At 64.1% G+C, this 54,942-nt stretch carries 57 protein-coding genes and 1 pseudogene (2 of these 58 running past the window's edge); 38 read left to right on the top strand and 20 right to left on the bottom strand.

Features of this window, described 5'->3' with window-relative positions:
• The 3 genes from SOQ14_RS08515 to SOQ14_RS08525 all read left to right on the top strand — a co-directional run.
• A protein-coding gene (locus SOQ14_RS08515; protein WP_322897643.1) for a 1-acyl-sn-glycerol-3-phosphate acyltransferase crosses the window boundary here: on the top strand, positions 1 to 629 show its 3' portion. 1 nt of this gene lie to the left of the window's left edge; the window shows 629 of its 630 coding nt (coding positions 2-630); the start codon is cut by the window's left edge — 2 of its three bases fall inside, at positions 1 to 2; its stop codon occupies positions 627 to 629.
• A complete protein-coding gene (locus SOQ14_RS08520) occupies positions 622 to 1,416 on the top strand; it encodes a DUF1295 domain-containing protein (protein WP_322897644.1) in 795 nt (264 codons plus the stop codon). The genes SOQ14_RS08515 and SOQ14_RS08520 overlap by 8 nt, the downstream gene beginning before the upstream one ends.
• A gap of 102 nt (positions 1,417 to 1,518) precedes the next feature.
• Positions 1,519 to 2,157, top strand: coding sequence for a hypothetical protein (locus SOQ14_RS08525; RefSeq protein ID WP_322897645.1), 639 nt, complete (start codon positions 1,519 to 1,521; stop codon positions 2,155 to 2,157).
• 14 nt (positions 2,158 to 2,171) lie between these two features.
• Here the strand turns inward: SOQ14_RS08525 and SOQ14_RS08530 are convergent, their stop codons facing one another.
• The 4 genes from SOQ14_RS08530 to SOQ14_RS08545 form a co-directional block, all read right to left on the bottom strand.
• Positions 2,172 to 2,951, bottom strand: a complete 780-nt coding sequence (locus SOQ14_RS08530) for a M50 family metallopeptidase (protein ID WP_322897647.1) — start codon at positions 2,949 to 2,951, stop codon at positions 2,172 to 2,174.
• 6 nt (positions 2,952 to 2,957) lie between these two features.
• Positions 2,958 to 4,085, bottom strand: coding sequence for an AI-2E family transporter (locus SOQ14_RS08535; protein WP_322897648.1), 1,128 nt, complete (start codon positions 4,083 to 4,085; stop codon positions 2,958 to 2,960).
• A 15-nt stretch (positions 4,086 to 4,100) separates the two neighbouring features.
• Positions 4,101 to 6,665, bottom strand: a complete 2,565-nt coding sequence (gene gyrB / locus SOQ14_RS08540; protein ID WP_322897649.1) for a DNA topoisomerase (ATP-hydrolyzing) subunit B — start codon at positions 6,663 to 6,665, stop codon at positions 4,101 to 4,103.
• Positions 6,666 to 6,761: 96 nt separating this feature from the next.
• Entirely contained in the window at positions 6,762 to 7,541 is a 780-nt protein-coding gene (locus SOQ14_RS08545; RefSeq protein ID WP_322897650.1) for a PIG-L family deacetylase, read from the bottom strand.
• 171 nt (positions 7,542 to 7,712) lie between these two features.
• On the opposite strand from SOQ14_RS08545, the pseudogene SOQ14_RS08550 reads away from it, so the two are divergent.
• Positions 7,713 to 8,695, top strand: a pseudogene (locus SOQ14_RS08550) (class I adenylate-forming enzyme family protein); the annotation flags it as partial.
• Between the two features lie 246 nt (positions 8,696 to 8,941).
• Positions 8,942 to 9,202 (top strand): AMP-binding enzyme, encoded by a 261-nt coding sequence (locus SOQ14_RS08555; RefSeq protein ID WP_322897871.1) that lies wholly within the window; start codon positions 8,942 to 8,944, stop codon positions 9,200 to 9,202.
• 719 nt (positions 9,203 to 9,921) lie between these two features.
• On the opposite strand, the gene SOQ14_RS08560 is transcribed toward SOQ14_RS08555, so the two are convergent.
• Entirely contained in the window at positions 9,922 to 10,236 is a 315-nt protein-coding gene (locus SOQ14_RS08560) for a UrcA family protein (RefSeq protein WP_322897651.1), read from the bottom strand.
• Positions 10,237 to 10,480: 244 nt separating this feature from the next.
• Here SOQ14_RS08560 and guaA point away from each other — a divergent pair, with 244 nt between their 5' ends.
• The 3 genes from guaA to SOQ14_RS08575 all read left to right on the top strand — a co-directional run bounded on the left by guaA (position 10,481) and on the right by SOQ14_RS08575 (position 13,953).
• A complete protein-coding gene (guaA, locus tag SOQ14_RS08565) occupies positions 10,481 to 12,082 on the top strand; it encodes a glutamine-hydrolyzing GMP synthase (protein ID WP_322897652.1) in 1,602 nt (533 codons plus the stop codon).
• A 78-nt stretch (positions 12,083 to 12,160) separates the two neighbouring features.
• Positions 12,161 to 12,808, top strand: coding sequence for a YceI family protein (locus tag SOQ14_RS08570; protein WP_322897653.1), 648 nt, complete (start codon positions 12,161 to 12,163; stop codon positions 12,806 to 12,808).
• Positions 12,809 to 12,978: 170 nt separating this feature from the next.
• The gene (locus SOQ14_RS08575; protein WP_322897654.1) at positions 12,979 to 13,953 is read left to right on the top strand and encodes an NAD(P)H-dependent flavin oxidoreductase; all 975 of its coding nucleotides are present in this window, start codon (positions 12,979 to 12,981) and stop codon (positions 13,951 to 13,953) included.
• A 2-nt stretch (positions 13,954 to 13,955) separates the two neighbouring features.
• Here SOQ14_RS08575 and SOQ14_RS08580 read toward each other — a convergent pair whose 3' ends face one another.
• From SOQ14_RS08580 to SOQ14_RS08590, 3 genes are all read right to left on the bottom strand, one after another.
• Positions 13,956 to 14,375 (bottom strand): hypothetical protein, encoded by a 420-nt coding sequence (locus SOQ14_RS08580; RefSeq protein ID WP_322897655.1) that lies wholly within the window; start codon positions 14,373 to 14,375, stop codon positions 13,956 to 13,958.
• Positions 14,375 to 14,824 (bottom strand): hypothetical protein, encoded by a 450-nt coding sequence (locus SOQ14_RS08585; protein ID WP_322897656.1) that lies wholly within the window; start codon positions 14,822 to 14,824, stop codon positions 14,375 to 14,377. The genes SOQ14_RS08580 and SOQ14_RS08585 overlap by 1 nt, the downstream gene beginning before the upstream one ends.
• Positions 14,825 to 14,891: 67 nt before the next feature.
• Positions 14,892 to 15,152 carry a zinc-finger domain-containing protein gene (locus tag SOQ14_RS08590; protein ID WP_322897657.1) on the bottom strand — a complete coding sequence of 87 codons (261 nt, stop codon included), beginning with the start codon at positions 15,150 to 15,152 and terminating at the stop codon, positions 14,892 to 14,894.
• Positions 15,153 to 15,234: 82 nt separating this feature from the next.
• Between SOQ14_RS08590 and SOQ14_RS08595 the strand changes: the two genes are divergently transcribed.
• The 8 genes from SOQ14_RS08595 to SOQ14_RS08630 all read left to right on the top strand — a co-directional run bounded on the left by SOQ14_RS08595 (position 15,235) and on the right by SOQ14_RS08630 (position 24,212).
• Entirely contained in the window at positions 15,235 to 16,188 is a 954-nt protein-coding gene (locus SOQ14_RS08595) for an ABC transporter ATP-binding protein (RefSeq protein WP_322897658.1), read from the top strand.
• Positions 16,189 to 16,230: 42 nt separating this feature from the next.
• On the top strand, positions 16,231 to 17,859 hold the full coding sequence (gene nadB / locus SOQ14_RS08600) for an L-aspartate oxidase (RefSeq protein WP_322897659.1): 1,629 nt from the start codon (positions 16,231 to 16,233) through the stop codon (positions 17,857 to 17,859).
• On the top strand, positions 17,856 to 18,791 hold the full coding sequence (locus SOQ14_RS08605) for a TraB/GumN family protein (RefSeq protein ID WP_322897660.1): 936 nt from the start codon (positions 17,856 to 17,858) through the stop codon (positions 18,789 to 18,791). The genes nadB and SOQ14_RS08605 overlap by 4 nt, the downstream gene beginning before the upstream one ends.
• A gap of 45 nt (positions 18,792 to 18,836) precedes the next feature.
• A complete protein-coding gene (locus SOQ14_RS08610) occupies positions 18,837 to 19,721 on the top strand; it encodes an alpha/beta fold hydrolase (RefSeq protein WP_322897661.1) in 885 nt (294 codons plus the stop codon).
• Between the two features lie 121 nt (positions 19,722 to 19,842).
• Positions 19,843 to 20,283, top strand: a complete 441-nt coding sequence (locus tag SOQ14_RS08615) for a baeRF12 domain-containing protein (RefSeq protein ID WP_322897662.1) — start codon at positions 19,843 to 19,845, stop codon at positions 20,281 to 20,283.
• A 510-nt stretch (positions 20,284 to 20,793) separates the two neighbouring features.
• Positions 20,794 to 22,815 carry a ribonucleoside-diphosphate reductase subunit alpha gene (locus tag SOQ14_RS08620; protein ID WP_322897663.1) on the top strand — a complete coding sequence of 674 codons (2,022 nt, stop codon included), beginning with the start codon at positions 20,794 to 20,796 and terminating at the stop codon, positions 22,813 to 22,815.
• A gap of 83 nt (positions 22,816 to 22,898) precedes the next feature.
• On the top strand, positions 22,899 to 23,084 hold the full coding sequence (locus tag SOQ14_RS08625; RefSeq protein ID WP_322897664.1) for a hypothetical protein: 186 nt from the start codon (positions 22,899 to 22,901) through the stop codon (positions 23,082 to 23,084).
• An 81-nt stretch (positions 23,085 to 23,165) separates the two neighbouring features.
• Complete coding sequence (locus tag SOQ14_RS08630; protein WP_322897665.1) at positions 23,166 to 24,212, top strand: ribonucleotide-diphosphate reductase subunit beta; 1,047 nt, start codon at positions 23,166 to 23,168, stop codon at positions 24,210 to 24,212.
• Positions 24,213 to 24,216: 4 nt separating this feature from the next.
• Here the strand turns inward: SOQ14_RS08630 and SOQ14_RS08635 are convergent, their stop codons facing one another.
• Both SOQ14_RS08635 and SOQ14_RS08640 read right to left on the bottom strand, forming a co-directional pair.
• A complete protein-coding gene (locus tag SOQ14_RS08635) occupies positions 24,217 to 24,978 on the bottom strand; it encodes a DUF8758 domain-containing protein (protein ID WP_322897666.1) in 762 nt (253 codons plus the stop codon).
• Positions 24,944 to 25,450 carry a DUF488 domain-containing protein gene (locus tag SOQ14_RS08640; RefSeq protein WP_322897667.1) on the bottom strand — a complete coding sequence of 169 codons (507 nt, stop codon included), beginning with the start codon at positions 25,448 to 25,450 and terminating at the stop codon, positions 24,944 to 24,946. The genes SOQ14_RS08635 and SOQ14_RS08640 overlap by 35 nt, the downstream gene beginning before the upstream one ends.
• Positions 25,451 to 25,775: 325 nt before the next feature.
• Between SOQ14_RS08640 and SOQ14_RS08645 the strand changes: the two genes are divergently transcribed.
• Positions 25,776 to 26,120: a DUF1294 domain-containing protein gene (locus SOQ14_RS08645; protein WP_322897668.1), complete on the top strand. Its 345-nt coding sequence runs from the start codon at positions 25,776 to 25,778 to the stop codon at positions 26,118 to 26,120.
• A gap of 80 nt (positions 26,121 to 26,200) precedes the next feature.
• On the opposite strand, the gene SOQ14_RS08650 is transcribed toward SOQ14_RS08645, so the two are convergent.
• Positions 26,201 to 27,010, bottom strand: a complete 810-nt coding sequence (locus SOQ14_RS08650; RefSeq protein WP_322897669.1) for a flagellin N-terminal helical domain-containing protein — start codon at positions 27,008 to 27,010, stop codon at positions 26,201 to 26,203.
• A 344-nt stretch (positions 27,011 to 27,354) separates the two neighbouring features.
• Between SOQ14_RS08650 and SOQ14_RS08655 the strand changes: the two genes are divergently transcribed.
• The 18 genes from SOQ14_RS08655 (at position 27,355) to SOQ14_RS08740 (ending at position 42,319) form a co-directional block, all read left to right on the top strand.
• The gene (locus SOQ14_RS08655; protein WP_322897670.1) at positions 27,355 to 28,575 is read left to right on the top strand and encodes a sigma-54 interaction domain-containing protein; all 1,221 of its coding nucleotides are present in this window, start codon (positions 27,355 to 27,357) and stop codon (positions 28,573 to 28,575) included.
• Positions 28,572 to 28,928, top strand: coding sequence for a flagellar hook-basal body complex protein FliE (fliE, locus tag SOQ14_RS08660; RefSeq protein WP_322897671.1), 357 nt, complete (start codon positions 28,572 to 28,574; stop codon positions 28,926 to 28,928). The genes SOQ14_RS08655 and fliE overlap by 4 nt, the downstream gene beginning before the upstream one ends.
• Positions 28,929 to 28,932: 4 nt before the next feature.
• A complete protein-coding gene (gene fliF, locus SOQ14_RS08665) occupies positions 28,933 to 30,636 on the top strand; it encodes a flagellar basal-body MS-ring/collar protein FliF (protein WP_322897672.1) in 1,704 nt (567 codons plus the stop codon).
• A gap of 5 nt (positions 30,637 to 30,641) precedes the next feature.
• A complete protein-coding gene (locus tag SOQ14_RS08670; protein WP_322897673.1) occupies positions 30,642 to 31,691 on the top strand; it encodes a flagellar motor switch protein FliG in 1,050 nt (349 codons plus the stop codon).
• Complete coding sequence (locus SOQ14_RS08675) at positions 31,675 to 32,310, top strand: FliH/SctL family protein (RefSeq protein ID WP_322897674.1); 636 nt, start codon at positions 31,675 to 31,677, stop codon at positions 32,308 to 32,310. The genes SOQ14_RS08670 and SOQ14_RS08675 overlap by 17 nt, the downstream gene beginning before the upstream one ends.
• The gene (locus SOQ14_RS08680) at positions 32,307 to 33,641 is read left to right on the top strand and encodes a FliI/YscN family ATPase (RefSeq protein ID WP_416232743.1); all 1,335 of its coding nucleotides are present in this window, start codon (positions 32,307 to 32,309) and stop codon (positions 33,639 to 33,641) included. The genes SOQ14_RS08675 and SOQ14_RS08680 overlap by 4 nt, the downstream gene beginning before the upstream one ends.
• A complete protein-coding gene (locus tag SOQ14_RS08685) occupies positions 33,634 to 34,068 on the top strand; it encodes a hypothetical protein (protein WP_322897675.1) in 435 nt (144 codons plus the stop codon). The genes SOQ14_RS08680 and SOQ14_RS08685 overlap by 8 nt, the downstream gene beginning before the upstream one ends.
• 92 nt (positions 34,069 to 34,160) lie before the next feature.
• Entirely contained in the window at positions 34,161 to 35,333 is a 1,173-nt protein-coding gene (locus SOQ14_RS08690; RefSeq protein WP_322897676.1) for a hypothetical protein, read from the top strand.
• Positions 35,334 to 35,387: 54 nt separating this feature from the next.
• Positions 35,388 to 35,975: a flagellar basal body-associated FliL family protein gene (locus SOQ14_RS08695; RefSeq protein WP_322897677.1), complete on the top strand. Its 588-nt coding sequence runs from the start codon at positions 35,388 to 35,390 to the stop codon at positions 35,973 to 35,975.
• A 2-nt stretch (positions 35,976 to 35,977) separates the two neighbouring features.
• Positions 35,978 to 36,907, top strand: coding sequence for a FliM/FliN family flagellar motor switch protein (locus SOQ14_RS08700; RefSeq protein ID WP_322897678.1), 930 nt, complete (start codon positions 35,978 to 35,980; stop codon positions 36,905 to 36,907).
• A complete protein-coding gene (gene fliN / locus SOQ14_RS08705) occupies positions 36,904 to 37,230 on the top strand; it encodes a flagellar motor switch protein FliN (protein ID WP_322897679.1) in 327 nt (108 codons plus the stop codon). Before SOQ14_RS08700 ends, fliN begins: the two co-directional genes overlap by 4 nt.
• Complete coding sequence (locus tag SOQ14_RS08710) at positions 37,227 to 37,511, top strand: flagellar biosynthetic protein FliO (RefSeq protein ID WP_322897680.1); 285 nt, start codon at positions 37,227 to 37,229, stop codon at positions 37,509 to 37,511. Before fliN ends, SOQ14_RS08710 begins: the two co-directional genes overlap by 4 nt.
• The gene (gene fliP, locus SOQ14_RS08715) at positions 37,511 to 38,293 is read left to right on the top strand and encodes a flagellar type III secretion system pore protein FliP (protein WP_322897681.1); all 783 of its coding nucleotides are present in this window, start codon (positions 37,511 to 37,513) and stop codon (positions 38,291 to 38,293) included. Before SOQ14_RS08710 ends, fliP begins: the two co-directional genes overlap by 1 nt.
• Positions 38,293 to 38,565 carry a flagellar biosynthetic protein FliQ gene (locus SOQ14_RS08720; protein WP_322897682.1) on the top strand — a complete coding sequence of 91 codons (273 nt, stop codon included), beginning with the start codon at positions 38,293 to 38,295 and terminating at the stop codon, positions 38,563 to 38,565. The genes fliP and SOQ14_RS08720 overlap by 1 nt, the downstream gene beginning before the upstream one ends.
• An 11-nt stretch (positions 38,566 to 38,576) precedes the next feature.
• Complete coding sequence (locus tag SOQ14_RS08725) at positions 38,577 to 39,356, top strand: flagellar biosynthetic protein FliR (RefSeq protein WP_322897684.1); 780 nt, start codon at positions 38,577 to 38,579, stop codon at positions 39,354 to 39,356.
• Positions 39,356 to 40,492, top strand: a complete 1,137-nt coding sequence (locus tag SOQ14_RS08730; protein ID WP_322897685.1) for an EscU/YscU/HrcU family type III secretion system export apparatus switch protein — start codon at positions 39,356 to 39,358, stop codon at positions 40,490 to 40,492. The genes SOQ14_RS08725 and SOQ14_RS08730 overlap by 1 nt, the downstream gene beginning before the upstream one ends.
• Positions 40,493 to 40,522: 30 nt before the next feature.
• Positions 40,523 to 41,938 (top strand): flagellar filament capping protein FliD, encoded by a 1,416-nt coding sequence (fliD, locus tag SOQ14_RS08735; protein WP_322897686.1) that lies wholly within the window; start codon positions 40,523 to 40,525, stop codon positions 41,936 to 41,938.
• Positions 41,939 to 41,953: 15 nt separating this feature from the next.
• Positions 41,954 to 42,319 carry a hypothetical protein gene (locus tag SOQ14_RS08740; RefSeq protein WP_322897687.1) on the top strand — a complete coding sequence of 122 codons (366 nt, stop codon included), beginning with the start codon at positions 41,954 to 41,956 and terminating at the stop codon, positions 42,317 to 42,319.
• Here SOQ14_RS08740 and SOQ14_RS08745 read toward each other — a convergent pair.
• The 5 genes from SOQ14_RS08745 to ald form a co-directional block, all read right to left on the bottom strand.
• Entirely contained in the window at positions 42,316 to 43,197 is an 882-nt protein-coding gene (locus SOQ14_RS08745; protein ID WP_322897688.1) for an alpha/beta fold hydrolase, read from the bottom strand. The two genes, SOQ14_RS08740 and SOQ14_RS08745, sit on opposite strands and share 4 nt — an antisense overlap.
• A 90-nt stretch (positions 43,198 to 43,287) precedes the next feature.
• Positions 43,288 to 45,414 (bottom strand): TonB-dependent receptor, encoded by a 2,127-nt coding sequence (locus SOQ14_RS08750; protein WP_322897689.1) that lies wholly within the window; start codon positions 45,412 to 45,414, stop codon positions 43,288 to 43,290.
• 85 nt (positions 45,415 to 45,499) lie between these two features.
• Positions 45,500 to 45,982: a hypothetical protein gene (locus SOQ14_RS08755; protein WP_322897690.1), complete on the bottom strand. Its 483-nt coding sequence runs from the start codon at positions 45,980 to 45,982 to the stop codon at positions 45,500 to 45,502.
• Between the two features lie 239 nt (positions 45,983 to 46,221).
• Complete coding sequence (locus tag SOQ14_RS08760; protein ID WP_322897691.1) at positions 46,222 to 47,334, bottom strand: S-(hydroxymethyl)glutathione dehydrogenase/class III alcohol dehydrogenase; 1,113 nt, start codon at positions 47,332 to 47,334, stop codon at positions 46,222 to 46,224.
• A 60-nt stretch (positions 47,335 to 47,394) separates the two neighbouring features.
• On the bottom strand, positions 47,395 to 48,489 hold the full coding sequence (ald, locus tag SOQ14_RS08765) for an alanine dehydrogenase (RefSeq protein ID WP_322897692.1): 1,095 nt from the start codon (positions 48,487 to 48,489) through the stop codon (positions 47,395 to 47,397).
• A gap of 229 nt (positions 48,490 to 48,718) precedes the next feature.
• On the opposite strand from ald, the gene SOQ14_RS08770 reads away from it, so the two are divergent.
• Complete coding sequence (locus SOQ14_RS08770) at positions 48,719 to 49,099, top strand: response regulator transcription factor (protein ID WP_322897693.1); 381 nt, start codon at positions 48,719 to 48,721, stop codon at positions 49,097 to 49,099.
• A gap of 201 nt (positions 49,100 to 49,300) precedes the next feature.
• Here SOQ14_RS08770 and SOQ14_RS08775 read toward each other — a convergent pair whose 3' ends face one another.
• Complete coding sequence (locus SOQ14_RS08775; protein ID WP_322897694.1) at positions 49,301 to 50,452, bottom strand: L,D-transpeptidase family protein; 1,152 nt, start codon at positions 50,450 to 50,452, stop codon at positions 49,301 to 49,303.
• A 78-nt stretch (positions 50,453 to 50,530) separates the two neighbouring features.
• Between SOQ14_RS08775 and SOQ14_RS08780 the strand changes: the two genes are divergently transcribed.
• Positions 50,531 to 51,130: a murein L,D-transpeptidase catalytic domain family protein gene (locus SOQ14_RS08780; protein ID WP_322897695.1), complete on the top strand. Its 600-nt coding sequence runs from the start codon at positions 50,531 to 50,533 to the stop codon at positions 51,128 to 51,130.
• Positions 51,131 to 51,139: 9 nt separating this feature from the next.
• On the opposite strand, the gene SOQ14_RS08785 is transcribed toward SOQ14_RS08780, so the two are convergent.
• Positions 51,140 to 51,412 (bottom strand): phosphoribosyltransferase family protein, encoded by a 273-nt coding sequence (locus SOQ14_RS08785; protein WP_322897696.1) that lies wholly within the window; start codon positions 51,410 to 51,412, stop codon positions 51,140 to 51,142.
• A gap of 61 nt (positions 51,413 to 51,473) precedes the next feature.
• Positions 51,474 to 52,118, bottom strand: a complete 645-nt coding sequence (locus tag SOQ14_RS08790) for an SOS response-associated peptidase (protein WP_322897697.1) — start codon at positions 52,116 to 52,118, stop codon at positions 51,474 to 51,476.
• Between the two features lie 173 nt (positions 52,119 to 52,291).
• On the opposite strand from SOQ14_RS08790, the gene SOQ14_RS08795 reads away from it, so the two are divergent.
• The gene (locus SOQ14_RS08795; protein WP_322897698.1) at positions 52,292 to 53,839 is read left to right on the top strand and encodes a porin; all 1,548 of its coding nucleotides are present in this window, start codon (positions 52,292 to 52,294) and stop codon (positions 53,837 to 53,839) included.
• 10 nt (positions 53,840 to 53,849) lie between these two features.
• Here the strand turns inward: SOQ14_RS08795 and SOQ14_RS08800 are convergent, their stop codons facing one another.
• A protein-coding gene (locus SOQ14_RS08800; protein WP_322897699.1) for a glycosyltransferase family 87 protein crosses the window boundary here: on the bottom strand, positions 53,850 to 54,942 show its 3' portion. Its footprint extends 131 nt past the window's final position; the window shows 1,093 of its 1,224 coding nt (coding positions 132-1,224); its start codon lies beyond the right edge, outside the window — the gene reads right to left on this strand; it ends in the stop codon at positions 53,850 to 53,852.

The raw sequence follows: 54,942 nt of genomic DNA on the forward strand, positions 1-54,942 counted from the left end.
TGCCACAAACCATCACTCGCCAGCCCACGTTGCTGTCGCGCATCGTGCGGCGGATCATCCTTGCCATCTGGTATGCACAGGGGTGGAAAGTCATTGATCCGCTGCCGCGCCATCTCAAGAAATATGTGATCGCGGGCGCGCCGCACACCACCAACTGGGATTTCGTGTTCTTCACCGGCGCGACCCATGAAGAGGGCATCCGCCCCAATTTCATGGGCAAGCACACGCTGTTTCAGGGGATCATGAGGAACTTCATGCTCGACATGGGGGGCATCCCGGTGGATCGCCGCAAGAGCGCCAACGCCACCGAACAGGTCGCCGCCGAATTCGCCGCGCGTGATCATCTCGCGCTGGTGATCGCATGCGAAGGCACCCGCAAAACCGATGGCAAGTGGAAGTCGGGCTTTTATCATATCGCGCGCGCCGCTGATGTGCCGATTGTCCCCGCCTTTGCCGATCACGGCACCCGGATCGTGACCTTTGGTCCGCCGCTGATCCCGACCGGCAATTACGGTGAGGATTTGCTCAAGATCGCCGAATGGTTCCGGTCGAAGCTGCCCGATTACGAACGTTTCAAGGTGCTCGAAGCGCAGGCGCGCGCCATTATTGCAGGGAAGAATGATGTTTGAGAGCCTCGCCATGAACGCCGCGATCCTGCTGGCGCTGGTGCTGATCCAATGGGCGATCAGCGTGAAGATCGATGACGTGTCCTTTATCGATGCCTTCTGGGGCGCGGGCATGGGGGTGCTTGCCATCACCAGCTGGCTGCAACTCGATGCGCCCGGTGCACTGGCGACGCTGCTGATGGTGATGACGGCGGCCTGGGGCTTCCGCCTTGGCATCTATCTCTTCCGCCGCTGGAGCCACGAGGGCGAGGACAAGCGCTACAAGCTGATCCTCAAGAAAGATCGCGAGGCCGGGCGCTTTGCGCAGGCGGCGCTGACCCGGGTGTGGCTGATGCAGGCGGTGCTCTTGTTCGCCGTGTGCAGCCCCGCGCAGGTCGGCATTCTCGCGAGCAGTGCGCCCGCGCCGATCACGCCGCTCGCCTATGTCGGCATCGCGATCTACAGCATCGGCATCTTCTTCGAATGGGTCGGCGATTGGCAGCTTACCCGCTTCAAGGCTGATCCCGCCAATCAGGGTCAGGTGCTCGACACCGGCTTGTGGCGCTATACCCGCCATCCCAACTATTTCGGCGATTTCGCCGCGTGGTGGGGCATCTGGCTGGTGTGCGCCAGCGCCGGATGGGGCTATGCGCTGGCGACGATCATCGGGCCGCTGTTCCTCAGCTTCACGCTCACGAAGTGGTCGGGCGTGGCCTTGCTGGAGAAGGGGCTCGACAAGACCAAGGGCGATAAATACGCCGCCTACAAGCAGCGCACCTCGGCCTTTTTCCCGCTCCCGCCGAAGGGTTAATCGACCAACCGCGTTGTTGCGTCGCACAAAAAGTCACCGCCTGCTCTTTCAGCAGCGGCTGCAATGGCCTATGTTGCTCCGGACCAAGGAGGAACATCCACCATGCCATTGACCGAAACGGCCCGCGAAGCCGAGCGCGCGCGCATGGCGCAGCGCGTGCTGGAACTGGTCAAGGAACGCGGCTGCGAGATCCCCTATTCGGTCGCGATGGCGGAAAGCGGGCTGTCGCGCGCGCGCTTCGAACAGCTTTTTGCGGATTACGATGATCTGTTCGATGCGGTGGCGCAGCTATGGCTTCAGCCGCATATGGAGGTGATGGAAGAGGTCATGGCCTCAACCTTGCCGCCGCAGCGCAAGATGTATGAATTCTTCCGCCGCCGCTTCGAGATTTCGCGGGCACGCTATGGCGCCGATCCCGAATATTTCACCATTATCTGCGAAATGGGCGCGGCCAATTTCGAACGCGTGCGCTCCTATGTCGATCTGGCCGATCACTATCTGTGCGAGCTGATCGCCGAGGCGCAGGCCGAAGGGTTTTTCGCCGGGCTGGAGATTGATGAGGCCTTGTCGCTGATCAACCAGATGATCTCCACTTACACCCTGCCGGATGCGATGATCTATATCGGCCACAAGCTCAACGAGCATAAGCTCGCGCGGATTGTCGATACGATCTTCATTGGCTTGTCGGGAGAGGCGGGGGCGCAGTCCTCGGGCACCAACACGCTCAAGGTCGCATCATAGCCTGCGGGGCAGGCCTAGCGCCGCTTTTGCGTGAATTGCAGGACATTGGCCGGCCGCTTGGGGCGGCGTTCCGCCAGCGCGGCCTTGAGACTGCCGCCGATCATCAGCGCCGAAAGCGCGAGGATCACGCTGGCCCATAGCCAGTGCGGCAAGCCGGTCAGCGCGGCAATCTGCCCGGTGTCCGAAACGATCTGCTGCCCGCCCACCACGGCGGCGCTGGTAAAGAGGTAGTCGAAATCGCGCAGGCAACTCATCGCGGCAAGCAGGCCGACGAATTGCAGGGTAAAGCGCGCGAGCGCGGGCTGGCCCCGCCACGCCACCAGACAAAGGCCCGCCGCCACCAAGGGTAGCACGAGCAGGCCCGTGGGTGAGCGGACATAGAGCAGGACGCTGGCGAGAATGGCCCCGGCCATCAGCCACAAGGTCGGTCGCCACAGCCGCTGGTGCGCGCTGGCAAGGATCAGCAGCGCGCCCACCACGCTCGGCCCGAGCGGCCCCCCGGCGGCGATCGCCACCCGCACCCAGGTCCCGGCATCGGCCGTCACTGCGCTTTGCGCCACGCCCGAACCATTGGCGAAGATCATCAATTGCTGGAAATCCTGCCCCGCGGCGAGCGCGGCGAGGCCATGGCCCATCTCGTGAAACCAGGTCGTCAGGATCACAAAGGGATAGACGAGATAGGCCCCGAAAGGCAGCGAGGGCAGGAACACCACCACCAGCCCAGCGAGCAGCAGACGGCCGATCTGTTCGGTCTGGCTGCCGGGGCGCACGCGCCAGAAATCGGGTGCACTCACCCGCGCTCAGCCTTGTTCCAGCGGCGGACGCGGGTCGAGGCCTTCACGCTCTTCGCGTTCTTCCTCCTCACGCTGTTCGCGCAGGATCGACCAGCAGGCGAGAAACAGGCCGCCCACCAGCGGGCCGATCACAATCCCGGAAAACCCGGCGAGGCTGATCCCGCCCAAGGTGGTGATGAGAATGATCCAGTCGGGGATGCCGGTTTCGCGTCCAACGAGAATGGGGCGCAGCACATTATCCGACGAGGAAATGATGAAGAACCCTGCGAACAGCACGAACAGGCCCTGCCACAATTCGCCCGAAAGCAGCAGCCATACGCCCGCCGGCACCCACACCGCGCCTGCACCGATCACCGGCACCAGCGCAAAGATCGCGGTGATGACCCCGAACAGCAGCGCCGAAGGCACGCCCGCGATCATCAGCGTGATCGCGCTCAGGGCGCCCTGCACCAGCGCGACCACGCCGGTGCCCTTGATCGTGGCGCGCACGATGCTCAGAAACTTCCCGCTCAAGCGGTCGGCAATGCTGCGTTCGACGGGCGCGGTCTGGAGGATGATCTGCCCGATCCGCTCGCCATCGCGCAGCAGGAAGAACACCACGTAAAGCCCGAGCACGAAGGACAGGACAAAGCTCAAGGCGCCGCCACCGATCGACACCGCGTTACTCGCGATCAGCCCCGAGCTTTCTGTCAGCAATTCCTGCAAGCGCGCCTGTGCGGCCGCCAGATCAGCCCAGCCGTTCTGATCGATCATCCGCTGCAAGGGGGCGGGCAGCATTTCGTAAAGGTTCTGGTATTGCGCGCCGAGATCAATCGGGTTGGCCTGCAAAGTCGCAACCAGCGTGACAGCCTGCTGCACCACCAGCGTGCCGATATAGAGCGCCGGGACCAGCACCGAACACACGATGATCAGCAAGGTCAGGCTGGCGGCCCGGTTGGGCCGATCACCGACCCGTGCCAGCACCCAGCGGTACAGCGGCTGGAACATGATGGCTGCCAGCGCCGACCATAGCAGCGGGGTGGCAAAGGGCCAGGCGATCACCACCATCATCAGGCTGACCGCGGCAAGGATCAGCAGAAAGCTGGTCTGTTGCAGCTCGCCGATGCGGTGATGGTGGTGGTGATGATCGCTCATGCGTTCAGGGTCTTCCTAGACGTCAAGGTTCGCCACGTTGAGCGCATTGTCCTGGATGAATTCGCGGCGCGGCTCGACCACATCGCCCATCAGACGGGTGAAGATTTCGTCGGTCACATCGGCGTCTTCCACCTTCACCTGCAACAGGGCGCGGTTTTCCGGATCAAGCGTGGTCTCCCACAATTGTTCCGCATTCATTTCGCCAAGGCCCTTGTAGCGCTGGATCGAAAGCCCCTTGCGCCCGGCGGCGAAGATCGCGTCGAGCAGCTGGGTCGGCCGGGTGATCGCGCCGTCGCCGCTGATAAGCGGCGCGGCAGCCGGTTCCTCAGCCTCTCCGGCGAGCGGATCACTGGCCGTCACTGGTTCGGCTTCCGGCTCATCGGCGGGGGCATCGCTGCCGCGCACCAGCCGCACCGGGGCGGCATAGGCTTCGGCCTGTGCAGCGGCGAGGCCGTGGAGCTTGTGCGCTTCGGTGCTGGCGAGGAAGCGCGCCTCGATTTCGTGAACATCGGTGACGCCGCGCCACAGGCGTTCGAACAGCACCACGCCATCCTCGCGCACGCGGGCTGACCATTGCGCCTCGGTGTCGCCCGACTGGAGACGGTGGGCCGCCTTGTCGAGCGCAGCGCTGAGCGCCGCGCCCGCAAGACCGGGCTCCAGCGCACCGGCAAGCGCCATCTGTTCGATGATCGCCGGATCATAACGACGCGGCACAAAGCCGAGCAGGTTCTTGAGCCGCAGCGCGCTTTCCACGATGCTACGCAGATCCTCACCCCAGCGCGGGCCTTCCTGCGTTTCGAGCACGCGGCCATTCAGCCCGGCATCGACGAGATAGCGATCGAGCGCTGCCTGATCCTTGAGATATTGCTCCGAGCGGCCCTTGGCGACCTTGAACAGCGGCGGCTGGGCGATGAACAGGTGCCCGGCCTTGATGATCTCGGGCATCTGGCGATGGAAGAAGGTGAGCAGCAGGGTGCGGATATGCGCGCCGTCCACGTCAGCGTCGGTCATGATGACGATCTTGTGGTAGCGCAGCTTGTCGAGCGTGAATTCATCGCGGATGCCGGTGCCCATCGCCTGGATCAGCGTGCCGACTTCCTTCGAGGAAATGATCCGGTCAAACCGGGCGCGTTCGACGTTGAGGATCTTGCCCTTCAGCGGCAAGATCGCCTGCGTCTTGCGGTCACGCCCCTGCTTGGCCGAGCCGCCTGCGGAATCACCCTCGACGAGGAACAATTCGGACTTGGCGGGATCGCGTTCCTGACAGTCCGCCAGCTTGCCCGGCAGGCTGGCGACGCTCATCGCGCCCTTGCGGCTCATTTCGCGGGCGCGGCGTGCGGCTTCGCGCGCGGCGGCGGCGTCGATGATCTTCTGAATGATCGCGCGGGCATCATTGGGGTTTTCTTCGAGCCACTCGGTCATCTTCTCGCCCATCAGGCTTTCAAGCGGCTGGCGCACTTCGGACGAGACCAGCTTGTCCTTGGTCTGGCTGGAAAACTTGGGGTCGGGCAGCTTGACGCTGACGATGGCGGTGAGGCCTTCGCGCATATCCTCGCCCGACAGGCTGACCTTTTCCTTCTTCAGCATCCCCGAACGCTCGGCATAGTTGTTGAGCGTGCGGGTCAGCGCGGTGCGGAACGCCGAAAGGTGCGTGCCGCCGTCGCGCTGCGGGATGTTGTTGGTGAAGGCGAGGACGTTCTCGTAATAGGAATCATTCCATTCGAGCGCGACATCGATCCCGATCCCGTCCTTCTCGGCGGAAACCGCGATCGGTTCGGCAACCAGCGGCTGCTTGTTGCGATCGAGCCATTTGACGAAAGCGGCAATCCCGCCTTCGTAGAACAGATCATGTTCGATCACGTCCTCGTGGCGCTTGTCGCGCAGCTTGATACGCACGCCCGAATTGAGGAAGGCGAGTTCGCGGTAGCGGTGTTCGAGCTTGTCGAAATCGAAATCGGTGACGTTCTTGAAGGTCTCGTGGCTCGCCTTGAAGGTGACGCGGGTGCCCTTCTTGAAACCATTGGCATCGGCATTGCCATCCACCCGCGGCGCATCGCCCACCACCTTGAGCGGGGCAACCGCATCGCCATGGGCAAAGCGCATCCAATGCTCCTTGCCCTCGCGCCAGATGGTGAGTTCGAGCCATTCGGACAGGGCGTTCACCACCGACACGCCGACACCGTGGAGACCGCCCGAGACCTTGTAGGCGTTATCATCCGAGGTGTTTTCGAACTTCCCGCCCGCGTGGAGCTGGGTCATGATCACTTCGGCGGCCGAGACGCCTTCTTCGGGGTGCATGCCGGTGGGAATACCGCGCCCGTTATCCTCGACCGAGACCGAACCATCGGGGTTCAATTCGATCAGAACCAGATCGCAATGGCCTGCCAGCGCTTCGTCAATCGCGTTGTCGGACACTTCGAACACCATGTGGTGCAGGCCGCTACCATCATCAGTATCGCCGATATACATGCCGGGCCGTTTGCGCACGGCATCGAGGCCCTTGAGAACCTTGATCGAATCGGCGCCATATTCATTGGCGTTGGGCAGCTTGGCGGGGGGCGTATTGGTGTTATCGTCCATGGCCCATCATATAGGCGCTGACGACGGGAAACCCAACTGCGGGAGGCCCCTTGGCAGCGCTTTTCCACGGGTGACGCGGGCGCTTCGTCGATGGCTCTACAAGGCGGGACGAAAATGCACCTTGCCCTGCCACATGGTCGCATCGAACAGCGGCATCATCCCGGCGCGCGTTGCAGCATCGAACTGGGTGACATGGCACTGTGCAGCGGCCGTGGCGGCGGCGAGATCGGCGGGGGTGTAGCCGATGCTTTCGGTCAGCAAGGCGGGGTCGGTCACCGCCCAAGTGGCCATTTCGGGCACTGGCGGCAGGCGGCCTGCGGGGATGCCGACATAGAGCAACTTCGGGCGCTCGGCAGCCGGGCGGGCCTGCACGATCTGGGTGACAAGCGCGCTCACCATCCGGTGATCGCCATGCCCATAGCCGCCATCCGGCCCCCAGGTGAGGATCATGTCGGTCTCGCCCAGCCATTCTGTCAGATCGGCGAGCAACTTTCGCGCAGAACTGCCTTCCCGGTTCACGCCCACGCCGAGCGTCCCATCGCCGCGATTGAGGCTTGCCACTGACGCAGCCCCCAGCGCGTCGGCCGCGCACAAGGCTTCCTTGAGCCGCACCTCGCCGAGCGCTGCACCGGGTGCCAAGTCTGATACGCCCGGCCCGGCATCGCCTTGAGTCGCATAGGCGATTTGCACCCGTGCGCCCTGCCGCGCCAGCGCCGCGAGCGCCGGGGCCATCGGCAATTCATCATCCGGGTGCGCCAGCACGACCGTGACGTTCAAGGGCTGGCCCCGTGCCGGTGCGGCTTCGTCTGCTGCGCCTGCGCCCGCCGCCAGCAGCGCGCCCGCCGCCGCCATGGCTCTTGCTATGGTGCCGATCATGTCATCCCCCCTGCTGAAGCCCGCTTTTCTCGCATGCGGGCACAGCGGATGCCAAATCCTTTTGCGCCGCCGCGCGCTCTGGCTATGCAAAGGGCCATGACCATCGCATCCCACACCGATCCCATCGCCGAACGCCTTGCCGAACCCTTCGGCTCTTTGCCCGACATCCTGATGGCATGGTCGCGCATCAAGGGCGATGATCTCGCTCTCGTTGACGATGCCCGCGAGGTTTACTGGGCCGAGCTGGTGGGACTGGTCGAGCGGCTGGCGGCGCGGCTGGTGGAGACGGGCCTTGAGCGCGGACAATCCGTGGCGATCCTCGGCACCTCCACCGTCGAATATGCGCTGGTGTTCCTCGCGGCGGTGCGCGCCGGGGGCGTGGCCGCGCCGCTCACCACCAGCGCCTCGCCCGAGCAGCTGGCCAGCATGGCGAAAGATTCGGGCGCGATCCACTTGTTCATCGATGCGGCCAAGGCGGCGGAACTGGGGCCGGATTTCATGGCCGACCTGATCCGCGTGCCGCTGGAGAGCATCGACCAGTGGATGGCCCCGCCGGGTAGCCGTGCGCCGGCCTTCGTGCCGGAGCCGAAAGACCCTTTCAACATCATCTATTCCAGCGGCACCACCGGCATCCCCAAGGGCATCGTCCATTCGCACCAGATGCGCTGGCGGCAATTTGCTGCCACGGCGCTTTCGTACCTTGGTGCCCGACTGGAAGTCCGCTCGCTCGCCTCGACCCCGCTTTATTCGAACACCACGATGGTCGCCTTCCTCCCCGTTCTGCTGGTGGGGGGGGCGTGCGGGTGATGGGCAAGTTCGATTGTGCCAAGTGGCTGGCACACGCCGAGGCGGATCGCACGACGATCACCATGCTGGTGCCGGTGCAGTATCAGCGGCTGATGGACTTTGCGGATTTCGACAGCTTTGACCTGTCGGCGCTCATGCTCAAATACTGCACCTCCGCGCCCTTTGCCGCCGATCTGAAGCGGCAGGTGCTGGCGCGGATGCCCGGCGGGTTGATCGAGATCTATTCGATGACGGAAGGCGGCGTCGTCTGCCTGCTCCCCTGCCACGAATTCCCCGACAAGCTCCACACCGTCGGGCGGCCTGCACCGGGGAGCGAGTTGAAGGTGCTCGACGACGAAGACCGCGAAGTGCCGCCCGGCACGGCGGGCAACCTGATCGGGCGCAGCCTGACCATGATGAGCGGTTACAAGAACCGCCCTGACAAGACCAAGGAAGCCCAGTGGATCGACCCTGCGACGGGCGAAGCGTGGATGCGGATGGGCGATATCGGCCGGGTCGATGCCGATGGCTTTGTCGAGCTGGTGGGCCGCGCCAAGGACATGATCATCTCGGGCGGGTTCAATATCTATCCCTCCGACCTCGAAGCCGAACTCATGAAAGAGGCAGGCGTGATCGAGGCGGCGGTGGTTGGCGTGCCGTCACGCGCGTGGGGGGAAACGCCGGTGGGGTTCGTGGTGCTGCGGGAAGGCGCGCGCGATCCGGCGACCATCATGGAGGCGGTGAACGCGCGGCTGGGCAAGACCCAGCGGCTCGCAGCCGTGCACGTGATTGACGAGATGCCGCGCAGCCATATCGGCAAGCTGCTCAAGACCGATCTGCGCGAAGAGGCGGTGCGCCGCGGCGGGATCGATTAACCCGCAAAAGAGCGCGGCCAGCCGGCCACGGGGGCAGCCAGACCGCGCTCTTCTCGGGGGACAATCAGACAATCAGGACGTTGAACGCACCGCTGCTGATCGCGATGGCCATGACGAACGCGATGGCCTTTTCTGTGATCTGACGCATGGGTTTTCTCCTTATGTTTTTGCGTATGGGATCGGCTGGCCCGCCTGGAGAGAGAGGGGAGAGGCGCCGAAGCGCCGGCGAACCAGCCGTCGGGCATATATATGCACGAAGAAACATTATTGTTCCATGAACGAGCAATAAAAATTCTACTTAGTGTAATTGATTTCGTTGCTCGGGGTGCGCAGACCCAAGGAAGGGGGCGTTGCCGGGATTTGCGGATCGCGTGGCCGGGAGAGCTGGAGGCGCGGCCACCATTAGGGGGGAGGGGACGGTGACCGCGCCAAGCTCATGACATCGCGCGTGTTTTCCTTCACACGGCTCCGGCGCAAGGGCCGGGCGATGGTCGCTGCAAAGGCCGCTCTGCCTCGTGGGCCGGGCTGCTTTTGGCGTTGCGATGCAGATGGTGTGCGCTTCCCCGCAACACAAATGCGAAATGCTTCAACTCAGTTGCGTCAAATGCAAGCAAGGCATCGCGCGTTTGTCTGCCGGCGGGCGCAATCGCAGCACGCGGCCAGCAAAAAGGCCGCCGGACTGCACCAGCGGCCTTCGTGCATGATCGGGAGCGGGATGCTCAGTTGGCAGCGATTTCGCGGCCGCGGCGCTGTTCGGCCGCTGCAACGCGTTCGACTTCGGCACGCGCCGAGGCGAGGCCTTCGCTCAGGCACTTTTCATCGCGGCGGGTGCGGTTGAAGGTGTAGCGCGAGATGCCTTCGGTGCTGCACACCTTGCGCAGCTTGGCAGCCACGCGCGCTTCGAGGGCGGCGCGACCGGCTTCGCTGGTCACATCGAGATCGGCGTAGGACACGCGCACGTCGACAATATCTTCCGCTGCCAGAACTGGGCTGGTCAGCGCGGCGAGGGCAATCAGGGGGAGAGAGAAACGCATGGGTGAAGCTCCGTAACAGAGAGGATGACGAAGGGGTGATGCCGTTGCCCGGCATTCGGTTGCTTTTCGAAACTATGGTGCAGCGCACAAGATAATGCTGCAATTGCGAAGGAGTGTTCTGGTTCCAGAAAAAGCAGACTGCGCGGGCCGATTTTTCAGGGCCGCGCACCGCGCTGGCGCAATTCGCGCAAGGCATCGTGCCGCAATGCTGGACAGGGCGCGGTGCGCTCCGTAATTCGCGGCCATGACAGCGCCCGCCCACTCGCCCGCCCGCACTGATTCTGTGCATCCGGAATCCATCCTGATCGTCGATTTCGGGTCGCAAGTGACCCAATTGATCGCGCGCCGCGTGCGCGAGGCCGGGGTCTATTCCGAGATTGCCCCCTTCACCCAGGCCGAAGCGGCGTTCCGGCGGATGCAGCCCAAGGGCATCATCCTGTCAGGCTCGCCCGCCAGCGTGCCCGAGGAAGGCTCACCGCGCGCCCCGCAATCGCTGTTCGAGGCCGGGGTGCCGATCCTTGGCATCTGCTATGGCCAGCAAGTGATGAGCCACCAGCTCGGCGGCGAAGTCCGTCCCGGGCATGAGACCGGTGAAGGCGGCGAATTTGGCCGCGCCTTCCTGACTGTCACCGCCGAATGCGCGCTGTTCGATGGGCTGTGGCAAGTGGGTGAGCGGCATCAGGTCTGGATGAGCCACGGCGACAAGGTCACCCGGTTTGCCCCCGGCTTCGAGATCGTCGCCACCTCGGACGGCGCGCCCTTCGCGGTGATCGCGGATGAGAGCCGCAAGTTCTATGGCACCCAGTTCCACCCCGAGGTGGTCCACACCCCCGACGGCGGCAAGCTGATCGCCAATTTCGTGCGCCATGTCTGCGGCCTCAAGGGCGATTGGACCATGGCCGAATTCCGCAAGACCAAGATCGCGGAGATCCGCGCGCAGGTGGGCGACAAGCGGGTGATCTGCGGGCTTTCGGGCGGGGTCGATTCGGCGGTGGCCGCCGTGCTGATCCACGAGGCGATCGGCGATCAGCTCACCTGTGTCTTCGTCGACCACGGCCTCATGCGCATGAACGAGGCCGAGCAGGTCGTGACCCTGTTCCGCGATCACTACAACATCCCGCTGGTGCACGTGGAGGCGGAAAGCCTGTTCCTCGGCGGCCTTGCCGGGCTCACCGATCCGGAAGCCAAGCGCAAGTTCATCGGCAAGACCTTCATCGATGTGTTCGAGGCCGAAGCGGCCAAGATCGGCGGTGCGGACTTCCTCGCACAAGGCACGCTCTATCCCGATGTCATCGAATCGGTCTCTTTCACCGGCGGGCCGAGCGTGACGATCAAGAGCCACCACAATGTCGGCGGGCTCCCGGAACGCATGAACATGGCGCTGGTCGAACCACTGCGCGAGCTGTTCAAGGACGAGGTGCGCGATCTCGGACGCGAACTCGGCCTGCCCGATGCTTTCGTCGGCCGCCATCCCTTCCCCGGCCCCGGCCTCGCGATCCGCATTCCGGGCGAAGTCACCAAGGAACGCTGCGACATCCTGCGCAAGGCTGACGCGATCTACCTCGAGGAAATCCGCAATGCGGGCCTTTATGATGCGATCTGGCAGGCCTTCGCGGTGCTGCTGCCGGTCAAGACGGTGGGTGTCATGGGCGACGGGCGCACCTATGATTCGGTTTGCGCGCTGCGGGCTGTCACCTCGACCGACGGGATGACAGCGGATGTCTATCCCTTCGATGCCGGTTTCCTCGGGCGGGTTGCCACGCGGATTGTCAACGAAGTGCAGGGCATCAACCGGGTGGTCTATGATTACACCAGCAAGCCGCCCGGCACGATCGAATGGGAATAGGGCACAACGCGCCCCCTTTCCGCGCCTCGCGCGTTTCTGCTAACACCTGTTTGTACCTGTCAACGAGGGCTCTGATCCGTGACTCACTCGCTCCGCCTGATTGCCTGTTCTGCCGCGCTTGGTCTGGCGCTGGTTGCCTGCTCGCCTGCTTCCGAGAGCAACAGCGCCGGTGAGACCGCTGCCGCCCCCGCAACCCCGGCGGCGGAAGGCGAATGGACCATCGACAGCGCCGCCTCGCACCTCGATTATGTCTCGATCAAGGCGGGTGAGGTGGCCGAGGCCAACCGCTTCGAAAAGCTCACCGGCACGGTTGGTGCCGATGGCGCAGCCCGCGTCGAAATCGATCTCGCATCGGTCAACACCGGGGTCGAGATCCGCGACGAACGCATGCGCGAGATCTTCTTCCAGGTTGCCGATTTCCCTTCGGCGACCGTCACCGCGCAGCTTGATCCCCAGCAATTCGCCGCGCTCGAAGTCGGCCAGGTGGTCGTCCAGCCGCTCGCCGCCAAGGTTGCGGTCAAAGGCATGGAAGCCGATGTCGCCGCCGAAGTGCAGGTCGCACGGGTCAGCGATGATCGCGTGATTGCCACCACCACGCGCCCGATCATCATCACCACCGACATGTTCGGTCTGACCGATGAACTGGGCGAATTGCGCGCACTGGCGCAGCTGCCGTCGATCTCGCCGGCTGTCCCGGTGACCTTCACGCTCGCTTTCACACGCTGATTCGCCGGCTGGCGTAGGGATCTGCGGCGCGCGGGGCACGGCCTTGCGCGCCGCATGACGTTACGGCGTGCGCCACCAAGCCTAGGCCTCACCAAAAGCAGGCTTGAAAGCCTCGGCTATCTCGGCTTGTCTCCCGCGCAAACACGCATTCCAACGGGAGAGACCACGCCATGAAGACCGCCATCACCGAAATGTTCGGAATCCAGCACCCCATCATTCAGGGCGGGATGCACTATGTCGGGTTTGCCGAGATGGCGGCGGCGGTCTCGAACGCGGGCGGGCTCGGGATCATTACCGGGCTCACGCAGGGCACGCCCGAAAAGCTCGCCAATGAAATCGCGCGCTGCAAGGACATGACCGACAAGCCGTTCGGGGTGAACCTCACCATCCTGCCGACCTTGACCCCGCCCGATTATCCGGGCCTCGTCAAGGCCGTGATCGACGGGGGTGTGAAGGTGGTTGAGACCGCCGGCCGCAACCCGGTCGATCTGCTGCCCGCGCTGAAGGATGCCGGGATCAAGGTGATCCACAAGTGCACTTCGGTGCGCCACTCGCTCAAGGCGCAGGACATCGGCTGCGATGCGGTGAGCGTCGACGGGTTTGAGTGCGGCGGCCATCCGGGCGAGGATGATGTGCCGAACTTCATCCTGCTGCCGCGCGCGGCGGACGAGCTGGAGATCCCCTTCGTCTCCAGCGGCGGGATGGCTGACGGGCGCAGCCTTGTCGCGAGCCTTGCCATGGGCGCGCAGGGTATGAACATGGGCACCCGCTTCATCGCCACCAAGGAAGCCCCGGTGCATGAAAACGTCAAACAGGCCATCCTTGCGGCGAGCGAGCTCGACACCCGCCTCGTCATGCGCCCGCTGCGCAACACCGAACGCGTGCTCAACAACGCCGCGGTCGAGCGCCTGATCATCAAGGAGAAGGAGCTGGGCGATGCCATCACCATCCAGGACATTTTGTCCGAAGTCGCCGGGGTCTACCCCAAGATCATGATGGAAGGCACAATGGATGCAGGCGCGTGGAGCTGCGGCATGGTCGCCGGGCTGATCCACGACATCCCGACCTGTCAGGAGCTGATCGACCGGATCATGCTGCAGGCGGAGGAGATCATCGCCCGGATGAACGCGATGGCGCGCGCCTGAGCCTAGTTCTGCTTGACGCGGGTGTAGGGGATGAAATCCTCGAACCTGACAGAAGCGCGCGGCACGCCGAGCCCGCGATCGAAGGTTTCCGCAATATCCGTGCGGCAAATCTCGACCCCGCTGGTGGTCTCAAGCCGCTTGATCGAAAGCGCAAAGCGCCGCGCAATGTCCTGCGGGCGGGTGGTGCGCTGGACATAGACCGTATCGCCTTGCCCGAAGACATAGGCGGTGCCATCGATCGTGCGCATGGGCTGGCCTGATCCGAGGCTGCGGATGCAGCGCAGCGGTTGGCCCGCGACACGGCCATCAAGCAGCTTGGCAAGCTCGGCCTCGCCCTTGTTCGGCGCGGCGGGCTGATCATCCGCCAGCGCGGCTGCGCCCAACGCAGGTATCAGCGCCAGCCCCAGCACAGCGCGCCGCATCACCGCGTTTTGCCCTGCGCATCCGCGCGTTTCGCGACGCGGGTGTAGGGAACGAAATCTTCAAAGATGACACCCCCGGTGAAGAAACCCGCGATCGGATCGATGGTTGTCGCGACATCTGCGCGGCACAATTCCCCACCGCTGAAACGCTGGTTGATCAGCGCGTTGCGGCGGTCGATATCCTGCGGGCGGGTGGTGCGCTGGACATAGATGGTGGCGCCATCGCCGAAGACATAGGCGGTGCCATCGATCATCCGCATTCGCAGATTGGGGCGCGAAGGGATACACCGCACCGGCTCGCCCGCGACACGCCCTTCGAGCATTTTGGCGAGCTTGGCTTCGCCTTCGTTTGCAGGCGTGGGGTCATCAGCGCCAAGCGCTGGCAAGGCGGCAATCGTGGCAAGGCCCACCAGCACAGGCTTCCAGACATCACGGGCAAAGCGCAGCATCGGCAACTCCATCGACAGGTGGCGACACCATGCCGCCGCCTCGCTGAACCCGTGCTGACTGGCCTTTTCAGCCGCGTGCCGGGCTGGCGCCGGAAGCGATGTCGGGCAGGCTTGCCTGATCCGCGCCATCCGCCGGGCCACCTTTCAATACGAAGCGTCGGTCACAATAGCCGCAATCGACATAGCCGTGCTCGTCGATTTCGAGATAGATGCGCGGATGGCCCAGCGCCGCCGGGCGGAAGCCCGCGCCGCCACGAATGCCGCTCGCGCCGTCACAGCTGACGCGTCGCGTATCGACCAGCAGAACTTCAGGTGGTGCAAGTGTCATGGGTATCAGCCGATAATCGCACACGGGCAAGAGCGCAATTCTCTTTGCACCCGTGCAGCGGCTCACCTAATGCGGGGCCGCCATGTCGACAGAGCCTGCCATTCGTATCGCCAACCTCACCAAACGCTATGCCGCGCCCAAAGGCGCGAAAGGCGCGGATGCGGCGGGCAAGCTCGCGCTCGACGGGGTGAGTTTCGATGTGCCGCAGGGTGCGATCTTCGGCCTGCTCGGCCCCAATGGCGCGGGCAAGTCGACGCTGATCAACACGCTCGCCGGGCTCGTCAACAAGACGTCGGGCAGTGTCGAGATCTGGGGCTTTGATATTGATCGCGACCGCCGCAATGCCAGCCGCGCCATCGGGATCGTGCCCCAGGAAATCGTGTTCGATCCGTTCTTCTCGCCCTTCGAGGTGCTGGAGAATCAGGGCGGCTTCTACGGCATCCCCGCGGGCCAGCGCCGCAGTGAGGAATTGCTGGCGGCGGTGCATTTGTCGGACAAGCGCAACGCCTATGCCCGCGCGCTTTCGGGCGGGATGAAGCGGCGCCTGCTGATTGCCAAGGCGATGGTGCACTCCCCGCCGATTCTCGTGCTGGACGAGCCGACCGCCGGGGTCGATGTCGAACTGCGCCGCCAATTGTGGGAGCTGGTGACAGAGCTGAACCGCGAAGGTGTCACCGTGGTGCTCACCACCCACTATCTCGAGGAAGCCGAGGAATTGTGCGACACCATTGCCATCATCAACCATGGCAAGCTGATCGCCAACAAGCCGACCCGCGAGCTGGTGGCGATGGCGCGCGAGAAGATCGTGCGGCTCGAAGTGGCCGATGATATCGCCGCACTGCCGCAAGCCGAGGTCTTCGCGGGCTGCGAGCTGATCAATCCGCGCACGCTTGAGATCACCTATGATCGCGATCGGGCCAGTGCCGGGCAAGTGCTCGCGCTGGTGCAGCAGGCGGGGCACACCATCCTCGATGTCACCACCCGCGAGCCTGATCTTGAAGATGTCTTCGTCCAACTGACCAGCGCCGCCGCCTGATCGCGCTTGCTCGCCGTGGCAAGGCGAGGCATGGCTTGGCCCATGAGCCAGAACAACCCCTCGTCCTCTGCTGCGGCCACGCCGGGCCACGCCGCGCCGCATGATGTCATCATCATCGGATCGGGTGCCGCCGGGCTGACTGCCGCGCTCGCGCTGGCCCAGCACAAGCGCGTGCTGGTGCTGGCCAAGGGAACGCTGACCGGCGGATCGACGGCGTGGGCACAGGGCGGGATCGCTGCCGTGCTCGATGCCGGCGACACCTTTGAAGATCACATCCGCGACACCATGGTGGCGGGCGCGGGCCTCAATGATCTGGCGGCGGTGCAATTCGTGATCGAGCGCGCGCCCAAGGCGATCGATCGGCTGTGCGAGCTTGGCGTGCCGTTCAACCGCGAAGCCCACGCCTTGCATCTGACGCGCGAGGGCGGCCATTCGCACCGGCGGATTGTCCATGTCGATGATGCGACCGGCTGGGCCGTCCAATCGGCGCTGCTGGCCGCGGCCGAAGCGCATCCCAACATCACCCTGCTCGCCGGGCGCACCTGCATCGATCTGATCACCGATCGCCACCGTGAGCAGTTCTCCGCTGCCGGGCGCGCCTGGGGCGTTTATGCGCTCAACGAGGAAACCGGGCGGGTGGAACGCCATGTTGCCCGCGCCACCATTCTGGCGACCGGCGGGGCGGGCCGCGTCTACCAGTTCTCCACCGCGCCGCGCGGCGCAACCGGCGATGGCATTGCGATGGCGTGGCGCGCGGGGGCGCGGGTCTCCAACATGGAGATGATGCAGTTCCACCCGACCTGCCTTTACAATCTCGATGTGAAGAACTTTCTCATCACCGAAGCCGTGCGCGGCGAAGGCGGACGGCTGATCAACCCGCGCACCGGGCAGCGCTTCATGCGGCTCTATGATCCCGAACGGCTCGAACTGGCGCCGCGCGATGTCGTTGCCCGCGCGATCGATGCCGAGATCAAACGCCACGGGCTCGATTACGTCCATCTCGATATCAGCCACCAGCCGGCAGACTTCGTGCGTAGCCATTTCCCGACGATCCACGAAAAGCTGCTGGGGCTTGGCATCGACATGACCGTGCAGCCGATCCCGGTGGTGCCCGCGCAGCATTACACCTGCGGCGGGGTGGTCGTCGGTCTCGATGCGCGCACCGATATTCCGGGGCTGTGGGCGGCGGGCGAATGCACCGAAAGCGGCCTCCACGGCGCGAACCGCCTCGCGTCCAACAGCTTGCTCGAATGCTTCGTCTTCGGCGAGGCCGCGGCCGAGGATATTCTCGCCCGCTGGGACGAACTGGCCGAACCGCCGGTGATCCTGCCGTGGGATGAAAGCCGCGTCACGGATTCGGATGAAGAGGTGGTGATCAAGCAGAACTGGACCGAAATCCGCCGCTTCATGTGGAATTATGTCGGCATCGTGCGCACCACCAAACGGCTGGAGCGCGCCCACCATCGCATCCAGCTTCTGAAGCGCGAGGTCGAGGATTACTATGGATCCTTCCGCGTCACCACCGACCTGATCGAGTTGCGGAACCTGTTGCAATCTGCTGAGTTGATTGTGAAATCAGCCCTGCAACGCAAGGAAAGCCGCGGTTTGCACTACACGCTTGATTATCCCGATCTGATCGATCCTCCGCGCGACACGGTGCTGGTACCGTGAAGGCCGCGCTCGGCTTGGCGGCCGCTGCGCTGGCGGCGGCTGCGCCGCTCGCCGCGCAGGATGATCCCGCGCCTGCCTCGACCAACGCCATCGTCGTCAATGCCAAGCGCTCCGGCGCACCGATGTGGACCATCGAGACGCCCACCGGCATCGTCATTCTCGTGGGCGAGATGCGCAATGTCCCCAAATCGACCCCGTGGCAGCCCGAGCGGCTGGAAGAAGCCACCGCCGAGGCGAACCGGGTGATCCTTGGCGTGAAGCCCAAGATCTCGCCCGGCGATATCTTCCGGCTGATCTTCAAGGGCGGGCAATTCACCAAGCTGCCCGACAAGACCGTGGCAAGCGACTATCTCACGCCCGAACAATATGCGCGCCTCTCCGCGCTCGAAGCCGAGTATGACGCTGATTTCGCGCGCAAGAGCTTCCTGATGACGGCGTTTGATTTCCTGACCAAGCGGCTGCGCTTCAACAAGGATACCGTCGATGATGCGGGTGATGTCGTAAAGAAGGCCGCCAACCGCGCCAATGTGCCGACAAGCCGTGCAGGCGCGATCCGCGGCAAGGACATGCTCGACAGCCTCGCCATGGCCGAACCGGCCGATCACATCCCCTGCCTTGAGGCCGCGATGACAGCGGCGGAAATCGGCCCCGAACTGGTCGAGAAGCGCGGTGCCGATTGGCGCGCATTCCGCATTCCCGAGGTGATGAACAACCCGCTTGAAATCGCCCTGTCGCGCTGCTGGCCGTGGGCTGATCCCGACGTGGGGAACGAGCTTCGCACCATCTGGGTCGAACAGATCACCGCTGCGTCCACGGCCGACGGGGTGACGCTGGCGGTGGTGCCGCTGCGGGTGCTGGCGGAAGATGGCGGCGTGCTCGATCAGCTCGAGGCGCAAGGCCTGCCGATTGGCGGCCCTGTCTGGCGCAAGTGATAGACGCGCGTTAGTCTCTCCCGACAACAGGGGAGAGACACTGCCATGCCGACTGCCACCGCCAACGGAATTCCGATCCATTACGAAGATCACGGCGATCCCGCAGCCCCGGCGATCCTGCTGATCATGGGATTTGGCGCGCAGTTGACCTTGTGGCCGATCGAGCTGGTCGATGCGCTGACCGCTCAAGGCTTCCGGGTGATCCGCTTCGATAACCGCGATATTGGCCTGTCGCACAAGCTCGACGGGGTCAAAGCGCCCGGCCCGGTCAAGCTGACTCTGGTGCGCAAGCTCGGGATGACCCCGCGTGTGCCCTACACGCTTTCCGATATGGCCGATGATGCGGCGGGGCTGCTTGATGCGCTCGGGATCGCGAGCGCGCATGTTGTGGGGGCGAGCATGGGCGGGATGATCGCGCAGCGCTTTGCCCATCGCCATCGGGCGCGCACGCGCTCGCTTATCAGCATCTTCTCGACCACTGGCAATCCCAAGCTGCCGCCCGCGCGCAAGGAAGCGATGGAGGTGCTGATCAAGCGGCCCGAGAGTTTGGAGGAAGCGGCGCTGGTGGCGCATGGCATGAAGCTCGCCCGCACCATCGGTTCGCCCGGCTTCCCGACTGACGAGGAACGCCTGCGCGCCAATGTCACCGCTGCGGTGCGCCGTTCGGTCTATCCGCAAGGGCCGACCCGCCAGCTCGCCGCGATCATTGCCGATGGGGACCGGCGCCGCATCCTGCAAAGCCTCGATGTGCCGACGCTGGTGCTGCATGGCGAGGATGATCCGCTGATCCCGGTCGCCGCCGGGCATGATACCGCCGCGCATATCCGCGGCGCGCGGCTGCGCACGATTCCCGGCTGGGGGCATGATCTTCCGCTTGCGCTGATCGATGATCTGGCGGGAGAGATCGGCGGCCACGCCCGCAGCGTCTGACCGCGCGCCTCCCCCTGCGCAAAAGGTGACGCCTGACCGGATTCCTGCTAGAATCCGACTCGTCTTCGTGGGTGGAGAAAGGCGTCGCGCAACCGGGTCCGCAAGCGGGGAGGGCATTGCGATGAAGGTCGAACACGGCACGCTGGTGATGGTCGCTGACGGGGCGAAGCTGCTGCTGCTGCGCAACGAGGGGGACGAGAAATATCCTGTCCTCCAAACCGTCCTGCACGAGCGGCAGGATAATCCTGCTACGCACGAGCAAGGTGCCGATGCGCCGGGCCGCAGCTTTGCCAGCACCGGGGCTGCGCGCAGCAGCTATCAGGAAACCGATTGGCACCAGCAGGCCGAAGACGCCTTTGCGCGCCATGCGGCCGCCTTGCTGGAAAAGGCTGCGGCTGATCATCCCGGCGCAGGGGTGGTGGTGATCGCCGCACCGCGGACGCTCGGCGCCATGCGCGGGCATTATGGGCAGGTTACGAGCACGCGCTTGCTCGCTGAAATCGACAAGGATCTCGCCGATCATCCGACCGATGATGTGATCGCGGCGCTCGCCGCGCATTGAAGCCTTTGCCACCCCGGCATGGCCGCGCCGGACACAGCGCTTTGCGCAACAATCCTGCCTGTCTGTGAGCGAAAGATTCAAGGGTTGATTCACAAGATTCAATCACCAAATTTTTCTTCACAGATTCAATTTGGGGCTTGCGGGTCTCGCGACTCAAGCTTTGTCCACGCGTCGCGCCGTTTGGCGACCCTAAAAGGGCCGCGCGCGACTGCCCCGAACGGTTAATCGCCGGTTGACGGGATTCCTCCGCTGATTCATCATCTAGTGGTCAGGTTCGAAGAAGACCCCCAATTGCTTGATGTGCTGGCTGCTCTCCCGAGGGGAACAGGGCCGCAGCCAGACCGCAAGAAAGGGCTTTGAGACCGAATCAGGAAATCATCTCTGCGCTTGGATTGCGGGCTCCGGAAACCGGGTCATGTGGGCAAGTCTGGGGATGAACCGGTGCAGAACAGAATCGGAACAAAGCTGCTTGCGCAGGCTGCCGATTCAGGGGACAAAGCGGGGCAGACCATGGATTTCAAAGCGAGTGATAATGTGCCGGGTGAAGTGATCGAAGATGCTGTGGCCACAAGTGCCGAAAACAGCGCGGGGGAAGAGGCAGTGACCATGAAGAAAGCTGACAGCGGCAGCGAAGCCTTGATCGCCGCCAAGGCGGGCGAGGCACTGGCCGGGGCCATGGCCGAAGCGATCAAGGACGCCGGCAAGAGCGATTCGAAGAAGGTCAATGCGCGCCGCTTCACTGTGCACACGGATTCGGCGCGCGACGCCAATCTCACCGAATTCGGCAAGGAAACCCTGACCGACCGCTATCTCCTGCCGGGCGAATCCTATCAGGATCTGTTCGCGCGCGTCGCCGATGCCTACGCCGATGACGAAGCGCATGCCCAGCGGCTGTATGACTACATCTCGAACCTGTGGTTCATGCCGGCCACCCCGGTGCTGTCGAACGGCGGCACCAACCGCGGCCTGCCGATCTCGTGCTATCTCAACTCGGTGTCGGACAGCCTCGAAGGCATCGTCGGCACCTGGAACGAAAACGTGTGGCTCGCCTCGAAGGGCGGCGGCATCGGCACCTATTGGGGCAATGTCCGCGGGATTGGTGAGCCGGTCGGCCTCAACGGCAAGACCTCGGGCATCATTCCCTTCGTGCGCGTGATGGACTCGCTGACGCTGGCGATCTCGCAAGGCTCGCTGCGGCGCGGTTCGGCGGCATGCTATCTCGACATCAGCCACCCCGAAATCGAAGAGTTCCTCGAAATCCGCAAGCCTTCGGGCGATTTCAACCGCAAGGCCTTGAATCTGCATCACGGCGTGCTCGTCACCGATGAATTCATGGAAGCGGTGCGCGACGGCAGCGAGTTCGAGCTCAAGTCGCCCCGCGATGGTTCGGTGCGTGGGCGTGTTGATGCGCGCGCGCTGTTCCAGAAGCTCGTCGAAACCCGTCTTGCCACGGGTGAGCCCTATATCGTGTTCAACGATACCGTGAACCGCATGATGCCCAAGCATCACCGCGATCTCGGTCTCAAGGTCTCGACCTCGAACCTGTGTTCGGAAATCACGCTGCCGACCGGCATTGACCACCTCGGCAATGATCGCACGGCGGTGTGCTGCCTTTCCTCGCTCAACCTCGAAAAGTGGGAAGAGTGGCAGGGTGACAAGCAATTCATCGAGGACGTGATGCGCTTCCTCGACAACGTGCTGCAGGACTACATCGACCGCGCGCCGGATGAAATGGCCCGCGCCAAGTACTCCGCCAGCCGCGAACGCTCGGTCGGGCTCGGGGTGATGGGCTTCCATTCTTATCTCCAGATGAAGGGCGTGGCGATGGAAAGCGCCATGGCCAAGGCGCTGAACCTCAAGATGTTCAAGCACATCCACGCCAAGGCCTCGGAAGCCTCGATGCTGCTCGCGCAGGAGCGTGGGCCGTGCCCCGATGCGGCCGATATGGGCGCGATGGAGCGGTTCAGCTGCAAGATGGCGATCGCGCCCACCGCGTCGATCAGCATCATCTGCGGCGGCACCTCGGCTTGCATCGAGCCGATCCCGGCGAACATCTACACCCACAAGACGCTGTCGGGCAGCTTCATCGTCAAGAACCCCTATCTCGAGAAACTGCTCGACAAGAAGGCGAAGAATTCGACCAATGTGTGGAATTCGATCCTCGAGCGCGGCGGTTCGGTGCAGCACCTCGATTTCCTCACGCCCGAGGAAAAGGCCGTGTTCAAGACCAGCTTCGAGATCGATCAGCGCTGGCTGCTCGAATTCGCGGCGGATCGCACCCCGTTCATCGATCAGGCGCAGTCGCTCAACCTGTTCATCCCGGCTGATGTCGACAAGTGGGATCTGATGATGCTCCACTTCCAGGCATGGGAGAAGGGCATCAAGTCGCTCTATTACCTCCGGTCGAAGAGCGTGCAGCGCGCGGGCTTTGTCGGCGGGGTCGAGGCGGACAACACCCCCGAGGCGCCCAAGATCGAACTCGCCGCAAGCGGTGAGCAGACCGATTACGAGGAATGCTTAAGCTGCCAGTAAAGCGGCCCAACATCAGGCGCGCGGGCGCATAAATCCCGCGCGCCGCCCGATCTGTGTTATCACATGTGAAGGAAGAAAGCGTTATGAATCTGCCATTTGCGGCGGGATTGCTGGGCCTGGTTGTCTGCGTCGTCTTCCTGTTTACCGCGATCCGCGAACTGCGTCGGGGCAAGCCCGGCCATGCGCTCAACGCGGCCAAGATCCACCTCGGCATGGTCATCCTGTTCGTGCCGTTCTGCCTCTGGATTCTCGCCAATCACGCACCGTGATTCGCGCGCCTGAATCCGGCGGCCCACCGCTTTCGTATCTGTGCTATAATCAACCGCTGTTTCTGACTGGAGACCACGCCGATGTCGCTGCTTGAAGCCCGCAAGACCTACAAGCCCTTCGAATACCCTTGGGCCTATGAATTCTGGAAGCGCCAGCAGCAGATCCACTGGATGCCCGAGGAAGTGCCTCTGGGCGAGGATTGCCGCGACTGGGCGCAGAAGATCTCCGAGCATGAGCGCAACCTGCTCACCCAGATCTTCCGCTTCTTTACGCAGGCCGATGTCGAGGTGCAGAATTGCTACCACGAACAATATGGCCGCGTCTTCAAGCCGACCGAGATCAAGATGATGCTCGCCGCCTTCTCCAACATGGAAACGGTGCACATCGCGGCCTATTCGCACCTGCTCGACACCATTGGCATGCCCGAGGCGGAATACAGCGCGTTCCTCGAATATGAGGAAATGAAGGACAAGCACGATTTCCTGCAGCAGTTCGGGGTCGACACCGACGAGGATATTGCGCGCACCCTGGCGACTTTCGGCGGCTTCACCGAAGGGCTCCAGCTCTTCGCCAGCTTTGCGATGCTGATGAACTTCCCGCGCTTCAACAAGATGAAGGGCATGGGCCAGATCGTCTCGTGGAGTGTGCGCGATGAAAGCCTGCACTGCGAAGGCATCATCAAGCTGTTCCACACCTTTGTCGAGGAACGCCAGTGCCTCACCAAGGCGGTGAAGGAAGATCTCATCGACATCTGCCAGAAGACCGTGCGGCTGGAAGACAACTTCATTGACCTCGCTTTCGAGATGGGCCCGGTGGACGGGATGAGCGCGAAGGAGATCAAGCGCTACATCCGCTACATCGCGGACTGGCGTCTCGGCCAGCTCGGCCTCCAGCCGATCTACATGGTTGAAGAACACCCGCTGCCGTGGCTCGCGCCGCTGCTCAACGGGGTGGAGCACGCCAACTTCTTCGAAACCCGCGCGACCGAATATTCGAAGGGCGCAACCCGCGGCAACTGGAACGACGTGTGGTCGAGCTTCGACAAGCGCCAGAAGGCCAAGGCTGCGAACGAAGCGGGCGAAGAGGTCGCTGAAGCCGGGCTGTTTGGGGTGCAGGCGGCGGAGTAGGGGACTAGGCTAGCAAGTCGCCTTGGTGGGTCTCATCTAGACGAATGAGACCCACCAGCAGCCACTGATTGCTGGTGCCATGCTCGATGTTGCGTCTGCTATGGGTGCTAAATCCCAACACTAGACCGGCTTCGAAATATTGCTCTTCATATTTCTTTCGCAGCTCGGACACCGCCTCTGTATCACCATACAGCTGAGAAAAGCGATTGAACGCTGTGGATGTCTCCCAATCGTCGCATTCGTGGCGATGCGGTTTTTGGTCCTGATCAATCCAGTTCAAAACGAAGCGCTTGCGGCACGGAGCTAGTGGCTCGACCTCCCCATCCTCCTCGAATAGTGAAAGTTGACTTGCTAGTGCTCGATGCTCCCTCGCTTCATGGGCAAGTTCCTCAGCTGATTTGTCAAACGCCTCTAGACGGATAGACAAAGGACGAATGAGCGTTAGCGAGTTGCCGCGAGCGTCCGCTTCCTTTGTAGAGGAGCAAACCAATGGTGCGAGGAAGTTAGCTCGCTCTCCCGGCTTCATTTTTGTTGTTGGGACCAAAGAGTTCTGGAGAACTCTCTGGCTCTCCTTCCTAGGATCACTATCAGGCTTGACGTAGTCGTATCTGATCCATTGCCATCGGCCAAACTTCTGGTCTTCCTTCAGAATTCGATATGGGACAGGATACTGCCTGCGCCATCTGCGGTCTCTGCCGACACCAGCGCAGCAAACTGTTTCGAAATATCTGCTAGAGCGGTGCGGTTGCGCCTTGATGAGTATCATGCACTCGTCGGACTCCGGTCCTGATACTTGCGCCATCCACCACCCCCAAATGCGTCACGGGTGTACCCGTTCGCTTTTTCAGATCATCGGAGACAATCTTGCGATGGCAGGTCTTCACATCTCGCTCGTAGCACATCAAGCAAACGTTGAATTCTTTCAACAATTCTGCGATCTGAAAAATAGCTGAGTTGGCTTCCGATGAAGCCATAACGTCGGAAAACACGCGACGGAATGCGTCGAAATCACCTCTCCGTGCCGCCTCACGGCCTTCCTTGGGGTCGCCAAGTTCCTTGAGATGAATGTATTTGATGCCTGCCTTGCCAAGCGCTTCTGACAAAGCTGACTTCGAAAAACCCGGCCGGCGAGATTGCGCTCGGTCCCGAATATCGGCCAGCACATCGACGCCGGACAACTGCAAAGTTGCAACAAAGTCTGCGAGGTTAGATCGCTCGTATCCTATGGTGAACAACATTTGGCTTTAGTCGTTGCAGCGCGACACAACATCAAGCTCTTTCGGTCAAGCTGCTGCCAAAATGGAGTGAAGTGAGTCACAGCGGTAACACCTCATGTCACCTCGGCGTAGGCCGGGACCCAGCCTTTTTTCGCTGACGGTCACGCTCAGCCGCGCTAGGTTCCAACATTCGCTGGGATGATGGGGACGAGCTGGGGGATGCTCTAGGACACCCTTCCCGGGTCCCCGGCCTGCGCCGGGGCAGGCACGTCCGGGATGGCGGAAGGGGCGGCTGCCATCAAAAAATCAACGCTTTTGCAATCCCTTGCGCACTATGCCGCCGCGCATGGAGAAACTCGCCGCGCTTGCGACCCCCGAAAACATCGCCGCGGCCAAGGCGTTCGCCACGGCGCTTGCGACCCCGGCGAATACCATCACTGCGCTGATCGCGATGAACTTCGCGGCGTTTGCCGCCTTCGGCATCGACAAGGCGCGGGCCGAGCGCAGGGCATGGCGTATCTCCGAATCCACGCTGCTCCTGCTCGCGCTGCTGGGCGGCACCGGCGGTACCTATGCCGGGCGGGCACTGTTCCGCCACAAGACCCGCAAGGAGCCGTTCAGTTCGCAGCTCCACCAGATCGCCGGCCTCCAGTTTTGCGCGGTGGTCTTCCTCGTCGTCTACTTCTGGTAGCAGCCCCCCACGCAACAAGCCCGGAAAAGCCGCGCTGGCCTTTCCGGGCTTCGCTGTCCCGCAGGCGCGGGGAATGCAGCTTAACGCAGCAGCGACAGCACGTTCTGCTGCGACTGGTTGGCCTGCGCCAGCATCGCGGTCGATGCCTGGCTGAGGATCTGCGCCTTGGCGAGCGCGGTGGTTTCCGCCGAGTAATCGGTATCCATGATCCGCGACCGCGCATCGGTCAGGTTGGTCGAGACATTGGTGAGGTTGTTCACCGCCGACTCGAGGCGGTTCTGGCTCGCACCGAACGAGGCACGTGCGCCGTTAACAGCGGCGAGCTGCGTGTCGACGGTCGCGATGGTGGTGGTCGCAGCGGCCGCGTCCGTCACGCTGTACGTTGCCGCAGTGACGGGGGTGAGGTCGGTCCGGGTGATCGCGATCGTGTCACCGACGCTGCGCGAACCGGCCTGAATATTGATCGCGTCGGCCGAGTTCAGCAGCGAAATACCGTTGAACTCGGTCCCCGTGATGACCTGCGAAATCTGCGCGGTCAACGCCGTGACTTCGCGGCCGATATTGGTGCGGTCGGCCGCTGCGAAGGTTCCCGAGGCGGCCTGAACGCTCAGCTCACGGATGCGCTGGAGCATGTTGGTCACTTCGTTCAGCGCGCCTTCCGCGGTCTGGACAAGGCTGATGCCGTCATTGGCGTTGCGCACACCCTGCGCCATGCCGCGAATCTGCGAGGTCATCGACGTGGCAATGGCAAGGCCAGCGGCATCGTCCGAAGCGCTGTTGATACGACGGCCGGTCGACAGCCGTTCCATCGCGGTGCTGAGCATACGTCCTGCAGAAACACTAGCGTTCTGGGCGCGCAGGGCCGAGGAATTGGTATTGATAACGGTCATGGTTCAAACTCCCGAGTGGTCACGCAGCGCGAACACACCCGCCGCTGCTGGCCCTAAGACCGACCATGCCCGATGATGTTTAAGGCCCGCCTCAGCTAATTTGTAAGTCAAATCCTGCTTTTGCGCGTTCTAGGTAATCCTACGGAGCTCTGGTTAAGCTGCTGGTTCCTAGACATAATGCATCCCATGCATCGTCAAGAAATTGCACAGGGGCGATTATGAACAGGGCGCATGCCGACTCCGGACACTTGATGATGTCTAAGGCCTCGGTCAGTAATTCTGCATCGCATCTGACGGGTCACCATCTGGCGCAACATGCAGCTTTGCTTGAATGCACGGTACCGATGCTGGCACAGACTTGGCAGCGTGATCGGCTGGTGTTGGGCAGCGAAGGGCGTTTTGTGCTGCCAGCTGGTGGACGGCCTGCAGGTGCCGTTGAACTGGACTTGGCACAGTCTTCGAGCCCCTCGCTGGCCACATCGGCCCGTGGCCGTATTGCCCTGACCTATGATAGCAATGGCCTGTCGCAGGCTCGCGCCGCCTTTCTCGCTTGCGCCGCACAAGGGGGCTGGCCGATCGCATGCGATCCCCAAAGCGTCGCGCTCCTTACCTTGGCTGAACGGATGGCGGCGAGCGAAATTCCGGTACTGCTCGAAGGGCCGACCGGGACCGGTAAAGAAGTGCTGGCGCGTTTCATCCATCGGTGTTCGCCCCGGGCTTCCGGTCCGTTTGTCGCGGTCAATTGTGCAGCGATGCCCGAAGCCATGCTCGAAGGTCTGTTGTTTGGTCACCGCAAGGGAGCCTTTACCGGCGCCACCGAGGCGCGCGAAGGCCTGTTCCGGGCGGCCGATGGCGGCACCCTGCTGCTCGACGAAATCGGTGAACTGCCGCTGGCCTTGCAGGCCAAACTGCTGCGCACCCTTCAGGAAGGCGAGGTCCTTTGTCTTGGCGACACCATGCCGACCAAGATCGATGTTCGCATCGTGGCCTGCACCAACCGGACGCTAGCCGCCGAGGTCGAGGCCGGGCGGTTCCGGGAAGATCTGTTGTACCGGCTCAATGTATTCCCCCTCGAACTGGCGGCATTGCGCGAACGCTCTGATGATATTGCGCCGCTCGCCTTCGGGATGCTGCTGCGTCATGGCTGCCGTCCGGGCATGCCCGGCTGGTTGAGTGATGATGCCATCGCCCGGCTTGAGACCCACGCCTGGCCTGGCAACATCCGCGAACTCGAAAATGTCATCCGCCGTGCGATCCTGCTGGCAGGCAATGCACAGCTTATCACAGCCGAGCACATTATCTTCGACAAGCCGGTGCGTGCCATGGAACTGCCGCGTGCGGCAGCACCCGCACCCGCACCCGCACCCGCGCAAGCCAGCGGCGCGTCGCTTTCTGCGGTGGCTTTTGCCTCGCAAGCCGAGGCGATCCTCGCCGCGCTTGACCGGCATGGCGGAAATCGCACGCGCACCGCGCAAAGCCTCGGCATTTCCGAGCGTACCTTGCGCTATCGCCTCGCTTCGATGCGGCAAAACGGCCTGATGGCTGCCGCCGGAGGCCGTGCATGAACACGCTTCGTCCCGGTTTCGGGGTGCCCGACATCATGGCGCTGCGCGCAGAGGCGCTTTCCCGGCAGACGGCGCTGCGCGAGGTGCGCTCGGCAAGTGTGGCGCAGCCCCGCGACGCATCTGCTGCGCCCGCAGCCGGTTTTGCCGCGACGCTCGATAACGCGATGCAGCAGGTCAGCGCGGTGCAAAACCGTTCGAGCGAGCTGCAGGTCGCCTACGAGCGCGGCGAGGTGACCGATATCGCGCAAGTGATGATTGCCCGTCAGGAAGCGGGCATTGCCTTCGAAGCAGCGCTCCAGACCCGCAACAAGCTGCTGTCCGCCTACCAAGACATCATGCGGATGGGAGGCTGAATAAATGACCGATACCGCATTGCCTGTCCCCGCTGACAGCGGGGTGTTGTTGCCCGCCAAAGGCCAGGGCACCGGACTGATCGGCCGCTTGCCGTCCCCTGTGGCTGACTTCGTAAGCCAGCCTGCGGTGCGCCGTGCCTTGCCCGCGCTTGCGGGGGTGGGGGCGCTCGCCCTGACGGGGGCGCTTTATCTTGCGCTCTCCCAGGGCCCCCAGCGCGTGCTCTATGCCAGTCTGACCGATGCGGAACGGGCCAAGGTCACAGAAACCCTGGCCACGAGCGGGATCAAGTACTCGATCGATAACGGCACCGGCGCGATCACCGTGGCCGAGGATGATATCTACCGTGCCCGCATGCTGGTGGCCAGCAATGCCGGGATTGCCGCTCCGGAAGGGGCGAGCGAGATGCTAGATGCCATCCCGCTGGGCTCCTCGCGTACCCTGGAAGGCGAGCGGCTGCGGCTCGCGCGGGAGCGCGAACTGGTGCTTACGATCCGCGAGATTGATGGGATCGAGGCTGTCAGAGTCCATCTCGCTACGCCGGAACGATCAGTATTTGTGCGCGATGCCAGCACCCCCAGTGCTTCGGTGATGGTGCGGCTTGCGAGCGGGCGCAGCCTTTCGCAAAGTCAGGTCGAGGCGATCACCAATCTGGTGGCCGCTGCGGTCCCCGGCATGACCAGCGATCATGTGCGGGTGGTCGATCAGAATGGACGGCTGCTTTCTTCTGCCCGTGAAGATGGGCTGGAATCGCTGACACTCCAGCGTGAATTCGAGGCCAAGCTCGCCAGCCAGATCGACGCGCTGCTGTTGCCGCTCTTGGGCGAGGGCAATTACTCTGCGCAGGTTCAGGCCGAACTTGATCCTGATGAAGTGACCCGTGCCCGCGAGTCCTATGACACCCCCGGCGTGGTAAGGCGGGAAACCGAACGCAACACCACCCGCACCGGGCAGAATGCCCCCGGTGGCGTGCCGGGCGTTGCTGCTAACACCCCGCCGCCCGATCCGACGCTTGTCGACGCAGCGCCGCAACCAGCCCCGCCGGCGCAAGCCAGCGCCAGCGACAGCGAAAGCGCCGTGGAGCGCGCCTATGAACTTGGCCGTGAGGTTGCGGTAACCAACCGTCGCCCCGGCGGAGTCACGCGGCTTTCGGTTGCTGTGGCGGTCAGCGATGAGGCTCTCAAGGCGGCAGCACCGCTGACGGCGGCCCGGCTGCAAACCCTGGTCAGCGCAGCGGTGGGTGCCAATGTCACGCGCGGTGACAAAGTCGAAGTCGTGCCGAGCAAGTTTGGTCCCGATGACTTGCAGGCGCCCGCGTTCTACGAACAGCCCTGGTTCATGACCGTGGTGCGTTACGGTGCAATGCTGCTCGCTGTCTTGCTGGTGCTGTTGCTGGCGGTGCGTCCATGGCTGGCGCGTCAGCGCGAAAAGGACAAGCTTGCCGCAGCCGGTGCGCCGGACTTGGGTGATCGCACCGCGCTGACAATGGGTGATAGTGTTGCGGCTGCGTCCGAGCCGGGCAGCACCGCAAGCCTTGCGACCGCGTTACAGGGAGATCTCACACAGCAGGTCGCGCTGGCCCGGCAATTTGCCGCCCGGCAGCCGGATCGCGCGGCGCTTGTGTTGCAGCGGATGCTTCAGGCTCCTGCCGAGCCCCCGGTTGAGCCTTCCGCCACCCCGCTCACCACCGCTGCAGGAGCGCAAGGCTGATGGGCATGGTTGAACCTCTTGCCGGATTCACCCCTGCACCGGGGTCGGAAGGGTTTGCAGAAAGCCTGCTCTCCCGGCCTGATCGCGCGGCCGTGTTCCTGATGCTGCTCGACGATACCGAAGCGAGCACGCTGATCAGCCGACTGCAACCCCACGAGCTCGAACGGCTTGGTGCGGCGATGGTCGCGCTGGGCGAGGTAGATCAGACTGGCATGACCGAAGCGCTCGCCGACTTCGTCAGCGAAGCCCAGCGTGAAGTCATCCCCGCGCGCGATCGCGCAGGCGATGTGCGTGTCCTGCTCGAGCGCACGCTTGGCCTTGCCAAGGCCGAAAGCATGATGCAGCGCATCGCACCTGACGTGCAGCCGTTCTGTGTCGAAGTGGCGCGCTGGCTTGCGCCGGCGGTGCTGGTGCGCCTGATCGGCGATGAACACCCCCAGATGATTGCAGCGCTTTTGCTGCTGATCGACCCTGAACCCGCGGCTGCGGTGCTTTCGGCCCTGCCTGCTCCGGTGCAAACCGAGGTTATCGAACGGATTGCGCGGGCCGGGCCAATCTCGCGGCAGGCTGCCAGCACCATCGACGCCTTGCTGTCGCAGCGCATCGGTGCGAATTTCGGGCCATCGGCATTGCTGCTTGGCGGGCCGCAGGAAGCAGCCAACCTTATCAACCGCGCGGCGGGCGAGGTGCGTGGCACTGTCCTTCCGGCGATTGCCGAGCGCGATGCGCCGCTGGCTGCTGCCATCGAGGACAAGTTGTTCACGTTCGAGATGCTGTTGGCGCTCGATCCGATGGCGATGGGCCGCTTGCTGCGCGATGTCGATTCCGCCCAGTTGGTCGATGCGCTGAAGGGTCTGACCGAGGAAGAGCGGACGCCGTTCCTGGCTGCGATGTCGAGCCGTGCGGCGGATGGCATCCGCGACGAAATCGAACTGCGCGGACGGATCGCGAAGAAAGATGTCGTGGCGGCACAGCGCGCTATTGTGGAGGTCGCCAAGGCCCTTGCCGCAGCCGGCGAGATCATCATGGGAAGCGGCGATGGCGACTTCGTCTGAGTGGCTGGCTGCGCTCGCCACGCCACCAGTGGTGCAATCCCCCCGCTGGTTTGAGGCCTTGGGTACGCCAAAGGGCTTTTGCAGCGAGACACCATTTGCGGGCAGCGTGTCCGCAGCGCCGGTATCAGAGTCGGCGTCCAACTCCGTCCCCGAACTGGCCACGCCTGATGCGCTTGCCGAGGCGGAAGGCCGCGGCTTTGCCGCAGGACAAGCGGCGGCCCGTGCCGAGACGGAGCAGGAACTGGCCTATGCGCGCGCGCTGAAGCTCCATTTCCGTGCGCTGGATGAAGCCGCGCGGGCAGTGCTGGCGGAGGAACTCGCCGCAACGGTGCAAACGCTCTGCATGCAGGTGCTCGGCGATTATGCGCTGGATGGCACAGCTCTCGTAGCCCGTTGCGAAGCGGCGGCGGCACGGCTTGGCGGCGGCTGGGCCGGCGCAGTCTTGATGCTGCATCCCGATGATGCTGCCGGCTTGCCCGATGGGGCACTCGCGGGGTGGCACATCGCCACCGATCCCGCACTGGCGCGTGGTGCGCTGGTCATCGAGGGGCCGGATGGTGCCGTGCGTGATACCCCGGCGGACTGGCAGCGCGCGCTTGCCGAAGTCTTGCGGGCATGATTGCCGAACTCCAGCTTGATCTCGCCCGCATGCGCTCCGCCCGGTTGAATGCGGGGCCGGTGCTGACGGGTCGGGTGGTGGCCTGCGATGGCGGCTTGGTCGAGGTGGCTGGCCTGCCACTGCCGATCGGCTCGCTTGGCGCTGTCGAAACCATGGACGGTTCCGGGTGCCTGGCCGAGGTTATCGGGTTTCGTGCAGGCCATTCGCTGATGATGCTGCTGGGCGATACGGTGTTGCTCCATCCGCGCGCGGTGGTGCGGGCGGTTGGCCGTCCGGGTGAAGTGCGCGTCGGCGATGCCTTGCTGGGCCGGGCAGTTGATGGCTTGGGTGAACCGATTGACGGCGGCCCGCGCCTTGATCTGCCGCTGTCGTGGCCACTTTCCGGCAAGCGAGAACATGCGCTCGAACGCGCCAGCGTCGCGGCGCCGTTTGATTGCGGCATTCGTGCAATCAACGCTCTTGCCACCATGGGGGTGGGGCAGCGGCTGGGCATCATGGCTGGTTCGGGTGTCGGCAAATCCGTGCTGATCGATACGATTGCCGGCCATGCCCTCGCGGATGTTACCGTGGTCGCACTTATCGGGGAGCGCGCCCGCGAAGTGTCCGATTTTGTCAGCCGGCATATGGCGGGCCGACGCAGCGGCGGGATCGTGGTGGTGGCTGTTCCGGCCGACCATGCACCCAATCTTCGGCTGCGCGCCGCGCAATATGCAAGCGCAATTGCCGAATATTTTCGCGAGCAGGGCAAGCGTGTCCTGCTGATTCTCGACAGTCTCACGCGGGTTGCCCATGCCGCGCGCGAACTGGCGCTGGTGCTGGGCGAGCCGGGTGCGGCGCGGGGCTATCCGCCATCCGCGCTGGCCGCGATCACGAGGCTGGTTGAACGCGCTGGCAATTCGGCACGCACTGGTGGTGCCGTAACCGGGATCTACACCGTGCTGGCTGACGGTGACGATGCCAGTGATCCCGTGGTCGATACCGCGCGCGCGATCATGGACGGGCATATCCTGTTGTCGCGCGGCTTGGCTGAACGGGGGCACTATCCCGCGATTGATGTGCCCGCATCGCTCAGCCGGGTGATGGATGATCTTGTCACGCCTGAACATGCCCAGGCAGCGCGGCGGCTGCGTGCACTGATCGCCGCGCGCGAACAGAACCGTGATCTGGTCATGATGGGCGCTTATCGCGCCGGGTCCGATCGGCTGCTTGACGAAGCGCTCGCCCAGAGCGCGGCGATTGATGCCTTCCTGACCCAGCCGCGCGGTTCTGCGGAAAGCCTTGCGGCGAGCCAGGCCGCCTTGCTCGGTTTGTGGGACACGGATCGTGATTGAGGAAAAGCGGCGCCTTGCGCTGGTCCGCATGCAGGCGATGGTGGCCGGACTTGCCCGCCGCGAGGCGATGCGTGGCCTCGCCGAAGCGCTTGACGAGGAACGCCGCCGCCATGCGCTGGCGGAACGCGCGGCACAATTGCTTGCCAGTTCGGGTGCCCGCACGGGCACCGCCCTGGGCGAAGACATCGCCCGCGCCAGCCGGTTCGCCACCGGGATTGCGCGGATCGCCGATGATGCTGCCGTGGCCCGGGGTGATGCGCGCCGCCAGACCGAATGGCAGGCGAGCCAGCTCGCCTCTGCCGAAGCCCGCGCGCGTCGGCTGGCCGAAATCGAAACGGCAGCCGAAACCGCGCTTTTCGAAGCCCGCGATCGCCGCACGGCGCCGCTTGCTATGTCGATGGCACGCAAGTTGCATAGGCATAAGTAAACGACCTTTCGGAGTATCCGCCCGTGCTGCCCATGCCGTCCACGCTTCCCCGCGCGCCGATTGATGCTGCTTTCTTGCGCCAACCCTTGGGGGTGGGCGATATTGTGCTGCCCGATGCTGCGGGCCAGCCTGGCACTGATTTCGCCGGGGTGCTTGGCGCATCGCTGTTGCAGGTCGAGGCCTCGCAGACGGCCACGGTGATGCCTGGGGTCCCGACTGATCTTGCTCTCCCGACGCAGCCTGCCAATGCGGGTGTGCTGCCCGACGCTGCGGTACCCGCAGCACCGGTTCGTGCCACCCCTCGCCCGGCATTGCCGGACGGCAAAATCTTGCCGCCTGATATGCCATCCGGCACCATCATGCCGTCCGATCCAGCACCGCATGTGACCCTTATGGCGTCTGGTGCGCCGGGGTCCGAAAGCGTCGCTGGCGAACCGCTTGATGCCGAGGCGGCCGGATCTGCTGTGTCCCAGCCGCAGCCAGGCCTTGTCGACCTGCCCCGGCCTGTTATGCCGCCGCCGCTTCAGTCCGGACGTGCGGTGTTCTCCCGTCCTGCGACCACGGCTGCTCCGACCGACATGGCCAGCGTGGCCGAACCTTCGGCCGAGCCGTTGCTCGCTGCCTTGTCAGCCACCGCTTCGGCCACCACGGCGCGCATGGCGCAGGCCACCGAGCCGCCGGCCGCCAGCATGGCTTCCGCCGCTGCACCGACCGCTTCCCCGATCACCGCTGCGATCACGCCGGCGCCGCTTGCCTCGTCTTCGCATGCGCCCGAAGCGCCCGGATTGTCTGCGACAGCGCCCGCTGCCGATCTCGAGGCGACACTGGAACAGATGACTGCGATGCGCGACGTGGCCCGCGCGTCGCGGCCCGAGCTCACGCTCAGGCACAGCGAATTCGGCATGATCAACCTGCGCGTCGAAGCGGCGGGCAGCGCGGGCGAATGGCGCGCTTTGCTCACCAGCCGCGATCCGGGGTTTGTGCCTGCGGTGCACGCCGCTCTGGCCGAGCGCGCGGTGGTAGCCAGCAGCGAAAGCAGTTCGAACCCGGGGGCTTTTTCAGGCGGACGCGGCAGCGACACTGCGCCCTTTGGACAAGGCGCCGGGCAATCGCCGTTCGGATCTTCACCGGGTTCCGGACAGGGCACATCGCAATCCCATGCGGGACCGCTTTCCACCGGTCGGCGTGTTGATGAGGCGGCCAACGCGATGGCTGCTGACAAGGCTGATCCGGCGGGTGCGATGCCCGGCGGCCTGTTCGCCTGATCGCGGCCAGGCTTCGGATCATTCATCAGGGCAAAGGGAAACAGGTAAAGCATCATGGCCAAGGGCAAGGACAAGTCCACAGATGAAGGCACGCAGTCGTCCGGCATGGCGTTGAAGATCGCGCTCGGTATGGTGGCCACGCTCGCGCTTGGCGCGGGCGGCGCTTACGGGGCGTTCGCCGCCGGACTGATCGGGGTTGGCAAGGCGGGGGAGCCCGACATTCCCAAACTTGTCGTCAAGGGCGCCGATGATCCCTATGCCTTCCCGGCCAAGGCCGAAGGCAGCGACGCGCCTGCCACGGTCTTTGGCGAAGGTGGTAGCCAGTACCGCACGGCCTATTATTCCTTCGAGGAAAGCTTCACCTCGAACCTTGCCGGCTCGCCAGCGCTGATTCAGCTGGAACTTGCCGTATCGACCCGTCGTGACGGGCGGGTGCTGCAATGGGTCAAGACCCACGAAATCGCGATCCGTTCAGCCATTCTGGCCCAGCTGGCGGCCACGTCTGAAGCGGATGTTTACGACGTCGCGGGCAAGCAGCGTCTTGCCAAGCGGCTGACACAGACCATCAACACCGTGCTCGAGGAGAACGAGGGCTTTGGCGGTATTGAGGCAGTCCATTTCCGCGGATTTCTCGTGCAATGAGGATGTCGCATCAATTTGACCGCGTTGCCGCGGTCGCCATGCATTGCCCGGAATTGGTGGCACGCGGTCCGCGTCCGGAAGAGCGCGATGCGATGATCGCGGCCTGGCGGCGCGACCTTGCGCGGGTCATGAATGAAGCGCTCGGCGGGCTTTTTGCGGGCGACCGCCTGACCGCCGAGATTACGGCGCCGGAATGGCTGCCTGGCAGCGAAGTGCTCAGCCGCATCGGTCCGATTGCAGCCAATAGCCTGCTCCGCTGCGGAGCGGACGCAGAGGCTGCGGTGTTGCTGTCGCTTGATCATGCCACGGCGCTGGCGCTGACGGATCGCGCCTTTGGCGGCGAAGGTCGGGTGGGCGATCCTTGCGTCGATCCGCTGCCGCGGTCTGCGCAGTTGCTGTGCGAGGAAATTGCTGCGTTGGTCGCCGGCGCGGTGGCCCGTGTGCAGGATGCTGATGCCTTCCGCGAGCCTGTGCAACCGACGCCGGGCGGTGATGTCGTCATCCGTTCGGAAAACGCAGCGCGGCTGCGCGCGTTTGACCCTGCTGCCGATTGTGCTCTCTTCACGCTGCGTTTGGCGGACAGCAAGGGCCTTGCATGGCACCTGCACCTTGCGCTGGCCAAGGCGCAGCTTGATAGTTTGCTGCCCGCGTCTCAGCTGCCGCATCGCGCCGGAGCGTCTGCACAGCAGCAAGACGCAGTCAGCAGCTTCGGTGCCATCCCGCTGCCGCTGCGCGCGGTGCTGACTGAATTCGATCTCACGCTTGCCCAGCTCGATGGGCTTGCGCCCGGCGATACCTTTCCGCTGGCGATGCCGCGCAGCGTGCCGTTGCGGATCGGCACAACCGTCGTGGCACAAGGCACCATCGGCACGCTGGATGATCGCCTTGCTCTTTGCCTCACTCATGTTCCCCATCAAGGATCTGCCTCATGAATGCCCCGATCACTGCTTTTTCGTCCGGCCTTGCCCGCTTTGGTGATGTTGCTGTCAGCCTGTCGGTTGAGCTGGGGCGCACCGAACTGCCGCTGCGCGATGTTCTGGCCCTCGGCGAAGGCAGCGTGGTTGCGCTGCATCGCCTGACCGATGAACTGCTCGATGTCACCGCGAATGGAAAGGTGATCGCGCGCGGGGAAGTGGTCGTGGAAAACGGCCGCTTTGCGCTGCGGATCGTCCAGCTTGTCGGTGCGGAAAGCGCACCAGTTGCAGCTGTTTCCGATCTCCCGATGGGGATCTCCGATAAGGGTATCCCGGCATGATGTTGCTGGAGTATTTTGCACGGTTGGCGCTGTTGCTGCCGCTGCTTGGCGGGCTGATCTGGGGCAGTCTGAAACTCACTCGCTATCTGCAAACCCGGATGGTGGGTCAGATGGGCGCAGCGGGCCGGCATCTCGAGCTGGTCGAAACAAGTCTGATCGCACCTGGCATGCGATTGGCCGTGGTGCGATTTCATGACCGCGAGATTCTGCTGGGCGCTTCCCGGCAGGGCCTGGTGCGGCTTGGCGAAGCCCCGGCCCGTGCAGCGGAAAGTGCCCAGTGATGCGCGGTATTGCCTCTTTCCGTGCTGTTCTGGCGATTTTTGCGTGCCTTTGCGCCTTCTTCGCCGCGGATGTCGCGCAGGCCGCACCGGCGGTTCCGGGTGTCGGTGCCGCGATCGAGCGCGCGCTCGGTAGCGAAGGTGTGGGTCAGGACACGCCGCTGAGTTTCTCGCTCCAGCTCCTGCTGGTGATGGGCCTGCTTACCATCCTTCCGTCGCTGGTGCTGATGATGACCAGCTTCCTGCGCATCCTGGTGGTGCTGGCAATCCTTCGGCAGGCTATCGGCTTGCAAGGGTCCCCGCCCGGACAAGTGCTGGCGGGCCTGGCACTGTTCCTGTCGCTCTTCGTGATGGCCCCGACGCTTGAAGTGGTCAACGACACCGCGGTTGCCCCTTACGCTGCGGGCACGCTGGAGGCCGATGCTGCGATTGCCAAGGGCGGTGAGGCTTTCCACGCCTTCATGCTGACCCAGACGCGCGAGGCGAACCTGCTGATGTTCGCCGATCTGGCTGGCACCAACGGCTTTGCCAAGGGCGCGGATGTTCCCTTCTCGATCCTGCTGCCCGCCTTTGTCACCAGCGAGCTTGAAACCGCGTTTCAGATCGGCTTCATGCTGTTCCTGCCCTTTCTGGTGATCGATCTTGTCGTGACGAGCGTCTTGATGAGCCTGGGCATGATGATGCTGTCGCCGACGATAATCTCCCTGCCTTTCAAGCTGCTGCTGTTTGTGCTGGTTGATGGCTGGGCTCTGCTGATGGGCAGCCTTGCGATGAGTTTCGGGTGATGGGGCTCGATACCAAACTGCTGGCACTGGCCGATCAGACCTTGTGGGTCACGGCGCTGATTGCGGCGCCCGTGCTGCTGGCCGCGCTGGTGGTTGGCCTGATGGTGGGGATTATCCAGGCGGCGACGTCGGTCAACGAACAGACCCTTACCTTCGTCCCCAAGCTGGCGGTAACGGCACTGGTGTTCGTGGTGCTGGGCGGGGCGATGATGGCGCTGCTCAGCGACTTTCTGCGCGAGATCATGGCGCAGATCGCCACCATTGCAGACTGAAGGCGCACACGGTGAATGTCCTTGATTTCGGGCTGGCCGGACTTGAGGCGCAGCTCTGGCAGATCCTGTACCTTTCGATCCGTTGCGGCGCTGCCCTGATGGCAGCGCCAGTGGTGGGCGGTATGGCGGTGCCCGTCCAGTTGCGGGTGTTGCTGGCCTTGGTGATCGGGATGTTCATCGCGAGCTGGCTTCCACCCGCTCCGCTGCCTGCCATGATGAGCTTCGCCGCGCTGCTGGCCATCCTTCAGGAAGTGCTGATCGGGGCCGCCATGGGCTTTGTCCTGCAACTGGCCTTTGCCATTCCGCTGATCGCTGCCGAACAGATTGCAGGCACGATGGGGCTTGCGATCGCCACCTCGATAGATCCCACCAGCGGTTCGCAATCCGGCGCGCTGGGAAGCTATTTCTCGATTACGATGACGCTGCTGTTCTATGCGATCGGCGGACATTTGCTATGGTTCCAGCTGCTGGTGGAAAGCCATCGCCTGCTGCCACCCGGCAGTTTCATGTTCGCACCCGAAAACGCCCAAGGGATCGTGCTGTTCATGGGCTATGGGTTGGCGGCTGCCGCGGCGATCGCTCTGCCCGTGGTGCTGGTGTTGCTGCTGGTGCAGGTGGTCACAGGCGTGCTGTCGCGCTCGGCCCCGGCGCTCAATCTGTTTGCTCTTGGCCTTCCCGCGGGCGTGTTGGCGGGAATTGCAGCGCTGATCATCGTCATGCCGCTGATTGTCGATCAGTTTTCCCGCATCATTACGGCAGCGCTGGCTGAAATCGGAAGGCTCGTGGGCTGATGGCCGAGCAGACTCCCGGCGAAAAGGTCTTTGATCCGACCCCCAAGCGCGCATCCGATGCCGCAAAGAAAGGCGATGTGCTGCGTTCGCGCGAAGTGGCGACCGCAACGACGATGGCCACCGGCGCGCTGGTGCTGGTGATGGTCGGGCCGTGGCTCGCAGACAGTGTGGCCGGCGTGGCGCGGCTCGCGTTCCGGTTCGATCGGCAGGAACTGGATGCATTTACGCCCGGTGCGATGCTGAGCGGCGCCGCGGTTGCGCTGCTGCCACCGATTGCTGTGCTGGGTCTGGCCGCAGCCGGGATCACGCTCGCGGTGCAGCTGATGCTGGGCGAGGGGCGGTTTGTTCCGGGTAATCTGGCGTTCAAGGGATCGCGCATCAATCCGCTGGCGGGGCTTAAGCGGATGTTCGGCCTCAATGCGCTGATCGAATTGGGCAAGGGCCTGCTCAAGGTCATCCTGCTGGGTGCTATCGCATGGGGTTGGGCGGCGGCCAATCTGGCACCTCTGCTGGGACTGGGTGCAAGTGACGTGCACGCCCAGATCGGTTTCGGCCTTGATGCCTTTGCCGGGCTGATCGGCGTCCTTTTGATCGGTCTGCTGATCATTGCAGCCATCGATTATCCCTTGCAGCGGTTCCAGCGCAACAAGCGTCTCAAGATGAGCCTGCAGGATCTGCGCGATGAACAGAAGCAGGCCGAGGGCTCGCCAGAGATGAAATCCGCGCGCCGCCAGCGCCAGCGCGACCTCGCGCGGGGCGGTGTCGCCAAGGCGATGCAGCAGGCGCAGTTCGTGATCGTCAACCCGCAGCATTTCGCGGTGGCCCTGACATATGATGCGTTGCTCGCGCCGGCGCCCCTTGTCCTCGCCAAGGGGCGTGGCGAAACGGCGCTGGCGATGCGCGAGATCGCCGCTGAACAGAATTTGCCAGTGCTCGAATACCCAACGCTCGCGCGTGCAGTCTATTTCACGACCCGGCAAGGCGAGATGGTGCGCGAGGAGCTTTACGTCGCGATTGCCGCGCTGGTGGCTTTCGTGATGGCGTTGAAGCGTGGCGATCGCCCGCGGCGTCCCACAATTACAGTCCCAACCGCCCTTCAATTCGACAGCCATGGCCGCGCGTTGAACGCGGCTTAACAACCCGGCAAAGGAGCCGTTCTTGCCACTATGACGACCACTGGCTCCTCAATCATTTCCGCGCTTGGTGCCGGCAGCGGAATCAATTTCACCACGCTGGCCAACGACCTGTCGGCGGCATCCTTTGCCGGCCAACGCCAGGCCATCACCGACCGCAACGCCGCCCTCGAAGCGCGCATTTCCGCCGCGGCCAGCCTGCGCGGTATGGTGACCGCATTGGCAGGCAGTGTCGGCAACCGCGTGCGGGCGGGCGATTTGTCGCCGCGCGCCACGCTGGGCAATCCGGCGCTGGCCAATGTGACCTTCACGCCCGGGTTAACCCCGACCGGCAGTTACACGCTCGAAGTCAGTCAGCTCGCAACCGGGCAACGGCTGGTCATGCCGCCGCTTGGCAATCCAGGTGATCCGGTCGGCGAAGGCAGCCTGACGATCCGTTTCGGCACTATCACCGGTAGCGCTTTTGCCGAAGGCGCAGATCGCCCTGCCCTTACGATCAATGTCGCTGCCGGCGAAACTCTTGAAGCGGTCGCGGCCCGCATCACCAGTGCCAGTGGTGGAGCGGTCACCGCGCAGGTTTTGGCCGGCACTGACGGCGCGCAACTGGTGCTGACCGGACGCGAAGGCGCGGCCAATGCCTTTGTAGTCGAGGCCGCAGGAACCGGCCCGTTGGCATCGCTTGGCTGGGAGCCCGCATCGCCCGGTGCCGTGCAAGTGCCTGCGATGGCCCGCGATGCGCTGTTCAGTTTCAATTCGGTGGCCATGCGCAGCGCCAGCAATACGGTGACCGGCCTGCCGGAAGGCTTGGGCCTCCAACTGAACGCCGCCAATCCGGGCCAGACGACAACGCTGACATTCGCCAACGATGCCAGCGCGATCACCCGTTTGATGGAAGACCTTGTCGAAGCGCTCAATGATGTGGTGGGAGAGGTCAACAGGCTTGGCAATCCGATCGGCGGTGAATTGGGCAATGATCCTGGCCTGCGTTTGCTGCGCAGTGTGCTGGTGCGGCTCAGCAGTGAAGAGGTCATGCCGGGCGCGCAGCCCGGTGAGCCGAATACACTGGCTGATCTGGGGCTGGTGCTCGAGCGTGATGGCACGTTCCGGCTGGATGCGGCCCGGCTCGGGCGTGCGCAGGCCGATGCGCCGCGCGCGGTTGCCGCGATGTTCACCACCGGCGCTTTTGGCGTTTTCAGCACCCTGGATCGGCTGGCCCGCAATGCCACACAGATTGGCGATCCCGGAACGCTGGGCGGCTCGATCACCCGCTTCCAGCGCCAGTTGCAATCCAACGGCGCGCGGCTCGAAAAGATTGCAGAACAGCAGGAAAGCCTGCGCCAACGTCTCAGCCGCAGTTTTGCCGCGAGCGAGCGGCGGGTGGGCGCGTCACAATCAACCCTGACCTTCCTGCGCCAGCAGGTTGACATGTGGAATGCGCAGCGGCGCTAGCGGCAGGATTTCACGATGCAGATGCTTTCGCAAACTCCCACCGCGGCCTATCGCCGCGTCGCGTTGGATGCCCGGATCGAAGGGGCCGCAGGCGCAGCGCTCGCGCGGATCTGTCTCGAAGAAGCCGTCGCTGCGCTCGGGCAGGCGTTGGCCGCGCTGGATCGGCAACCGGCACGCGTGCCGCACGAACCGCTTGCCCGCGCACAGGCCATTGCGGTGTGGCTTGCCGGTTCGGTCGATCCCGCGCATCCGCTGCGCGCCAGTCTGGTGCAATTCTACGGCGGTCAGGCAAGCGCAATCCGCGCCTGCGTCACGGCACCCGATGCCAGCGTGATCGCGCGGGTGCGCGATGACTTTCTCGACCTGCTCGAGGCCGCCTAGCCGATGAACGCCGCGATGATCCGCGCGGCATCCGCCGGGTCTTCGAAGGGGTGGAAATGAGTGCGATCAGGGCGGTGCATATCCGTCCCCTTTGGCAGGATCGCGGCAAGCTGCGGCCAGGTGGGCGAGCCCTTGAAGTCATGGAGATCGCTTTGCAGCGCGCGCACCACCAGCACCGGAATATCCACTTGCCGCGCCGCATCGTGGATGCCGGCATTGCTGCGGCTTGAACCATAGACGCTGGCTTCGACCTCGGGAGCGCAGGCGAGCACCATGCCGCCGGTGCCCGCCGGGTCGGGCCGCAGGCCGTGACGGCAGTAATCCTCGAAGACGCGGCGATCGAACAGGCAATAGGGATCGCGCGTCGCGAAACGGGCGATCATTTCCTCGGCTGAGGCGAAATCGCGCTTGCGACGGCTGGCGGGATGGGGGGTGTCGTCGCGCAAGAGCTGCGTTGCGGGCGCGTAGAATTCGGGCGCGAGGATCACCGGATCGAACAGCACCAGCCTGGCAAAGGCCTGCGGGGCGTCGGCTGCGCATTGCAGCAGGACATGGCCGCCCATCGAATGCCCGATCCCGATTGCGCCCGTGATGTCCAGCGCAGCGAGCAACCCGGCGACATCGCGCACCACCTCGCGCCAATCGGCAATCGGCCCGCCGCCTGATCGGCCATGGCCGCGCAGATCAATCGCCAGCACCCGGTGATGCGGGAAATGCGCGATCACCGCGTCCCACACCCGTGCGTGAAAGCCGGTGGCATGGGCAAAGATCAGGGTGGAGGCAGGGGCACTGCCCGGCACGGCGGGCCAATCGAAGAAAGCCAGATCAATCCCGTTGACGGGAAGGGTGTGGAAAGTGGGCGTGCGCGCATCGGTCATGTCGGCTCGCCTGCGCGGCGGACAAGCCAAGGTCAAGCCGCTTAATGAAGGAGGGGGAGCCCTTGGCGCCCCCTCCCGGAGCAACCTCGTTCAGAACCGTGTGGTCAGCCGGGTCCAGACCCCGCGGCCTGGTCCAGGCAGACGTTCCAGCAAGGCAACATCCGAAGCGCCGACCCGGCTGCGTCCGGCAAGGTGCGGGGCATAGAGTTCATCAAGCAGGTTCTCGATGCCTGCCTCGAGCGCCAGACTGTCGTTTAAGCCATAACGCGCAAACAGACCGACGATGGCAAAGCCTTCGCCGCGCTGTTCGTCATTGGTACGCGAGACCTTGGGCTGATCGGCTGCGGCGAAGAGCTCGGTGCCAAGTGCAAGCCGGCCACTTGTCCAAGTGGCCGACAGACGCAGATTGGCAGGCGGGATGCGGTAGAGATCATCGTCAATGTCGCGTCTCGTCCCCCGCACAAAGCTTGCCGTGCCCGCAAGTTCAAGACGTGCCGAAGGTCGGATCACGAAATCCACATCCGCGCCGTAAAGCTCCGCTGACGTGTTGCGGAACATCAGTGGTGTCGCATCGCCATTGGCGGCGGCGACCATTTCGACAGGGGTGTTCAACACGCCCGGTGTGGTATCGAACGGGGTGCCCTGGATGAAATCTTCAACCCGGCGGTAGAACAGCGTCGGGCGCAGCGTCAGCCAGTCATTACCGAGATCAAGGCCAGCCTCAGCAATATAGGCAACTTCAGGGCGCAGGGACTGATTGCCGACATAGATATTGCCATCGGCCAGCCCAAAGCTCGCTTCGGTCGGGAGCCAGGCAAAGCGTTCGAGCACGCTCGGCACACGGGTCTTGCGGGCCAGTGTGACGCGCGGGGTCACGCTTTCGCCGGGCAACCATGCGCGGATCACGGCATCGACGGTGGTGTCAGTCGCCTCCCGGCCGGATGCGATGAACTGGCTTGCGAGCGTGCGCGGTCCCATGGGCACGGCCGCCCCCAGTTGCGGAATGCCTGCGGTTTGCCGGGTGCGATCAAGCCGGGCGCCAGCCTCGAATTGCAGTCCGCCGGCTTGCCCACGCCATTGCAGATAGGTGCCGACCCGTTCGGCGGTGACATTGGGTTGGGAGTCGATGAAGAAGGCCGGGTTGGTTGGATTGGTGATCGTGACAAAGCGATCGGTAAGCTCGGCATCGGCACCGAGCTCAAGATAGCGCGCTGGCTTGCCGAAACGCAACGCGGCTTCAACCGTCACCGTATCGGCATCGGCAAAGGTGGCGCGGGCTTGTGCGGGCGTCGCGCGCGGCTGGCGCAGCGTCTGGTTGTCCATGAGGTGGCGCACCGCGACATGGCCGAGCCGCAGATTCAGCGAAACATCCTCGGCAATCTCGCCACGGAAGCCGCCCTGCACGAAGTCCGTATCGAAGTAGACCATGTCGAGCGCGAAGGGAGGGTTGCCCGAAGGATCGGTTTCGCTACGGCGATATTCGAGGAAGAGTTCGCCCGTGCCGGTGCGGTAGCCGGCATGGACGCCATAGAGATTACGTTCGAACAAGGTGCCGACAGCCGTGCCGGCTGGAAAGCGGTAATCTTCCCCCTGCTCCCGGCTGGCGATCAGGCCGATGCGCCAGCGATCCGTCGCAAGCGCCGCAAGGCCGCCAGTGGCATAGCTGTTATCCACGCTGCGATACTGGCTGGCGGCACGCAGCTGCGGGGTTGCGGTGGTGCCGGTGGTGAACTGGGCTTCAGCAAGCTGCGCGTTGATGGCACCGCCCAGCGATGGTCCTTCGGCAACAGGTGCCACACCGCGCGCGACATCAATACGTTCAACGAGGATCGCGGGTGCATAATGCAGCGGCGGGTCCATCGCATTCGGCCCGCCCGTCGCAAAGCGCTGGCCATTGACCCGGCCCAGCACACGCTCACCCGCCAGCCCGCGATAGCTGAGTTGGCCAGAGAGTGCGCCATTGCCGAAGATGTCACCGCCCGCGACCCGCGCGGCAATGGCCGCAGCATCGGCGGGCAGGGCAATCTGGCGCGGGGCGGCAATGGCATCGCTGGCGATGTTTTCGCGCAAAGCCTTGCGGGCCGTGACAATAATGGTGTCGGTTAAGGCATCTTCCCGGGTTTGGGGCGTGGCGCCGTGTTCTGCCAGCGCCGGCGGGGCAACGGCAAAGGTGCATCCGGCAAGCAGGCTTGCCCGGAAAGTTCGGGTGAATATCATGATGGATCTTTCCAGAAAATTTGATGAACGGCACAGGCAACCGTAGGCGCGCGGGTGCGCCGAGTGGTTCGCCAGTGCCGGATTGTCAGGCGGTCAGATCGCCATGCGGCGGCGCGCGCAACGGCGGGCGCAGATATGCTGGTGCGACCAGCTGGAGGCGCGCGAAGTGCGCCAGCGGCTCCGGCAGAGTTGCTGAAAATTCCGGGATAACAACATTGTCCGCTATCGGGAGCGCGGCCAGACCAAGGCCGGCAAAGGCGCAGCTCTGCGCAGGCGCGCTCTGGCCCATGGGATCGGGCAACTGAGCCGGATCATCCTGCGGTTCAGCCGCGTGGCCCATCGCCGCGTGATCCATCCCATGGTGACCCATCCCATGGTGATCCATCGCATCAGGATCACGCTCGTGCAGATCACCATGGCCCATCGCGGCATGGAGGGCCGCCTTGTCGGGCGCCTTCGCTGTTCCCAGCGCACGTGCCAGAGGGTGCGTTTCGGGACACAGGATGATCTCCGCGTCATACCCGCCCGTTTGCATGATCATGGTGCCAGCCGGGACAAGTGCGTTCATCCCCAGCGCAGCGAGGACAAACGCCAGAAGCGCATGGCGCTGTTGAGCCAACAGATGACGCAGGGCGTTCATGTTGCGTGGTTTCCTATAAGCGACGCTTCATGCTGTCACGTGCGCGAAAGGCAAGCCCTGTTGCTGAAGGAGCAGAATGGCGGTTATCGCAGGCGTCCTCACGCTCGTCGCATGCCACCGCGCGATGCTGCATCCGGCGGGCGGTTTGGTCGCTTGGCAGGCGAGGCCTAGAACACCACGACGCTGCGGATCGACTTGCCTTCGTGCATCAGGTCGAAGGCGGTGTTGATCTCTTCGAGGCCCATGACGTGGGTGATCATCGGGTCGATTGCGATCTTGCCGGTCATGTACATGTCGACGATCTTGGGCACATCGGTGCGGCCCTTGGCCCCGCCGAACGCTGTGCCGCGCCAGTTGCGTCCGGTGACGAGCTGGAAGGGCCGGGTGGCAATTTCCTTGCCCGCTTCGGCGACCCCGATGATGATCGAGGTGCCCCAGCCGCGGTGGCAGGCTTCCAATGCGGTGCGCATCACTTCGGTGTTGCCGGTGGCATCGAAGGTGTAGTCCGCGCCGCCATCGGTCATTGCGACAATCTTCGCGACCACCTCCTCGCGGCTCATACCTGAAGAGTTGAGGAAGTGCGTCATGCCGAACTGACGGCCCCATTCCTCGCGTGCGGGGTTGATATCGACCCCGACGATCAGGTTCGCCCCCGCCAGCCGCGCGCCCTGAATCACGTTGAGGCCGATCCCGCCGAGGCCGAAGATGACCACGTTGTCGCCCACCTGCACCTTGGCGGTGTTGGTGACCGCGCCGACGCCGGTGGTGACCCCGCAACCGATATAGCAGGCCGATTGGAAGGGCGCGTCCTCGCGGATCTTCGCCACGGCGATTTCAGGCAGCACCGTGAAATTGCTGAAGGTCGAGCAGCCCATGTAGTGGAAGATCGGCTGACCCTTGTAGCTGAAGCGCGTGGTGCCGTCGGGCATCAGCCCCTTGCCCTGCGTCGCGCGGATCGCGGTGCACAGGTTGGTCTTGCCGCTGAGGCACGACTTACACTGGCGGCATTCGGGGGTGTAGAGCGGGATCACGTGATCGCCCGGCTTCACGCTGGTGACGCCTGCGCCGACTTCGCGCACGATCCCGGCGCCTTCATGGCCGAGCACGCTCGGGAAGATACCCTCGCTGTCAAACCCGTCCAAGGTGTAGGCGTCGGTATGGCAGATGCCCGTCGCCATGATCTCGACCAGCACTTCGCCCGCCTTCGGCCCCTCAAGGTCGAGTTCGACGATCTCGAGCGGCTTCTTCGCTTCAAACGCAACGGCGGCGCGGGTCTTCATGGGAAAGTCTCCTGTTCCCCCTGCCTATTCCTGTAGCTTTGCAGATTGGCAAGGGCTCAATCAGCCCAGCGGCAGATCAAGCGCCTCGGCAACGGCGGCATGGCGGATCTTGCCACCCGCGACATTGAGCCCATTGGCAAGATGCGCATCGGCTGCCATCGCCGCTTCGGCCCCGAGATTGGCGAGCTTGAGCACGAAGGGCGCGGTCGCATTGTTGAGCGCGAGCGTCGAGGTGCGCGCCACAGCGCCCGGCATATTGGCGACGCAATAGTGGATCACGCCATCAACCGTGAACACCGGGTCCTGATGCGTGGTGGCATGGCTGGTCTCGAAGCAGCCACCCTGATCGATCGCGATATCGACCACCACCGCGCCGCGCTTCATGCTGGCGATCATCTCGCGCGTCACCAGCTTGGGCGCGGCTGCGCCCGGCACCAGCACCGCGCCGATCACCAGATGCGCCTCGCGCACGGCAGCGGCAATCGCGCTGCGCGAAGCAAAGGCCGTCTTGAGCTGGCTGCCAAAGGCGAGATCGAGCTCGGCCAGGCGGCGGTTCGAAATGTCGAAGATCGTCACATCGGCGCGCAGGCCCACCGCCATCTGCGCGGCATTGACGCCGGCCACCCCGCCGCCGAGGATCACGACCTTGGCCGGGGCCACGCCCGGCACCCCGCCGAGCAGCACGCCGCGTCCGCCCTGATGCTTTTCGAGATAATGCGCGCCGCATTGCACCGACATCCGCCCGGCGACTTCCGACATCGGCTTGAGCAGCGGCAGCGTGCCATCGGATGCGGTCACGGTTTCATAGGCAATGCAGGTCGCGCCCGATGCCATCAACCCTTCGGCCTGCGGCTTGTCGGCGGCAAGGTGAAGATAGGTGAACAGCAAGTGGTGCGGGCGCAGCATGGCGATTTCGCTGGTCTGCGGCTCCTTGACCTTCACGATCATCTCGGCTTCGGCAAAGACCGCACCGGCATCGCCAACGATCCGCGCACCCGCTGCGACATAATCGCTATCGGTGAAATCGATGCCCAGCCCGGCGCCCGCTTGCACCAGCACATCATGCCCGGCAGCCGTCAGTTCGGCGACCAGCGGCGGGGTCAGACCGACCCGGTATTCATTGTTCTTGATTTCGGTAGGAACGCCAACGCGCATGGGAGCCTCTCCATAGCCCGGTAAATTTTTGTGCGCGGCCCTTATCATAAGTTGCGCAGCGATGATAGCTATGAACGCGCGTGCGATCTTCTTCACACGCTTCCCTTATGGGAGAAAGAGCGAATGATGGCGGGCTCGCCGTGGGCGGTCGGCTTAAGGGTCTTTGCAAAGCAGCCCAATTCCTCAATGTTAAATCTAAATTTGGCAATTTTCGGGTAGACGAAGGTATATGAACGCCCCCAAGACCATACTCATCGCCGATGACGAGCCGCTCCTGACAGAGATGCTTGAATTCCGTCTGCGAGCCAAAGGTTACGGAACCACCGTGGCCAGCGATGGGCGCGAGGCGCTTGAAAAATTCGCGTCCGAGCGCCCGAGCGCTGTGGTGCTCGATGCCATGATGCCGGTTCATGATGGCATGGAAGTGCTGCGCCGGATTCGCATGGACGAGCAACACGGTGATGTGCCGGTGATCATGCTCTCGGCGCGGCGCGGCGAGGAAGATATCCTGCGCGCACTGGAAGCGGGCGCATCGGATTACATCGTCAAGCCGTTCCTCCCTGAAGAGCTGATGGTGCGGTTGCAGCGGTTTCTGGCAGGACGCTTATGAAGCCTGTCTTTGCCGATATGGCTGCCTGCCTGTTGTTTCGGCCGCTGCCACAGGTTGGGCAAGATGGGGGCGGGTCGCGACGCTGCGCGCGGCCTGACCGCGGAGCGCGCGGGCATCGGCGAACTGGCTCCCGCAGATCGCGCCGTTTTGTGCGTCGGAACCCCAGCAGCGGAATGGTTAACCGAAGCCTAGCAGGGACAATCAGCCCGCGGCCGGGGCTTCACAGCCCGATGCGACCACAATGGGCTTGGCCGCGCGCCCGGCCGCCATACGGGCATCGTGGCGGTAGAGATCGGGGCGCACGGCAATGGTGCCGTCCGCGACAGGCTGGGCGGTGAAATAAGCGACATAGACCGGCACGGGCTGCGGCAGCGCGACGGTTTCGGTTTGCCCGGTGGCGACCGCCTGATCCACTTGCGCGCGGGTCATCCGCGGGGCGAGCAGGCTGGCAGCAAAGCCGATCGCATCGCCGGTGCGCACACAGCCGTTGCTGAAATCGCGCCGTTCCTTCTCAAACAGCGCACGATTGGGGGTGTCGTGCATCAGAACGCTGTAGGGATTGGCCATCTCCAGCTTCATTTGCCCCAGCACGTTGAAGGGCCCCGGACGCTGGCTCCAGCGCCCATTGGCAAAGACATAGCCCTGATTGGCGGGAAACCGCCCTTTGTGGCGGCGCACGATGCTGGCAGGGATGTGCCACCACGGGTTGAAGGTTACCCCGGTGATGCGCGCGGTAAAGATGGGCGTGGGCGTGGCCGTCTTGCCGACGATCACGGGCCAGGTGCCCGCCGTGTTCCCGCCGCGCCACAGCCGCGCTTCGAAGAAGGGTATGTTGACGAGCACATGATCCGGCCCGAGCGTGCGCGGCAGCCAGCGCCAGCGTTCCATGTTGCGCGCGATGATCGCCTTGCGCTCGGCGTCGGGCTCGGTCGCATAGGCCGCGCGCAGCGCTGCATAATCGGGATGCGCCGGGCGCAGCGCGCGCAGGGCTGCGCCAAAGTCGGCGCTGGCGAGCGCCTGACCGAGCCATGCGCCAAGATCATGATCCGCATCACTGTCGTGGATGTGCCAGCCGGCCTTCCGCGCCGCGGGCGTCGTCCCCAGCAGATGCAGCCGCGCAAGCTGCAAAGCGAGCGCGGTGGCGGCTTCATCGAGCGCTGCACCGGGGCCCGCCGCCAAGGCCGTGTCGAAGGTGCGCAGATCAAGCAATGGCAAGGCATCTTGCGGCGCGGCGACAACCGCGCGGCGTAATTCTTGCGCTTGATCAATCTTCCAGCCAGACGCCTGTGCCGGTGCAAAATTGATCGAAGTCAAGAACGCCGAAACTGTCGCAAACCAGCCCCATTTGGTCATGCTTTTGTGCCTCGCCGTTTGATTCCCACTGGCGACATTCCTAGGTTCCAGCCAACACCAATTCAGGATCGCATACAAATGAATTTGTCCCGACGCGGCTTTATCGGCGCGCTCGGCGTGGGTCTGGCCGGATTGACTGCGCCCGCCGCCTTTGCCTCGGTCCGCACGAGCCCGCCGCCGCGCCTGCTGGCCGCCGCGCAAGCGGCGCTCGATCGCCACGGCGCGATGATCCGCCACCGCGATGTGGTGGGGCTGGTTGATTTCGCCGCGCCTTCGGGCACCCCGCGCTTCCAGATCGTCGATCTCGAGAACGGCCGGACGCTAGCGAACTTGCTGGTGGCGCATGGGCGCGGGTCCGATCCGGGCAATACCGGGTTTCTCCAGCGCTTCTCCAACCATCCAGGATCGCACGCCTCCTCGCCGGGCAGCTATCTGGTGAGCGATACCTATATGGGCAAATATGGCCGCTCGCGGCGGCTCATCGGGCTTGATCCGGATAATGATCGGGCGCTCGCCCGCGCGATCGTGATCCACCGTGCGGATTATGTCTCGCACGGCATGGCCGAGACGTCGGGGCGGGTCGGTCGCAGCCTTGGCTGCTTCACCGTGGCCAATGCCGATATCACCACCGCGCTGGCGATGCTGGGGCCGGGGCGCCTGTTGTTTGCCGCGCGCTAGGCGCGCGCCTCACCCGCCCGTTTCATCCGCCCAGTCATGCTCGCGCAGAGCATCGGCGAGCAGTCCTGCTATTGGCAAATCGCCGCAGGCACTCGCGACCGTATCCGTCGCGCGGATGGTCGCAAGCCCTGCGGCCTCCATCGCGGCAAGATCATCGTGGCTGGCAAGGCAGTGCACGGTGAGCGCATCAATCCGCACAGCGCCCGCCGCGCGCAAGGCCCGCGCCGCTTCGATCAGGGTGCCGCCGCTCGCAACAAGATCGTCAGCATGATGCCCCCTCATCCTGCTGGCACAGGAAGCCATAGCATAGGCGGCAAGGGGATGCTCCGCCAGTTGCGAGCGGTCATGCGCGGGTGCCGGTCCGCGCGGAAGCTTGGCGCGGTGAACGGGGCGCGGCCCACGGCGTTGCGGTGCGTGCGATCGCGATCGCGCCGCGATAGGGCACGCAGAGCGCTTTGGCCTGTTCCGGGCTGGTGTCGAGCCACGCCTGCCAGTCTTGTCGTGCAAGGATCACCGGCATGCGGGTGTGGCAGGTCGCGGCCGCGCCCGCCGCGTCGGTCATGATCATCGCATAGCTATCGCCCCATGGCGCGGTGGGCTGCCAGATCCCGGCACAGGCAAAGACCGGCTGATCGGGCAGGCTCAGCCACGTGCGGGTCTTGGCGCCTTGCGGCCCTTCGGCTTCGGCCCATGCGGTGAGCGGGATCAGGCAGCGGCGGCTTGCGAAGCTGGCGCGCCAGAAGGCGCTGTCGAGCTTGTCGGAACGGGCATTGTTGACCGGCTTGGGCTTCAATGGCTGGCCTTGCTTGCCCGTCAGCGCGAGCGGAAAGCCCCAGACCATCGATCGCACCTGCCCTGCGGCGATCACGATCCCCGGAGAGCCTGGATAGGTCTCTGCCGGGAGATTGACACCTGTCGGCGCGCTGGCTGCATCAAACAGCGCGCTGATCTCCGCTAGCGGAACCGACAGGCGATAAAGATTACACATTGGCCGACTATAAGCAGAGCGTCCCTGTCACGCCATGGCTGCGCGGGAGTCGCGGGTGGTGCGGGCTCGGGCCAAGATTGTTGTCAGAATTGTCACGCTTATGACATGAAACTGCCATAGGCGCCACCGCGCCGGGCGCTCCCGTCCGGACACACTGCTAAAGGCGCTTTGCTATGCCGTCCCCGCTGGGTCATCGTACTGCCAGACTTGTTGCCGCCGCGCTGCTGGCCGGGGTGAGCGCACCAGCGCTGGCGCAGGCAGCCCCGGCAGGCACGCCGGCCGATCAGGCGGCCACCATCGCCGATTTGCAGCGCCAGATCGATGAACTGAAAGCCATGGTCACGGCCTTGCAGGCGAACCGGGCGCCGGATGGTGCAGCGGTCACCGCGCCGACGCCTGATGCCATGGCGCAGGCGCCAACTGTTGCGACCCCGCAAGCCACGCAACCGGGCTTGGCGGATGCCGCACCGCCGACCACGGCGACGCCCGCTCTGGCAAGTGCCGGTCAGGATGTGATCGCCCGCCGCGCCCGGTTGGGCGAACCGCCCGAAGTGTTGGTGCCTCCGCGCGCGGGCAAGCCGTGGTATGAAAAGCTAGTCCTGCGCGGCTACACCCAATTGCGATTCAACCAGATCGTTTCGGGCGATGCGGCAGCACCCGCCGGTGTTTCACGCCTGCGCTCGATCCACGACAGCGGCATCAATGATGATAGCAATTTCACCTTCCGCCGTTTGCGTTTGGTGCTTCAAGGCGACCTGAATGATCACGTGTCGCTTTATTTCCAGCCCGATTTCGCGGCGGCCGTTTCCAACCAGTCGGTCGGCGAGCGGCGCGAGGGTGCGGTCTCACTGCGCGACATGTATGCCGACGTCTTCCCGTTCGGGGACAAGAGCTTCCGCATCCGGCTTGGCCAGTCAAAGGTGCCCTATGGCTGGGAGAACATGCAATCTTCGTCCAACCGTCTGGCGCTTGACCGTACCGATGCGATCAACAGCGCCGCGTCGGGCGAGCGCGATCTCGGGATCGTTGCCTACTACACCCCGCCCAAGGTGCAGGCGATCTGGAACCGGCTGGCAAAGGATGGGCAGAAGCTGTTCGGCAATTACGGGGCCTTCGGCTTCGGCGCCTTCAACGGGCAGGGGCTGAACCGCACCGAAGCCGACGACAATGTCATGCTGGTGGGCCTCGCGACGTGGCCCTTCGAACTCGACGGGCTGGGCCTTGATGGGCAGGTGTTCGAGATCGGCGGATCGGTGATGCGCAACAAGATCCGCCCGGAAATCCGCACGGGCGGGCTCAGCCCCACCGGCTTCAAGGACGAGCGCGTTCTGGTGCATGCCATGCTCTACCCGCAGCCTTTCGGGGTGCAGGCGGAATGGAACTGGGGCACCGGCCCCGAATTCGTGCCCGCGAGCGGCCGGATCGAGGAACGCCCGCTCAATGGCGGCTATGTGCAGGTGCTCGGCAAGATCGACGAAACGCCGATCGGTCCGATCTTCCCCTTCGCCCGTTGGCAATATTATCGCGGCGGCTTCAAGGCCGCGATCAATGCGCCGCGGCTTGAGACCGAAGAGCTGGAGCTTGGCATTGAATTTCTGCCGACCCCGCCGCTGGAGATCACCGTCACCTATGGCTGGGCCTCGCGCAAGGAAGCCGACGAGCGCCGTTTGGGGCAGGCTGAAGGACAATTGCTGCGGGTGCAGGCACAATGGAACTATTGACGGCTGACGTCTAAGCTCTGGCGGGAACAGGCCCGTCGGGCTGGCCGTGGGTTGCTTCGGCGTGCACGCGCCGCAGCACCAGCAGAAACAGCCCGATCAGCACCAGCGGCATCAGCGGAATTCCGACATTGATCGCAAGCGGGCGGGCGAACACGCCCGCGGCGAAGGTCGTCGCGATTGTGATCCGCTCCCAATCCTGAAAACCGTGCCTGCGCGCCTGTGAGAACAGGTAGGCAAGCGGGAAGGCAGTCAGCAGCAGATCGTAATCAAGCACAAACGGCGTGGCGAGCGGTGCACCGGCGAGCACCAGTGCGGCGAGTCCCGGCGAGAACGGCTTGCGCCATGCGACTGCTCCGACTGCTCCGGCCACGGCGAGGGCGAGTGCCACCTGTGCGACAAAGGCAGGCGTGCTGGCTACACCCAGCAGGCGCAGCCCGGCAAACAGGCTGACCATCTTGGCAAATCCGATCGTGCCATTGTCTGTGGCTTCGCCGGCGGCGCTCGTCACCGCCAGCCAATCGCTCCACACCTGTGGGCCAAACGCCAGCGCTGCAAGGCCCGCGAGCGCGATGGCCGCCCCGCCCGCGGCGATAATCGTCCGCCAGCTTGCCGTGGCCAGCAAAGCCACTGGCACCAGCAGGCCGAACTGCGGCTTGATCGTGGCAAGCCCGATCAGCAGGCCCGCGAGCCAGGGGCGTTCGCGCACGACCAGCAGCCCGCCGCCAAGCAGGGCTGCCACCAGAAATGACGTCTGCCCGTGGGTCATGGTGGCGAAGACTGGCGGGAACGCGATCAGCAGCACCAGTGCCGGCCCCTTCAGGCCGAGCGTGCCAAACCACGCCCTGACAGCGGCGATCCAGCTTGCGCCGGTCACCACCAGCCATGCGAACAGCGCCGGGAAATAGGGCAGGAGGCCGAGCGGCCAGACCATCGGCAGGAAATTCGGCGGATAGAAAAACGCGGTGAATTCGCCGGGTACGGCATGCAATGCCCGCTGGGCGGCGATGTGGGCCTGAATGTCGTAAACGTTCGCGCCGCCGTGCAGCATCTGGCCCGCGCTCCAGAAGCTGATGAAATCCGTGCCGAGGAGAAATCCGTTGCGA

It is taken from the genome of Erythrobacter epiphyticus, from assembly GCF_034653295.1.
In the GTDB taxonomy this organism is placed as follows: domain Bacteria; phylum Pseudomonadota; class Alphaproteobacteria; order Sphingomonadales; family Sphingomonadaceae; genus Erythrobacter.

Excerpts from the sequence above, each read along its gene's own strand:
- SOQ14_RS08520 (WP_322897644.1), top strand. The coding sequence starts at position 622 with ATGTTTGAGAGCCTCGCCATGAACGCCGCGATCCTGCTGGCGCTGGTG.
- SOQ14_RS08525 (WP_322897645.1), top strand. The coding sequence starts at position 1,519 with ATGCCATTGACCGAAACGGCCCGCGAAGCCGAGCGCGCGCGCATGGCG.
- SOQ14_RS08535 (WP_322897648.1), bottom strand. The coding sequence starts at position 4,085 with ATGAGCGATCATCACCACCACCATCACCGCATCGGCGAGCTGCAACAG.
- gyrB (WP_322897649.1), bottom strand. The coding sequence starts at position 6,665 with ATGGACGATAACACCAATACGCCCCCCGCCAAGCTGCCCAACGCCAAT.
- SOQ14_RS08545 (WP_322897650.1), bottom strand. The coding sequence starts at position 7,541 with ATGATCGGCACCATAGCAAGAGCCATGGCGGCGGCGGGCGCGCTGCTG.
- SOQ14_RS08555 (WP_322897871.1), top strand. The coding sequence starts at position 8,942 with ATGAAAGAGGCAGGCGTGATCGAGGCGGCGGTGGTTGGCGTGCCGTCA.
- SOQ14_RS08560 (WP_322897651.1), bottom strand. The coding sequence starts at position 10,236 with ATGCGTTTCTCTCTCCCCCTGATTGCCCTCGCCGCGCTGACCAGCCCA.
- guaA (WP_322897652.1), top strand. The coding sequence starts at position 10,481 with ATGACAGCGCCCGCCCACTCGCCCGCCCGCACTGATTCTGTGCATCCG.
- SOQ14_RS08575 (WP_322897654.1), top strand. The coding sequence starts at position 12,979 with ATGAAGACCGCCATCACCGAAATGTTCGGAATCCAGCACCCCATCATT.
- SOQ14_RS08580 (WP_322897655.1), bottom strand. The coding sequence starts at position 14,375 with ATGCGGCGCGCTGTGCTGGGGCTGGCGCTGATACCTGCGTTGGGCGCA.
- SOQ14_RS08585 (WP_322897656.1), bottom strand. The coding sequence starts at position 14,824 with ATGCTGCGCTTTGCCCGTGATGTCTGGAAGCCTGTGCTGGTGGGCCTT.
- SOQ14_RS08590 (WP_322897657.1), bottom strand. The coding sequence starts at position 15,152 with ATGACACTTGCACCACCTGAAGTTCTGCTGGTCGATACGCGACGCGTC.
- SOQ14_RS08595 (WP_322897658.1), top strand. The coding sequence starts at position 15,235 with ATGTCGACAGAGCCTGCCATTCGTATCGCCAACCTCACCAAACGCTAT.
- nadB (WP_322897659.1), top strand. The coding sequence starts at position 16,231 with ATGAGCCAGAACAACCCCTCGTCCTCTGCTGCGGCCACGCCGGGCCAC.
- SOQ14_RS08610 (WP_322897661.1), top strand. The coding sequence starts at position 18,837 with ATGCCGACTGCCACCGCCAACGGAATTCCGATCCATTACGAAGATCAC.
- SOQ14_RS08615 (WP_322897662.1), top strand. The coding sequence starts at position 19,843 with ATGAAGGTCGAACACGGCACGCTGGTGATGGTCGCTGACGGGGCGAAG.
- SOQ14_RS08620 (WP_322897663.1), top strand. The coding sequence starts at position 20,794 with ATGGATTTCAAAGCGAGTGATAATGTGCCGGGTGAAGTGATCGAAGAT.
- SOQ14_RS08625 (WP_322897664.1), top strand. The coding sequence starts at position 22,899 with ATGAATCTGCCATTTGCGGCGGGATTGCTGGGCCTGGTTGTCTGCGTC.
- SOQ14_RS08630 (WP_322897665.1), top strand. The coding sequence starts at position 23,166 with ATGTCGCTGCTTGAAGCCCGCAAGACCTACAAGCCCTTCGAATACCCT.
- SOQ14_RS08635 (WP_322897666.1), bottom strand. The coding sequence starts at position 24,978 with ATGATACTCATCAAGGCGCAACCGCACCGCTCTAGCAGATATTTCGAA.
- SOQ14_RS08640 (WP_322897667.1), bottom strand. The coding sequence starts at position 25,450 with ATGTTGTTCACCATAGGATACGAGCGATCTAACCTCGCAGACTTTGTT.
- SOQ14_RS08645 (WP_322897668.1), top strand. The coding sequence starts at position 25,776 with ATGGAGAAACTCGCCGCGCTTGCGACCCCCGAAAACATCGCCGCGGCC.
- SOQ14_RS08650 (WP_322897669.1), bottom strand. The coding sequence starts at position 27,010 with ATGACCGTTATCAATACCAATTCCTCGGCCCTGCGCGCCCAGAACGCT.
- SOQ14_RS08655 (WP_322897670.1), top strand. The coding sequence starts at position 27,355 with ATGCTGGCACAGACTTGGCAGCGTGATCGGCTGGTGTTGGGCAGCGAA.
- fliE (WP_322897671.1), top strand. The coding sequence starts at position 28,572 with ATGAACACGCTTCGTCCCGGTTTCGGGGTGCCCGACATCATGGCGCTG.
- fliF (WP_322897672.1), top strand. The coding sequence starts at position 28,933 with ATGACCGATACCGCATTGCCTGTCCCCGCTGACAGCGGGGTGTTGTTG.
- SOQ14_RS08670 (WP_322897673.1), top strand. The coding sequence starts at position 30,642 with ATGGTTGAACCTCTTGCCGGATTCACCCCTGCACCGGGGTCGGAAGGG.
- SOQ14_RS08675 (WP_322897674.1), top strand. The coding sequence starts at position 31,675 with ATGGCGACTTCGTCTGAGTGGCTGGCTGCGCTCGCCACGCCACCAGTG.
- SOQ14_RS08680 (WP_416232743.1), top strand. The coding sequence starts at position 32,307 with ATGATTGCCGAACTCCAGCTTGATCTCGCCCGCATGCGCTCCGCCCGG.
- SOQ14_RS08695 (WP_322897677.1), top strand. The coding sequence starts at position 35,388 with ATGGCCAAGGGCAAGGACAAGTCCACAGATGAAGGCACGCAGTCGTCC.
- SOQ14_RS08700 (WP_322897678.1), top strand. The coding sequence starts at position 35,978 with ATGTCGCATCAATTTGACCGCGTTGCCGCGGTCGCCATGCATTGCCCG.
- fliN (WP_322897679.1), top strand. The coding sequence starts at position 36,904 with ATGAATGCCCCGATCACTGCTTTTTCGTCCGGCCTTGCCCGCTTTGGT.
- SOQ14_RS08710 (WP_322897680.1), top strand. The coding sequence starts at position 37,227 with ATGATGTTGCTGGAGTATTTTGCACGGTTGGCGCTGTTGCTGCCGCTG.
- fliP (WP_322897681.1), top strand. The coding sequence starts at position 37,511 with ATGCGCGGTATTGCCTCTTTCCGTGCTGTTCTGGCGATTTTTGCGTGC.
- SOQ14_RS08720 (WP_322897682.1), top strand. The coding sequence starts at position 38,293 with ATGGGGCTCGATACCAAACTGCTGGCACTGGCCGATCAGACCTTGTGG.
- SOQ14_RS08730 (WP_322897685.1), top strand. The coding sequence starts at position 39,356 with ATGGCCGAGCAGACTCCCGGCGAAAAGGTCTTTGATCCGACCCCCAAG.
- fliD (WP_322897686.1), top strand. The coding sequence starts at position 40,523 with ATGACGACCACTGGCTCCTCAATCATTTCCGCGCTTGGTGCCGGCAGC.
- SOQ14_RS08740 (WP_322897687.1), top strand. The coding sequence starts at position 41,954 with ATGCAGATGCTTTCGCAAACTCCCACCGCGGCCTATCGCCGCGTCGCG.
- SOQ14_RS08745 (WP_322897688.1), bottom strand. The coding sequence starts at position 43,197 with ATGACCGATGCGCGCACGCCCACTTTCCACACCCTTCCCGTCAACGGG.
- SOQ14_RS08750 (WP_322897689.1), bottom strand. The coding sequence starts at position 45,414 with ATGATATTCACCCGAACTTTCCGGGCAAGCCTGCTTGCCGGATGCACC.
- SOQ14_RS08755 (WP_322897690.1), bottom strand. The coding sequence starts at position 45,982 with ATGAACGCACTTGTCCCGGCTGGCACCATGATCATGCAAACGGGCGGG.
- SOQ14_RS08760 (WP_322897691.1), bottom strand. The coding sequence starts at position 47,334 with ATGAAGACCCGCGCCGCCGTTGCGTTTGAAGCGAAGAAGCCGCTCGAG.
- ald (WP_322897692.1), bottom strand. The coding sequence starts at position 48,489 with ATGCGCGTTGGCGTTCCTACCGAAATCAAGAACAATGAATACCGGGTC.
- SOQ14_RS08770 (WP_322897693.1), top strand. The coding sequence starts at position 48,719 with ATGAACGCCCCCAAGACCATACTCATCGCCGATGACGAGCCGCTCCTG.
- SOQ14_RS08775 (WP_322897694.1), bottom strand. The coding sequence starts at position 50,452 with ATGACCAAATGGGGCTGGTTTGCGACAGTTTCGGCGTTCTTGACTTCG.
- SOQ14_RS08780 (WP_322897695.1), top strand. The coding sequence starts at position 50,531 with ATGAATTTGTCCCGACGCGGCTTTATCGGCGCGCTCGGCGTGGGTCTG.
- SOQ14_RS08785 (WP_322897696.1), bottom strand. The coding sequence starts at position 51,412 with ATGAGGGGGCATCATGCTGACGATCTTGTTGCGAGCGGCGGCACCCTG.
- SOQ14_RS08790 (WP_322897697.1), bottom strand. The coding sequence starts at position 52,118 with ATGTGTAATCTTTATCGCCTGTCGGTTCCGCTAGCGGAGATCAGCGCG.
- SOQ14_RS08795 (WP_322897698.1), top strand. The coding sequence starts at position 52,292 with ATGCCGTCCCCGCTGGGTCATCGTACTGCCAGACTTGTTGCCGCCGCG.